The following is a 57,657-nucleotide window of genomic DNA, read 5'->3' on the forward strand; positions in this document are numbered from 1 at the left end:
CGATGAAAGGTAGAAACGGAGGTATTCTCCACACAATAATTTGGTGTGTAAAATCTCAATAAGAAAGAAAAAGAGAATCTTTGAACAGAGATCACTGAAATTTACTCAATAACTCAATGATAGAATCGAGGCTTTGCCGAGTATGAACCTGTTGAAATATATCGTGTATAGCATCATGTCCAGTAGAGCAGCATGATGCTATAAACGATTTTTGAATAAAAGATTAGTGTTAATAAAAATAAAAAAGAGTGAAACTGAGCGTTCGTTTGAGTAAATAAAGTCGCTCCTTCTTTGAAGCGACTCTATCTATTGACTGATTCGGTGATTTATTTAACTTCCATGCCTTTAGCTTGCAAATCAGCATGGTAGGAAGAGCGTACAAATGGCCCGCAAGCCGCATGGGTAAAGCCAAGCTCAAGAGCGATTTCTTTTAGCTCATCAAACTCTTCAGGTGGTACGTAGCGTTCAACCGGCAAGTGGTGGCGACTGGGGGCTAGATATTGGCCTAGCGTTAGCATGGTGACACCGTGTGCACGCAAGTCTTTGAGTACTTCAATGATCTCTTCTTTGGTTTCCCCAAGCCCCATCATTAAGCCTGATTTTGTGGGAATCTCAGGGTGCCTTTCTTTAAATTGTTTCAACAGTTCAAGTGACCACTTGTAGTTTGCTCCGGGGCGAGCTTTACGATACAAACGAGGTGCGGTTTCAAGGTTATGGTTAAAAACATCGGGTGGATTATCATTGAGTTTATCCAAAGCGATATCCATGCGACCCCGAAAATCGGGTACTAGTGTTTCTATTCGAATGCCTGGGTTGAGTGCTCGGATCTCCCGGTTACAATCGGCAAAATGTTGGGCTCCTCCATCACGTAAATCATCACGATCAACGGAGGTGATCACCACATATTTGAGTTTCATATCATGGATGGTTTGGGCCAGTTTTTGGGGTTCTTCACTATCGGGCGCGATAGGGCGGCCATGGGCAACATCACAGAAGGGGCAGCGACGAGTACAAATCGCGCCAAGAATCATAAAGGTGGCAGTGCCGTGATTGAAGCATTCTGCGAGGTTTGGGCAAGAGGCTTCTTCACACACGGAGTGAAGATTATTTTTACGCATTGCAGCCTTTATATCTTGAATACGCTGACTATCAGCGGGCAGCTTGATTTTCATCCACGCAGGTTTGCGTAAGACTTCTTGCTGTTCTGTTGGCATTGTCTTAACCGGAATTAAAGCCATTTTATCGGCGTCACGATATTTAACGCCTTTTTCCATTTGAATTGGTTTGCTCATGCTGTTTTACCTATTAAAGGTGCTTCTGTGCTGAATTCGACTTGTTGATAACCGAATAAACGGACAAGCTCTTGGATCATCTTTTGTTCAACATCTTCAAGGCGATGAGGGCCTCCTAAGTCGGAAACTTGAGTCATTTCCATCCCTTGATAACCACAAGGGTTTATACGTAGGAAAGGAGAGAGATCCATATTGACATTAAGGGCCAAACCATGAAATGAACAGCCTCGACGAATACGTAAACCGAGAGAACAGATTTTTTTCTCTGCGACATAAACTCCAGGCGCATCAGGTTTAGCGGAGGAGTGAATATGATAGGTTTTTAGTGTATCGATGATTAATTGTTCAATATGGTTGACCAGATCTCGTACGCCTAGATTTTTGCGTCTTAGATTGATAAGGATATACGCCACGAGTTGACCTGGACCATGATAGGTGACTTGGCCTCCGCGATCACTTTGTATAATAGGAATATCACCGGGATTGAGAAGGTGCTCAGGTTTTCCGGTTTGGCCTTGAGTAAATACGGGATTATGTTCAACGAACCAGACTTCATCGCAGGTCGTTTCATCTCGTTGATCGGTGAACTGGTGCATCGCTTGCCAAACCGGTAAGTAATCTTGCCGGCCTAATTGTCTGATAACAAGCTGAGTGTCCATGGTCTGCCCATTCGTGATATATAAAGTTTTTCGATTATAAACGTCTTAGGCTATTCGAACTACTCATGAGGTGGAATTTTTTAACCACATTTTTTATACAATTATTTTAACTTTTTGATAAATAAATAAAAAGCAGCCTAGGCTGCTTTAAAAAATAATTGATTTTATCTAAAAATAATTGATGGTGGTGTTTTACAGTACCATACGCACGATCTCAATATTGCCTAACTCTTGATAGAGTGTTTCAACCTGCTCGATGGAGGTGGCGGTAATGGTGATAGAAACCGAATGATAATTTCCTTTGCCACTGGGTTTGATTCGTGGGCTGTAATCACCTGGAGCATGGCGTTGAATCACTTCCAAGACAAGCTCTGGTAGCTCAGGTTTCGCATGACCCATTACTTTATACGTAAAGGAGCAAGGGAACTCTAGCAGATCTTTCAGTTTTGCATCAGAGTTTATTGTCATCATAGTGGAGACTCCAAGTTTGGCATCAAATTAAGCGGTGGCGAATAGTAGCGTTAATCAAAAAAGAACTCAAGTTGCCCAAACAAGACGAATGGACGCCAGCTAACTCAAGCGCCGTCCATTCCTCATTCATGTCGAAACTAAAAGAGTCCTTTGAACAATAATACGATGTAGTCCCAAAGACGGCTAAACAAGCCTCCTTCTTTGACATCTTCTAATGCCATTAATGGGTATTGAGCGACATCATTACCTTGTAATTGGTAGTAAAGCGTACCTACGACATCACCTTTATTAATGGGGGCTTTTAGCTCTTTTTCAAGGACAAAGCTAGCGGTTAAATCTTTGGCTTGACCACGAGGAAGGGTGACATAAGTATCTTCGTTCACACCCAGTGATACTGTGGATTTATCCCCCATCCAAATGGTTTCATTCACAAAGGTTTCACCCGCTTTATGTGGTGCAACGGTTTCAAAGAAACGGAAACCATAACTCAGTAACTTCTTACTTTCTGATTTACGAGCGTTGATGTCTTTAGTGCCCATAACAACAGCAATTAAACGCATTTTCCCTTCAGTTGCCGAGCTGACTAAGCTGTATCCTGCATTTGAAGTATGTCCTGTTTTAATGCCATCCACATTCATACTTTTATCCCATAACAGCCCATTACGGTTGTATTGGGTTATACCATTATAGGTAAATTTTTGTTCTGCATAGAGCGCATACTCATCTGGTACATCACGAATCAGAGCTTGCCCTAACAGTGCCATATCGTATGGGGTTGAGTAGAGGTTGTCATGATCTAATCCATGAACGTTAGCAAAGTGAGTATTGTTCATGTTTAGTGATGTGGCCCAAGCATTCATTAAATCCACAAACGCGTCTTCTGAACCAGCAATATGTTCAGCCATAGCGACACAAGCATCATTTCCCGATTGAATGATAATGCCCTTGTTTAGATCGCTGACCTTAACGGTGGTGCCAACTTCAATGAACATTTTGGATGAATCTGGGTAGTTTTTAGCCCAAGCATTGCGGCTAATCACCACGTCATCATTCAGAGAAATATTTCCTCGATTGATTTCTTGTCCAATCACATAGCTGGTCATCATTTTAGTTAAGCTTGCAGGAGAGAGTTTCGTATTCATCTCTTTTTCTGCAAGTACTTTTCCAGAATGGTAGTCCATTAAAACATAGCCTTTAGCCGCAATCTGTGGGGCATCAGGAATAACGACAGGTGAAGCAAAAATGGAAGTTGCAGAAAGCGTAATGGAAGACGCTAAAATAATATGTAAAGTATTTTTTTTCATAGTGAATGCAAAACTGATTGGTTAGTTGTCCAGTATCCTAACAGAAACCGCCGTGCAAATCAGGCCAGAGTGCTTATGATCTGCGTGTATTACGGTGACTATTTAGCGAGGTTTTTTCGAATAAAGGCGGTTTGATAACCGAGCGATTTTACTCGCTCTAAGGTTTCTTGCGTCAAGCTATAGTCAGTAAACGGGCCTAATAATATCCGATAGTGCTGGTTTTCGTTATCCACAAAGCTTGGCACCGTTAAATTTTGACCAATTTCTTCAGCGAGAGTTCGCACTCGTTGCTCATGTTGTGAGGCGGCCACTTGAATAATATAGTGGATCGGTTGAGCGTTCAGCGGGGCTAATGTTGGTTTAGGTGGGGTTATCACCGCTATTTCTACATTGGCTGTTCCACTTTGTACCACCCCTAATTTGTAGGCGGCGGCATAACTTAAATCAATAACTCGACCTTCATGAAAAGGGCCTCGATCATTCACTCGGACGATGGCTGTTTTCGCATTATCAAGGTTGGTGACTTTGACGTAAGAAGGTAGCGGTAGTGTCTTGTGTGCGGCAGTCATTGAGTACATATCATAAATTTCGCCGTTGGAGGTTAAGTGGCCATGAAATTTTTTACCGTACCAAGAGGCTTGTCCTTTTTCGACAAACCCTTGAGCGTCACGGATAATTTGGTAGTGTTGTCCTCGTAATGTGTAATCACGATTACCGCCTAAACTGTATGGTTCATACTGTGGTGTTGCATCTTCAATATGTGCTACGGAAAGAGGAGTACTTGGGGCGACATCGTCATCCATCGAGTAGCGCCCCGTGGGTTGAGGGCTGCTACAGCCAACGAGAAGTACGAATGTGCCTAGACTGAAATAAAGAGAGAGTGACTTCATTAGAGTTAATTTGCCTTTGAAAATGCTTTCCGGTGGGTATGAATGGACATCAAAATACCGAATCCAGCCATCAGTGTCACCATTGATGTGCCACCATAACTAATTAGAGGGAGAGGAACGCCAACCACTGGCAAGATCCCGCTGACCATCCCAATATTAACAAATACGTATACAAAGAAACTGAGTACAATACTTCCAGCCATCATTCGACCAAAAGCGGTTTGTGCATTACTTGCAAGATATAGCCCTCGACCAATGATAAATAAATAGACAGAGAGCAGTGCCAAAATTCCGATCATTCCCCACTCTTCGGCGATGACTGCAAAAATAAAGTCGGTATGGCGCTCGGGTAAGAATTCAAGATTGGATTGTGTACCGTGTAACCACCCCTTGCCTGAAATCCCTCCAGAACCAATAGCGATTTTACTCTGGATGATGTGATAGCCAGCCCCTAGAGGGTCGGATTCAGGATCAAATAAAGTTCGGACTCGGGTTTTTTGGTATTCATGCATAATGAAAAACCACAATACGGGGATAAAGGCTCCCGCTCCCACAGCGGCGGCAGCAATGATTTTCCAACTGATTCCCGCTAAGAAAATCACAAAGATTCCAGAAGCCGCGATCAAAATAGCGGTTCCTAAATCGGGTTGTTTCGCTATTAAAATGGTTGGAAAACACACCATTAATAACGAAACTGTGATGGTGGTTAAATTGGCAGGGATAGGACGATTCCCAATGTAACGGGCAACCATTAATGGGACGGCTAATTTAAGTAGTTCTGATGGTTGGAAGCGTACAAAGCCAAAGTTAAGCCAACGCTGTGCGCCTTTGGAGGTTTCACCAAAAAATAATACCCCAAGCAGTAACAATGCCCCACAGAAAAAAAGCAAAGGTGCTAAGCGCTCATAGCTTCTAGGCGAGAGTTGAGCAAGGCCTAGCATAACCAAGAGAGACATGAGCATTCTCATCGCCTGTCGATCCATCATGTCTAGGCTTTGTCCACTGGCACTATACATAACGACAAGGCCAAATAGCATTAACACCAATAAACCAAGTAAAAGGGGGAGATCGACATGTAGGCGTTCAAAGAAGGCGCGATTTCGCCCTGTTGCTGGATCCATCTTCATTATTCACTGACCTCTTGCTCTGCTAATATGACATGGTCAAAAATTCGTCTAACAGGCGGTGCGCCATTGGTCGAGCCTCCACCGGCATTCTCAAGAACAATGGTCACGACTAATTGTGGATCCTCTGTTGGCGCAAAGCCGGTGAATAGGGCATGATCGCGTAAGTGTTCCGATAACTCTTCAGCATTGTATTCTTGCCCTTCGGCTAAACCGAACACTTGAGCTGTCCCAGATTTTCCAGCACTTTTGTATTTTAAACCTTGGAATGCTCGGCGTGCCGTGCCACGTTTCCCATGGTTAACTAAATACATCCCTTCGATAGCCATATTCCAGTATTTATCAGAGACTTCGTTAATCGGCGGGTAAGTGACATACTCTGTTTCTTTTTGAGTGGAAAAGAGTTCACCATTATTGATCGTGGAACGCAGTAAATGAGGTGCTATCACTTTTCCTTTATTGGCAACAACCGAGGTGGCTTTTGCTAACTGCATCGGTGTTGCTGTCCAGTAGCCTTGGCCTATCCCAACGGGAATAGTATCCCCTTGATACCAAGGCGTTTTGTGTCGAGCCATTTTCCATTCACGAGTCGGCATGTTGGCTTTGCTTTCTTCGTAAATATCAATGCCCGTATAATCACCGAATCCAAACCTCATCATCCAGTGCGATAGGCTATCGATTCCCATATCATAGGCAATTTGGTAGAAAAAGGTATCCACGGATTCTTCCAATGCTTTGATGATATCGACTCGGCCATGTCCCCAACGTAGCCAATCTCGAAAAGGGCGAGTATTAGAGTTAGGAATTCGCCAGTAACCCGGATCATTACGTGTTGTATTCGGGGTAATAACTTTATCATGCAAAGCCGCAACGGCAATAAAAGGTTTGACGGTAGAACCTGGGGGGTAAATACCGATCGTGGCTCGATTAACGAGAGGGCGATTAATGTCATTCAGTAGACGGTTATAATCTTGTGAGGATATGCCATGTACGAAAGCATTGGGGTCATAGCTTGGGCTAGAGACCATGGCTAAGACACCATTATCTTTGGGATCAAGCACGATAGCCGAGCCTCGTCGCCCATCCAGCAGTTTATGTACGTACAATTGCAACGCTATATCAAGATTGAGAACAATATCTTTCCCTGGTGTTGGTGGGACGTATTTTAGCGTTCGGATCACTCGACCACGGCTGTTCACCTCGACTTCTTGATAACCGGGGGTGCCATGCAGTAGATCTTCATAATATCGTTCAATGCCGAGCTTACCGATATCCCGCGTCGCTTGATAATTGGCGGCTTTATCTTCACGAGCTAACCGTTCTAAATCTCGGTCATTAATTCGTGAAACATAGCCAATAACATGGGTTAATACTTCTCCATATGGGTAGAAGCGTTTGAGATTGGCACTGACAGAAACCCCAGGAAATTTATGTTGTTGAACAGAAAATATGGCGACATCTTCTTGACTTAATTGGGTCAGTAAAGGAATGGCATTAAATCGGCGTGTACGTTGACGATCTCTTTCAAAAGCGGCAATACGCTCCTCGGGAATCGTCAGGATTTCTTGTAAACGAGCTAGGGTATCGTCCATATCTTTGACTTGTTCAGGAATGATTTCCAAGTTAAAAACAGGGCGGTTTTCAGCGAGTAAGTGACCATTACGGTCATAAATTAAGCCACGATTAGGGGCAATAGGTACGACTTTAATACGGTTATCATTAGAGCGTGTTTTGTAATCTTGATATTGTTTAACCTGAATATTGTACAGGTTAGTGATCAAAATACCGATGGCGATCACAATACCGATAAAAGCAACGATTGCTCGATGGCGGAATAATCGCGCTTCGGCTTGGTAATCTCTAATTGGGCTTCGCTGACGTCGCATCGCTCTTTACTCTCGGTGGTAAGGGTGATTCGCGGTGATACTCCATGCCCGATAAAGGCTTTCAGCCATCACGACCCGAACTAACGGATGAGGTAAGGTTAATGGGGAGAGTGACCAACTTTGATCGGCGGCGGCTTTACACGCTGGAGCTAAACCTTCTGGCCCCCCAATGAGAATAGAAACATCACGCCCATCTAATTTCCAACTTTCAAGCTGTTCGGCTAACTGTTCTGTATCCCAACGTTTACCAGGGATATCTAAAGTGATAATTCGATTTCCTTTGGGAACGGTGGCTAACATTGCTTCACCTTCTTTTTGTAAGATACGAGGAATGTCCGCATTTTTCCCTCGTTTACCCGCAGAAATTTCTATTAATTCTAGCGGCATATCATGAGGGAAACGACGGCGATATTCTTGAAATCCTTCCTCAACCCACTTGGGCATTTTGGTACCGACCGCAATCAATTGAAGTTTCACCATTAACCCCAAAGTTTTTCTAGTTGATATAGGGCTCGTGGTTCTTCTTGCATGACATGTAACATCGCTGAACCCATGTCCAGAACGACCCACTCCCCTTCATTTTCACCGTCCATACCCAAGGGTTCTACGCCCATTTTTTTGACTTCGCTAGCAACGTGATCCGCAATCGAGGCAACATGGCGTTTTGATGTTCCGGTGCAAATGATCATGTAATCGGTAATACTCGATTTGCCTTTTACATCTAGGGTTATAATGTTAACCGCTTTCATATCATCGGCTTTATCTGCAAGAAAATGGGTTAATTCTTCATGTAGCAAGGGGGAGATCCTCTGAATGTTAAATCGTTGAGTTATTAAAAAGCGCGGCAGTATACCATGGTTTTAATTCGGTAAAGGTAAGTTTGCTTCCGGTAAGCAGAACTCTACGCTGAGTTGTTGTAATAATGGCCAAATGGGTTGGCTGTATTGCGTTTTTACCAACAATTCTGCTTGTGCAAGTGTTTGTAACAGATGCTGTAACTTATTGAGCGATAAACGTTGTAAAGCGGCAGAATAGAGCGGCCGTTTATTTTGCCACACTCGATATTGTTCAAAAATAAGGTTTATAGGCTGTGTATTCATTGCTTGGCGCATTGATAGCAGTTGAAACAACTCTTTTTGAATGGTTCGAATTAAAATGATGGTTTCAATCTCTTCGGATGCTAATTGGCGAAGAATTCTCTGGGCTCGATTTGCCTTCCCTTCCAATAAGGCATCAACCCAGTGGAAGGCGGTAAAATGATTGTGCCGGCTGAGTGATTCTTCCAAGCGAACTAAGGTTAATCGGCCATCAGGATAAAGCAAGGTCAGTTTTTCTAAACTTTGTGCCAAGGCAAACAGGTTGCCTTCATGCCATTGAGCGAGCATCTGCACGGCTTCAGCATCCGGTTTTAATCCCAGTAATTGACAGCGTTTTGTGACAAATTGAGGTAAGCGAGATAAGTCTGGCGTCAGACAATTGACCCAGCAGCCTTGAGTGCTGAGTTCCTTGAACCAAGCACTATTTTCCTGAGCTTTGGTGAGTTTATTACCGACGATAACCAATAACACGTCAGGACTTAGGCTTTGTGCTAGTGTGCCGAGAGTTTTTCCCATTGCAGCATTGATGCCACTCTCTGGAATATCAATTTCAATCAATTGCCGTTGAGAAAAAAGGCTCATAGATTGGCAGCGGTCATAGACGTCATTCCAATCAAGGCTCGTGTCTGCGGTAAATTGATGTTTTTCTTCAAAGCCAAGCTCTCGGGCTTTGTGCTCAATGGCTATCCGTGACTCTTGAATCAGTAATGGCTCATTACCTAACACCAAGTAGAGAGGGGCTAGGCTACGGTTTAAGGTTTCTGGCAGTTTTTCCGCGTAAACTCTCATGCTAAAGCTCGGTTATTGGGTCGTAATAGCACTTGAATTATCCAGCTCTTTATCTATTTTGGATTCTGAATAGGGTTGAATATCGATATCGTTAATATCTCCATTTTGAATTGCAGCTTTAAGGCGAGCCATTTGGCGGACAATTTGACTGGCCGCCAGTTTACGCATTTCATCAACAATCATTTCACGTTCAACCGATTTTGCTAGTGCTGCTAATGGGTTATCTAGGTAGCTACGAGTGACACTGGTTGAAAATGTTTTGACTCCGAGTTCTGGAATCGTGACTCGGTATGACGCACGGAAGGTCAGCTCTTTTTCTGCTGCTCGAGTATTTTGATAAAGCGACAGTGTTCGTTCACTGGTACTTTCACTCATTAAATGTAGGTTAGGTGTTTCTGCAGAAGGCGTAACCAGTTGAATTTCATTCATACGTAGTTGCCTTTGCACCATTCGAGTAAAGGTACTGTATTGGTCATAGCTGGTTAACGACATCGTACTGAGTGTTTCTGGGATGTCATAATCCCCACGGAGATGAAAACCACAGCCGGAAAGTAAGGCTGTTGTCAAAAGAAGCAATGGTAATGTTGATATCGAAGAAAATTTAAAACGCATGGGTTGCTGGTTCTCATGAGTGAGTTTACTTATCTAAACCGACCCTTTGGGTCGGCTGAGATAAGTAAACAGGGCGGTATGCCCTGTTTACAGACCATCATTAGGTCAATTAGTTCGCTACAATATTGAGTAGCTTACCTGGTACATAGATCACTTTGCGAATAGTTAAGCCATCGGTGAATTTCTTAACGTTCTCATCTTGCAAGCCTAATGCTTCTACTTGATCTTTGCTGGCATCCGCAGCGACGGTAAGTTTTCCACGTAACTTACCGTTAACTTGTAAAACGATCAGTTTTTCATCTTCAACTAATGCAGCTTCATCGTAAGTTGGCCAAGCGGCATGGTCAATGTCTGTTTCACCCAATGCCTGCCACATTTCAAAACAGATATGGGGAGCGATAGGGTAAAGCATCACGGTAATGGCTTTTGCTGCTTCATCTAAAATTGCACGATCTTGTTCTGACTCTTGTGGCGCTTTAGTGAGCTTATTCATCAACTCCATCACAGCAGCGATGGCTGTGTTAAAGGTTTGACGACGAGCAATATCATCCGTCACTTTAGCAATGGTTTTATGAACATCACGACGTAGCGCTTTTTGGTCTGCATTTAAAGTAGCAGGGTTAACGCTTACCGCCGCTCCTTGAGCGGTATGCTCGGCAACCAGTTTCCAAACACGTCTTAGGAAACGGTTTGCCCCTTCCACACCAGACTCTTGCCATTCTAGTGTCATATCGGCTGGTGAGGCGAACATCATAAATAGACGTACCGTATCTGCGCCGTATTTATCCACCATTTCTTGTGGGTCGATACCGTTGTTTTTTGACTTAGACATCTTAATCATGCCTGAGTGTTCAACTGGGCGGCCTTGGTTATCTATCGCTGAAACAATGCGACCTTTTCCATCACGTTCTACTTTGACTTCGGTGGGGGCAACCCACTCTTTGGTGCCTTTTTCATTGGTGTAATAGAAGGCATCGGCCAATACCATGCCTTGACACAATAGCTGTTTGAATGGCTCATCAGAAGTGACATAGCCTGCATCACGGAGCAGTTTATGGAAGAAGCGAGAGTAAAGGAGATGCATACAAGCATGTTCAATCCCACCGATGTATTGATCCACCGGTAGCCAGTAGTTGGCTTTTGCAGGATCAAGAATATCATCTGCTTGTGGTGAACAGTAACGAGCGTAGTACCAAGAAGATTCCATAAAGGTATCAAAGGTGTCCGTTTCACGAAGTGCAGGTTCACCATTAAAGGTGGTTTCTGCCCAGGTTTTATCGGCTTTAATCGGGCTGGTTACTCCATCCATAGTGACATCTTCAGGCAGAATTACTGGCAGTTGATCGGCAGGAACTGGGTGGACTTGACCATCTTCGGTCATCACCATTGGAATGGGGGCACCCCAATAGCGTTGACGAGAAACGCCCCAGTCACGTAGGCGGAAATTGACTGTTTTAGTGCCTTTACCTTCGGCTTCTAGCTTAGCTGAAATTGCATCAAATGCAGCTTGGAACTCAAGTCCGTCAAATTCACCAGAATCAAATAAAATGCCTTTTTCGGTATAGGCTTCTTGGCTAATATCGAGTTCAGAACCATCGGCTGGCTTAATCACGGGAACAATGTCCAAGCCATACTTGGTTGCAAATTCATAATCACGTTGATCATGAGCGGGAACCGCCATGACGGCTCCCGTGCCATAATGCATTAATACGAAGTTGGCGATATAAATAGGTACTTCACGGCCATTTAAAGGATGGATAGCGGTTAATCCCGTTGCCATACCTTTTTTCTCCATGGTCGCTAATTCTGCTTCTGCAACTTTGGTATTTTTACATTCGTCGATAAATGCAGCCAGTTGTGGGTTGTTGGCCGCTGCTTGGACCGCTAGAGGGTGCCCTGCTGCGATAGCAACATAAGTCACACCCATTAGTGTATCTGGGCGTGTGGTATACACTTCTAAATCTTGATCGTTATCTTTAACCTGGAATTTTAGATCGACCCCTTCTGAACGGCCAATCCAGTTACGCTGCATGGTTTTGACCATTTCTGGCCAACCCTCTAAGTTATCGAGATCATCCAATAACTCTTGTGCATAGGCAGTGATCTTAATAAACCATTGTGGGATTTCTTTTTGCTCAACGGGCGTATCACAGCGCCAGCAGCATCCATCTTCTACTTGTTCGTTAGCAAGAACGGTCTGATCATTGGGGCACCAGTTAACGGAAGAGGTTTTCTTATACACTAAGCCTTTTTCATACAGCTTTGTGAAAAACTCTTGTTCCCAGCGGTAATATTCAGGTCGGCAAGTCGCAAATTCGCGGCTCCAATCATAGCCAAAACCTAATAACTTGAGCTGGTTTTTCATGTATTGGATGTTTTCATACGTCCAAGGCGCTGGCGCAGTTTTATTTTTGACGGCTGCGTTTTCTGCTGGTAGGCCAAATGCGTCCCAGCCAATGGGCTGCATGACGTTTTTACCTTGTAGACGCTGAAAGCGGGAGATCACATCACCGATAGTGTAGTTACGCACATGGCCCATGTGCAGTCGACCACTGGGATAAGGGAACATAGAAAGACAGTAGAATTTTTCTTTATTTGGGTCTTCACTTACAACAAAGGTGTTATTGTTGTCCCAGTGCTGTTGAACTTTCGGTTCAATATCTTGCGGGTTATATTGCTCTTGCATCGATGACATCCGGTTATCTTGGAATTTGTGAGTTCTGTTCGAACAGGTACTAATAGATCGACATAGAATACCTAAAGCAGCACAGCACAACAATAGCCAATCGGTTTTGAGAGAGGTGACTTATGAGAAAAGAGAAAACGGGCTATGAAGCGTTATTGGAAGAAGTGGTGGAAACCCTCAAACAAAGTCCAGAAGAAGTTGACCATATTATAGAGACATCCGGCAAAGTGGTGGCAGCCGCCAACGATTTAACCAAAGATGAATTGGCATTAATTTCAGCCTATGTTAAAGCCGATCTAAAAGCCTTTTCTGAGGAATATGAACAAAGTAAAAATAGTCCCTTCTCTTTAATGATTGCCAATACATTGTGGCAAGGGCTGCTGGAAATCACCGATAAAACCAAAGTAGAGTGGGTAGAGTTATTTCAAGATCTGGAACATCAGGGGATCTATCAGGCAGGAGAGATGATTGGTTTAGGTATTTTAGTCTGTGAAAACTGTGCTCATAAGGTGGAATATAACCATCCGACCGAGATTGTGCCATGTACGCACTGTGGGAATACCCTGTTTAGCCGCCAGCCATTACAGCCATAAGTCAATCCCCTCGAGCGAATGGCTTTAGGGGCGTCAGCTTTGCTTAGTGGCGACGAGTGACCAGAAAACTTATCGCTAAACTTAAGCTACACCATATATAGAGTGGCCAGCTTCCCCAGCGATAATACGGTGTTTGCCCTCGAGTTGGGGTGATTTCTGCTCTGAGCACTCCCGTTTTAAACTGCGGAAGTTGATGAGTTATTTTACCGTATTGATCCGTGATTGCGGTGACACCATTGTTGGTTGATCGAACCAAGGGTTTACCCAGTTCTAAGGCTCGCATTCGAGCAATCTCCATATGTTGAAGAGGCCCGTTTGATCGACCAAACCAAGCATCATTGGAGAGTGTCAGTAAAAAATCCGTTTGCTCTGTTACGTTTGTTCTTAGCTGCTCATTAAAAATGATTTCATAACATAGTGCAGGTGCAAAGGCATAATTTGCAGCGAAGATATTTGGCTGAACATATTCTCCCCGGCTAAAAGATGACATGGGTAAGTTAAATAATGGGGCTAAAGGTCTGAGCCACTTCTCTAATGGTACAAATTCACCAAATGGCAATAAGTGATGCTTATGGTAGCGGTGTTCAACGTCGTAACGGTAACCACCATATGGGGTATTACCTAACGCCAATACACTATTAAAGTATTGGCCTTGTTCGTTGTAGTTCAAAATACCGGTAATCACCGCGCTCTTATTCATTCGAGCTGCTGAATCTAAATTACTGAGATATGGACCTAACTCTAACTCAAAAGCAGGAATTGCGGCCTCTGGCCAGATAATAATATCGGCATCCCAATTCTCTCGGCTGAGATCGGTGTATTTCATAATGGTTGGCCAACGTTGGTTGGGGTGCCATTTGAGAGACTGCTGAATATTGCCTTGAATAATAGCCAGTGTGGTTGTCCTTTCTGGTTCAGGCGTAACCCAAGTTTGCGCTTTGAAGGCAAAACTGATAGAGAAAAGGGCGATAGGGATCAGTAAAAAACGCCATGCGTGAGTCAAGCAGACATAGCTGAATGAGCTTGCACACATAAGCACAACCAAGGTGATAAGCTCGACACCGCCAAGAGGGGCAAAAGAAGCCAATGGGCTATCTATTTGGCTATAGCCTAACCATAACCAAGGAAACCCCGTCATTACCCAACCACGGAGCCAATCAAAGGTGAGCCAAAGAACGGGAGAGGCGAGTAAAAATCTGGACCAATGAGCGCGAGGAAAGAAACGATTGAGTGCCCAAGCAAAGAGGCCACTATAAAAGGATAAATACCCTACCAAAAGCAGCATGAGGGAGAAACTGGCGATTTTGGGTAAGCCACCAAATGTATCGATACTGACGTGAACCCAACTGATCCCAAAGCCAAATTGACCTAAGCCCCAGCAATAGCCTATGAACGCCGCTTGTTTAGCTGAACGGTGATGAATCAGTAGTAATAGTAGGCATGGGCTGAGAATCGCCAATGGCCATAATTGATAGGGTGCAAAAGCTAGGGGGGTGATTGCGCCGACACATAAGGCCAGAAATGGCCGTATTAGGCGATGAATATAATTTTTCATCAACGATAACTTTCTAAAGTAATGTGCTCAGCTACTTATTTAGCTGAGCAAAGTTGGCACCAGTTTACTCTTCCTGAGTTTCAGGAAGTGTTTCGAAATCAGGAATGGTGACTTGAAGTTGAACGATTCGTCGACTGTCGGCAGCGGTCACTTTAAAGTGATACTTACCGATCTCAATGATTTCACCTCGTGAAGGTAAGTGCCCGAATGCGGTCATGACTAAACCGCCTACGGTATCGACTTCTTCATCACTAAATTCTGTGCCAAAGGTGTCATTAAAAGACTCGATGGTTGTCAGAGCCTTTACCGCATAGGTATGTTTGCTTAATTTTCGAATATCAAGCTGCTCTTCATCATCAAATTCATCTTCAATATCACCGACGATTTCTTCTAAAATATCTTCAATGGTGACGAGGCCAGATACGCCACCAAACTCATCGACGACTATCGCCATATGGTAACGTTCTTCGCGGAACTCTTTGAGTAGGCGATCAACGCGTTTACTTTCCGGAACCACCACCGCAGGTCGAATGACTTCTTCGATATCAAACGGAGCGCTATTTGAGCCTAAGTATTTGAGTAAGTCCTTTGCTAGTAGAATGCCTTCGACATGATCTTTGTCTTCGCTAATCACTGGGTAGCGAGAGTGCTGTGCATCTGTGATTAAAGCGACCAGAGAGTCTAGGTTATCGTTACGCTCAACCGTCACCATTTGTGAGCGAGGGATCATAATATCCCGCACTCGCATCTCTGCAATTTCCATAACCCCTTCAAGCATATCTCGGGTGTCATGGTCGATAAGGTCATTCACTTCAGAGTCTCGGATCACATCCACTAGCTCTTGGCGATCTTTGGGCTCCCCCTGAAAAAGTTGACCTAGGCGTTCAAAGAAGGACTTTCTACTCGGACCTTCAGATTTTTCTTTTTTTCCTTCAGTAGAATGGGGCGAATTATCGTCGTTCATTGTGTCTCTTATTTATTACGCTATCAGATGTGTGATAGCTCACATAAAGTGAACCAGTAAAGGTATTTCTCCCACCAATCACTTAGTTTTTCTCCGCTAAATAGGGGTCATCAAACCCCATTTTTTGCATGATCTCAGTTTCAAGCGCTTCCATTTCGTCAGCCTCTTGATCATCGATATGGTCATAACCTAGCAGATGAAGGCTACCATGTACAACCATATGCGCCCAGTGTGCCATTAGCGGTTTTTCTTGCTCAAGCGCTTCTTGTTCGACAACTTGTTGGCAGATGACCAAATCACCCAATAGATCCAGTTCCACTTCAGGGGGAGCCTCAAAAGGAAAGGAGAGCACATTGGTTGGTTTATCTTTACCACGATAGTCTAAATTTAGTTGGTGGCTCTCATCTTGATCAACCACTCGAATAGTGACTTCAGCTTGGCTTTGAAATGGGCTAATAGCCGTAGTGAGCCAGTGTGAAAAATCATCAAAACTTGGTAGAGCTTGCTCATTTTCAACGGCAATTTGTAAATCCAGTTCAATACTCATGATGGATTTGATTCCTCAGGGGTGGATTGGGGGGCGGCTGGGCTGGTTTCTTCCAACTTGGCTTCTCGCTCTTCACGGCGACGCTGTTCATAAGCCTTACGTTCTTTTTGATCTTGCGCTTCCCATTTTTCATAGGCATTAACAATGCGAGCAACAACCGGATGGCGAACCACATCGTCTGACTGGAAAAAATTAAAGCTAATTTCCTCCACTTCGCTGAGTACTTCAATGGCATGACGTAGACCAGAACGAGCTCCACGTGGCAAATCAATTTGGGTTACATCGCCAGTGATCACTGCGCGGGAGTTAAAACCGATCCGAGTGAGGAACATCTTCATCTGTTCTACGGTCGTATTCTGGCTTTCATCAAGGATGATAAAGGCATCGTTGAGTGTCCGCCCACGCATGTAAGCTAGAGGGGCCACTTCAATCACATTTCGTTCAATCAGCTTTTCTACTCGTTCAAACCCTAACATTTCAAACAGTGCGTCATAGAGCGGACGTAAATAGGGGTCAACCTTTTGGCTGAGATCTCCAGGCAAAAAGCCTAATTTTTCTCCTGCTTCAACCGCAGGGCGAGTGAGCAGAATTCGGCGAATTTCTTGTCGCTCCAGCGCATCCACGGCTGCGGCGACCGCTAAATATGTTTTCCCAGTTCCGGCTGGGCCAATACCAAAGCTGATATCGTGAGTCACCATATTGACCAAATATTGCGCTTGATTCGGAGTGCGTGGTTTGATCACTCCTTTCTTGGTCTTAATAAAGACTTCTTTACCATGGATAATGGCGGATTCTTGATTTTGCTCTAAAACGCCGGCTTCTTTGATGGCAAGGTGCAACTGCTCTGGCTCAATATCGGGGATCTGGCCACGAACCGGTGCGGTATCTACATAAAGGGTTTTGAGAATGTCTAAGGCCGCTGAGGCGGTATGCGCTTTACCGACGATAGTAAATAGGTTACTACGGTGGTTAATTTCCACTCCAAGCCGACGCTCTAAATGCTTGATGTTATCGTCAAATGGCCCGCATAAACTGGCTAAGCGACGGTTATCAGAAGGTTCCAGATTAATTTCTAAGGTTACGACTTTATTGCTCAAATTGGCCTCTCAATCAGTCACTCGTCGGTGCCCGATTATGACCGGGCACACAATGACACTATGTTCTTGTTTGGTGGAAGAATCAGCGGAGCTGAATTCTATGACCAAGCGTGAGTATTCCTTTCTCCGAGCGCTATGCAGTACAAAACGTTTATGGGGTGAAGGTCGCCACGCCTAGCTCATCTTCACGGCGAGTTTTTGCCATCATTTGTGAGGGCGAAATCAGGACGCGAAGGTTCATCTCTTGTTCAGTGCGTACGAGTTCTCCACGTAATGAGTTCGGGAAAACATCGACAATATTCACATCAACAAACTGACCGATAAGTTCGGCAGGGCCTTCGAAGTTAACCACTCGGTTATTTTCAGTACGGCCACGTAGCTCCATCAGGTTTTTCTTCGATGGGCCTTCAACCAAAATACGTTGTTCTGTTCCCATCATCAGACGAGAGTAGCGCATGGCTTGGCTGTTGATCTGCTGTTGTAATTCATATAAGCGTGCTTTTTTGGTCTCTTCAGAAAGGTCGCATGGGTAATCTGCGGCCGGAGTTCCTGGTCGAGGAGAAAAAATAAAGCTAAAGCTCATATCAAAATCGACATCACGAATCAGCTTCATGGTGTCTTGGAAATCTTTATCGGATTCACCGGGGAAGCCCACGATGAAGTCTGAACTGATTTGAATATCAGGACGAGCTTTACGTAATTTACGAATGATCGACTTATATTCAATCGCCGTGTGCGGACGTTTCATCATCGTTAAGATGCGATCGCTACCACTTTGCACTGGGAGGTGTAGAAAACTGACGAGCTCAGGGGTATCTTCATACACAGCAATGATGTCGTCAGTAAACTCTAGTGGGTGACTAGTGGTGAAACGAATACGGTCAATACCATCAATAGAGGCGACTAAACGAAGTAGCTCGGCAAATGAACAGATGGTTCCATCGTGCATTGGGCCACGGTAGGCATTCACATTTTGCCCAAGCAGGTTAACTTCACGAACACCTTGTTCTGCTAACTGGGCAATTTCGTACAGGACATCGTCCATTGGACGGCTGACTTCCTCACCACGAGTATAAGGCACAACGCAGTAAGTACAGTACTTAGAGCACCCTTCCATAATAGAAACAAAAGCCGTCGGCCCCTCTGCTCGAGGTTCTGGCAGGCTATCAAATTTTTCAATTTCAGGGAAAGAAATATCCATGACCGGAGCGTCAGTCGATTGGGATTGTCTGATCATTTCAGGCAAACGGTGCAGGGTTTGTGGACCAAAAATCACATCTACGAATGGTGCACGTTCACGGATGTGATCCCCTTCTTGGGTCGCCACACAACCTCCAACGCCGATCACCACGCCTGGTTTTTTATCTTTTAACGTTTTCCAGCGTCCCAGTTGATGAAAGACTTTTTCTTGAGCTTTTTCACGGATTGAACAGGTATTTAATAGTAGGACGTCTGCTTCCTCTGGCTCTTCTGTCAGCTCATAGCCATTTGCTGCATTAAGCAGATCGGCCATTTTGGATGAATCGTATTCGTTCATCTGGCAGCCCCAGGTTTTTATTAGCAGTTTCTTACTCATCTCACTTTCGCTCGTTCAATAATTCGTTGAAATAGGAATCCGCCATCTCGGCGGTAGCGGCGTATTGTACTGCTTTCGTTTGTGACTGACTAGTAATAGACAAAAATCTCTGCTAACCATTGCTATTGCTTGGTTTTCTCCTTACAGAGAGCAAGGTTTTTGATGAAATATATTCGCAAAAAAAACCTTAATACGTACAATGGTTTTTAAGTGAAATTAACCTAAAGTGGCGAAGATGAACCAGTTTGATGTGATAGTCATTGGTGGGGGAATGGTGGGAGCAGCAGCAGCATTAGGCCTTGTTCAACAAGGTCGAAAAGTAGCGCTTGTTGAAGGGAATGCCCCTTCGGCTTTTTCACCAGATCAGGCGATGGATGTTAGAATCTCTGCGATTTCACAGACCTCGGTTTCATTACTCGAAGAATTAGGGGCATGGGAGGGGGTGAAGCAAAAACGTGTTTGCCCTTATCGCCGATTAGAAACGTGGGAGCACCCAGAGTGCCGAACTCGCTTTAGCTGTGAGAGTTTAGGCTTAGCACAGCTAGGGTTTATGGTTGAAAATCGCTTGATTCAATTAGCCATTTGGGAGCAATTTAGCCAATACCCTGAGTTAGTCCTTTTTTGCCCAGATACCCTGAGTAAGATCCAATTTCAGCCAACGGGAGCTCACCAAGTTACCCTGCAGTCTGGTACGACATTGGTTGGACAGTGGATTATTGGTGCCGATGGCGCTAATTCTCAAGTCCGTTCTCTTGCCCATATTGGTATTACAGCCTGGGACTATCGCCAACACTGTATGTTGATTAATGTGCAGACGGCAAAACCACAGCAAGATATCACATGGCAGCAGTTTTTCCCCTCTGGTCCTCGTTCGTTTTTACCACTGCAAGATCAACAAGCATCATTGGTTTGGTATGATTCACCGAAGCGAATCAAGCAGTTAATGAACTTGAGTGATGATCAGTTACGTGAAGAGATACTAAACCACTTTCCTCCAGAATTGGGGGATATTGATGTGATTCAGCGAGGATCATTTCCTTTGACCCGTCGTCATGCGCAAAGTTATGTTCAAAATGGTTGTGTGCTTATCGGAGATGCGGCACATACCATTAATCCATTAGCTGGGCAGGGCGTGAATTTAGGGTTTAAAGACGTAGCTGCGTTATTGGCGGTGACAGATGAGATGGAAGAATTAACACTGGAACAGTTTCAACGCTATGAACGAAAACGTCGCCCTGATAATTTATTGATGCAAACGGGGATGGATGTTTTCTATAAAGCCTTCAGTAATGATTTGGCTCCCATAAAGCTGATGCGTAATATTTTATTAAAAGGGGCGGAACATTCTGGGCCAATTAAAGCGCAGGTTTTACGTTATGCACTTGGACTTTAGCTTTTAGAGAGAACAATAAAAACGCCGCCTAGTTGGCAGCGTTTTTATCAGTAACATAGCTCGAGATTACTTCGTTACACGAAGAACCGGAGTTTCACCTACGGTGACAGAGCCAGATAACTTGCTTAGCTCTTTAATTTCATCCATGTTAGAAATAACAACTGGAGTCAATGTAGATTTCGCTTTTTCTTCAAGTAGAGCAAGATCGAATTCAATAATCGTGTCGCCGACTTTTACTGATTGACCTTCTTCAGCGATACGTTTGAAACCTTCGCCTTTCAATTCAACGGTATCGATACCGAAGTGAACAAACAGTTCAACACCATCGTCAGACTCGATAGAGAATGCGTGATTAGTTTCGAAGATCTTACCGATAGTACCATTCACAGGGGCAACCATTTTGTTACCTGCAGGTTTAATCGCAATACCATCACCAACGATTTTCTCAGCAAACACGACATCTGGCACGTCTTCAATGTTTACAATTTCACCAGAGAGAGGTGCGATAATATCAATTGCACCCGCGTCAGCGCTGTCGTCAGAGACTAGCTTTTTAAGTTTGTCAAACAGACCCATTGTGTCATGCTCCTAACGTTTAGATTTATTTTGTTGAAGTATAGTATACCAATCCCAAACAATAGACGACTATTTTTATATCCTTCAAGGAGTTTGCTCATAGTCACCTATTGTAGGGGGTTTATCCTTATTGACACTTCTCGGCGATGAATTTTTCAACGCAAGCTTCAATTTCTGCCGCTGTTGGTAGAGATAAAGCTTCTTGTGCCATTGCTTTTACTTCAGCAAAGTTTGAGTTACGAATGACTTTCTTCACTTTAGGAATCGAAATACCACTCATAGAGAACTCGTCTAAGCCCATACCCAACAATAACAGTGTTGCTCGTTCATCACCAGCAAGCTCACCACACATTCCTGTCCATTTTCCTTCAGCATGAGAGGCATCAATCACTTGTTTGATAACCGTCAATACTGCTGGTGACAGTGGATTATATAGGTGAGAAATCATTTCATTACCACGGTCAACCGCAAGGGTGTACTGGGTGAGATCGTTCGTACCGATAGAGAAGAAAGAAACTTCTTTCGCTAAATGATGAGCAATCGCTGCAGCAGCAGGGGTTTCTACCATCACACCAATTTCGATGCTTTCATCAAAAGCTAGCCCTTCGCTACGAAGTTCAGCTTTGTACTCTTCAATGGCTTCTTTTAAGGCACGAATTTCTTCAACAGAAATGATCATTGGGAACATGATGCGCAGTTTACCATGTGCAGAAGCGCGTAAAATACCACGTAATTGGTCACGTAAAATTTCACGACGATCTAAACTGATACGTACTGCACGCCAGCCTAAGAATGGGTTCATTTCTTTTGGCAGATCCATGTAAGGGAGATCTTTATCACCGCCAATATCCATAGTACGGATAATAACAGACTGGCCTTCCATCGCTTCTGCGACTTCTTTATAAGCTTGGTACTGTTCTTCTTCCGTAGGCAGTGCATCACGGTCCATAAATAGGAATTCAGTACGGTAAAGGCCGACACCTTCACCCCCGTTGCGGATAATACCGTCACAATCTTTCACTGTGCCAATGTTACCGCACACTTCGACACAATGACCGTCAAGTGTTTCAGCGGGTAAATCTTTAAGTTTCGCCAGTTCTTCTTTTTCTGCCAAGAAAGCTTGTTGAACTTGCTTTGCTTGCTCAAGCTCAGCTTCTGTTGGGTTAACAAAAATCTGGTTGTTGATCGCATCTAGAACCAACATGTCGCCATTCTTGACTTGCTTGGTAATGTTGTTAGTACCAACAACTGCAGGTAATTCTAAAGAACGCGCCATGATCGAAGTATGAGAAGTACGACCGCCAATATCACAGGCAAAGCCCAGCACGTAATCTAAGTTGATTTGTGCTGTTTCTGATGGCGTTAGGTCGTAAGCAACTAGAATGACTTCTTCGTTGATATCACTGATTGAAACGATGTTGATACCGAGTGCATTTTTTACAAAGCGAGAGCCGATATCACGGATATCGGTTGCTCGTTCTTTTAGGTATTCATCATCAAGAGACTCCAGCGCGGTCGCTTGCTCTTCAATGACGGTGTAAATTGCATTGTCGGCAGAAAGTTTGTCGTTCTTGATGAGGGCTAAAATTTCTTCTTCTAGCTCTTCATCTTCAAGCAACATGATGTGGCCTTCAAAGATGGCTTCTTTTTCTTCACCAAAAGTTTCCAGCGCTTTTTGCTTAATGACTTCAAGTTGAGCCGCTGATTTTTTGCGGGCGTCATAGAAACATTGGATTTCTGCTTCAACTTGAGTTTCTGGAATGGTGTTTGTGTTTAGGACAATTTCATCTTCTTGAAGTAGTAATGCTTTACCTATAGCAATACCAGGAGATGCTAGGATGCCTGAAATCATAGCCTTACCTTAAATTGGTCAACTGTAAACGGGAGGAAATGGACGTTAGTGCTAACGATAATATGTAGCCTATTTTCGGACATATTTCCAATAAAGCCATCTTGTGGGTAACAAAATGGCTTTTATTATTTAATTGGAAAAAACCAATTAGTGAAGTTGGTCCATTAGTGCAACTAGGTGATCAACCGCTTCTCTTGCTTGAGGACCTTCTGCTGAAATAGAAACGACAGTACCTTTTACTAAACCTAGTGTTTGAAGTTTGAATAGGCTTTTCGCACTCGCGCTTTTACCGTTTGATGTTACGGTAATGTCTGCATCAAAAGCTTTTGCTTCTTTAACAAACTGTGCAGCTGGACGAGTGTGAAGACCGTTCTCTGCCGTAATTTCTACTTTCTTCTCGTACATGTTTTATACCCCAATTAATTTAGTTTTTGTAAGTTGTTAACTTGCATAAGCTTAACCTTAACCGTCAATTTCTGCTAGCGCAGTAACAGTATTTTCGTGTCAGAGCTTATCCTCGTCTAAAACAATCAATCGCTTTGTTATTTTTAGCTAACAATAACCATTGATTTTAATCTAGTTAGCTTCTTTTATTTTGAAGCTAGAAATAAAACACCCCGATATTACCAAAGGTGGGGCAAGGATCAACAAAAAAGCCCCTGAACGGGGCTTTTTTAAACGAAAATTTGATTTAACCACCTATTACTGTTGGTTTTCTTTTTCGGTAAAAATACCAGAAAATAGAGCGGTACTGAGATAACGTTCACCTGAACTTGGTAGCACAGTAACAATGGTTTTTCCTTCAAATTCAGGTAGTTCAGCAAGTCGATTTGCAGCAACTACCGCAGCACCTGAAGAAATGCCGGCTAAGATGCCTTCCTCTTCCATGAGTCGACGAGCCATTTCAATCGCTTCATCGGAGGTTACCGTTTCCACTCGGTCAATGAGGGATAAATCTAGGTTACCTGGGATAAAACCCGCTCCGATACCTTGAATTTTGTGAGGTGCGGGTTTTATCTCTTCACCAGCTAATGCTTGAGTAATGACGGGGGACTCTGCTGGTTCTACAGCAACAGACACAATGGCTTTGCCTTTTTCGCCTTTAATATAGCGGCTGGTACCCGTCAGGGTGCCACCGGTACCGACACCTGCAATAAAGACATCGACTTGGCCGTCAGTGGCATCCCAAATTTCAGGTCCGGTTGTTTTTTCATGAATTTCCGGGTTAGCTGGGTTATCAAACTGTTGAAGTAATAGGTACTTTTCTGGGTTGCTTGCCACTATTTCTTCCGCTTTTGCAATAGCGCCTTTCATTCCCTTCGCCGCTTCAGTCAGTTCAAGGTTTGCGCCTAGTGCTTTGAGCAATTTACGGCGTTCAAGGCTCATGGATTCTGGCATGGTGAGTGTCAATTTATAGCCACGAGCGGCAGCAACAAAGGCAAGGGCGATCCCCGTATTACCACTGGTGGGCTCAACCAGCTCGATTCCAGCTTTGAGTTTGCCTTGTTTTTCTGCTTCCCAAATCATGTTTGCACCAATTCGGCATTTCACACTAAAGCTTGGGTTGCGAGCTTCAATTTTTGCCAGCACTTTGCCTTTACTCACTTTATTTAAGCGAACAAGTGGTGTGTTACCAATGGTTAGGGAGTTGTCTTCGTAAATTTTACTCATAGTTATATTCCTTCATTACGCAGATTTAGTCTTGGATGCGTGGAGATAATTTGTCGATACCATCCAAGAATAAGGGGTGAATAGATAAGGTAAAGGACTAAAAAGTTATAACTTATTAAGGATTTAAATTTACTGAGTGATCACGCTCTATATTGGTTTTTAAATTCCCCAACCCACATGGCCGTTGCTCCACACACGGCAACGGGCATGATAAAAAGGTTCAATACAGGAATTGCCGTGATCATTGAAACAACAATACCAAACCCATACGCTTGGCTTTGTTTTTGTTTCAAACTGTTTCGCATAGTATTGAAATCAACTTTGTGGTTGTCAAAGGGGTAATCACAATACTGAATAGACAGCATCCATGCTGTAAATATAAACCATAGAACGGGCCCAACGGTTTGTCCTAATGCTGGGATCAGCAGTAACAGAAATAACCCGATGGCTTTCGGGATCATATAGGCCATTTTTCGGCATTCTCTGAGTAAAATACGTGGGATATCTTTGATGAGGTCCACAATGCCTTGTTCTGTGACTGCTTGCCCAGTGATTTTTTGTTCCACTTTTTCGGCGAGCAATCCGTTCAAAGGGGCGGCAATAAAATTGGCTAATGTACTAAAAAAATAGGAAAAGGTTCCTAAAATAGTCAATGTCAGTAAAGGCCAGAGTAGATAACTTAGCCAAGATAAAAAATCAGGAAGCACTTCGATCCATTGATTGATCCAACGGTCTAAGTGGGTAAATAAGTAATACATCGCTCCACCGACGAGCAGTAAGTTGGCTAACAACGGAAATAGGACAAAACGTCGAATCCCTGGTGAGAATGCGAGTTTGATACCTTCGATAAAATAACCAAGACCCGAACGTTGTGATGTGATTGGCATGACGGTTCCTCAACGAAATGAGAGATGATATTAACTCATCTCTTCATGGTAACGGAGTGAGATGCAAATAAAAATTTGCTCATAGACGTAACTTCTAACATTAAGTTGTTCTAAAACTGGGGTAAGTTTTGGTAAAGTAACCGAATAAACCGATAAATCTACCTTGGTAAACGTGCGTCATAGGCGTTAGAGCTCAGAACATCAACACCGAGAAACTGAGAGTTTAAAATGCAGGAATTGCGATTCGTACTCATTATTGTCGGCGCGCTAGCGATAGCCGCTTTACTATTTCATGGTCTTTGGACCAGTAAAAAGGAAGGAAAGTCTAAATTTGGTGATAAGCCTCTGGGCCGAATCGCGGTTGAGCGCCATGACGATACGTCATCATCAAAGGCTTCGCTGGATGAGGTGGTTCGTAAGGAACGCAAAGAGCCTGATTTTGGTTTATCGAGTCATGAGGTCGATCCTTTGATTGCCGATTATGAGTTAGACGTTCCCGCTACCTCGCTGCCCCTTTCTGATGACGTTGATGTTCAGCCGTCTTCAGTGATCTCTGCAAATCCGGTGTCTGAACCCTCAGAGACGCACTCTTCAAATGACGTATCATCGGTAACAACGGCTGCGGTGGCAGAGCATGAGTCAACCGAAGAAGAAGCTTTGCAAGTGCTCGTATTGAATGTGCATTGTGCTGGTACTGAGCCATTTATTGGGACTAAGCTTTTTGATAGCCTGCAACAAAATGGATTGTTGTATGGAGAAATGGATATTTATCATCGCCACTCGGATTTATCCGGAACGGGAAAAGTGTTATTTAGTGTTGCCAATATGATGCAGCCGGGAACACTGAAGCATGATGATCCTGCTTTATTTACGACCAAAGGTATTTCCTTTTTTATGACGCTTCCTTGCTTTGGCGATCCTGAGCAAAACTTTAAGTTGATGCTAAAAACGGCCCAGCAAATTGCAGATGATCTGGGGGCTAATGTCTTAGATGATGCAAGAAACTTAATGACGCCTGATCGCCTGTCTGCATACCGTAAACAGATCCAAGAGTTTAAAGCTAAACAAGCTTAACTGCTTGATAGTAAATAAAGGCTCCAGGTCGGAGCCTTTTTTCATGATTCGAGAGAATAACGATGCAACCCGTAGAGCAAAAATTACAAGAATTACGTCAAACCCTGCATGAGCATGCCATACGTTATTACGTAGAAGATGCACCGACCATTCCGGATGCGGAGTACGATAGGCTTATGCGAGAGCTATTAGAGCTTGAAGCGCAAAATCCTCAATGGATCACGGCTGACTCGCCCAGCCAACGTGTGGGAGGTGCACCGCTCTCTGGTTTTGAGCCTGTAGTTCATGAGCTACCTATGCTATCACTCGATAACGCATTTGAAGAGGAAGAACTAGACAGTTTTTACCGTCGTATGAGCGAACGTGTTGCTGCAGCCAAGCAGGCACAATTTTGCTGTGAACCGAAATTAGATGGGTTGGCGGTCAGTTTGCTCTATGTTGATGGTGTGCTGGTACAAGCCGCAACCCGTGGTGATGGGGCAACAGGTGAAAACATTACGGAAAATGTTCGAACCATTAAATCTATCCCTTTGAAATTACGTGGTACTGGTTGGCCGAGAAGGATTGAGGTACGTGGCGAAGTCTTCATGCCGAAAGCGGGTTTTGAGCAAATGAATGCACAAGCGCTGAAAAAAGGGGAAAAAGTTTTTGTTAACCCGCGTAATGCGGCGGCAGGAAGTTTACGTCAGTTGGATTCTCGTATTACTGCGACAAGGCCATTAGCCTTTTATGCATATAGTGTCGGGGTGGTAGAAGGTGGAACCTTAGCGGATAGCCATTATGAGCGCTTTTTACAGTTAAAACAGTGGGGGTTACCCATTAGCCCTGAGGCAAAACGGGTTGAAAATTTAGCGCAAGTAAAAGAATACTACCAAGATATCGTTGAGCGGCGTGGTGCATTACCTTATGAAATTGATGGAGTGGTGATCAAAATCGATGATGTTCATTTGCAAGAACGGTTGGGTTTTGTGGCTCGCGCCCCTCGTTGGGCGATTGCCTATAAATTTCCTGCTCAAGAGGAAATGACTCTACTCAATGATGTTGAGTTTCAAGTTGGGCGGACAGGAGCGATCACGCCGGTTGCTAAACTTGAACCGATCTTTGTCGGAGGGGTTACTGTAAGTAATGCCACTTTGCATAATGCCGATGAAATTGAGCGATTAGGCGTCATGATCGGCGATACGGTGATTATTCGCCGTGCAGGTGACGTGATTCCACAAATTGTTGCGGTGGTGCCCGAACGAAGAACCGATGAAGCGAGAGCGATTTCTTTCCCCACGCAGTGTCCGGTTTGTCACTCTGATATTGAACGAGTGATTGGTGAAGCCGTTGCCCGTTGTACTGGCGGGCTGGTGTGTCGGGCTCAGCGCAAAGAATCGCTCAAGCATTTTGTCTCGCGTAAAGCCATGGATGTTGATGGGCTCGGAGATAAAGTCATTGAGCAATTGGTTGATCGTGAAATGGTATTGACGCCCGCTGATCTGTTTAAACTCAGAGCAGGAGAGTTGACCGTTCTGGAAAGAATGGGGCCTAAATCAGCGCAGAACATTACTCAAGCTTTAGAAAAAGCGAAACAAACCACATTGCCCCGTTTCTTATATTCGCTTGGCATTCGTGAAGTGGGGGAAGCAACGGCACTGAATCTTGCTCAGCATTTTTGTACTTTGGATGCTGTGATGAAGGCATCTACCGAGCAGTTGATTGAGGTGCAAGATGTTGGAATGGTGGTTGCCAGCCACATTCAAGCGTTTTTTAGTCAAGATAGTAACCAACAGGTGGTTAAAGAGTTATTGGCTTTAGGAATTAGTTGGCCAGTCATCGAGCCAAAAAGTGATGAACAACCACAGCCATTGGCTGGAAAAACAGTAGTATTGACGGGATCGTTATCACAGCTTTCACGAAGTGAAGCTAAGGCCGCACTACAAGCGTTAGGAGCCAAAGTGACGGGAAGCGTTTCTAAAAATACCGATATTTTGTTTGCTGGTGAAGCGGCGGGTTCAAAATTGGTCAAGGCCCAAGAGCTAGGGGTTGAAATCTTAGGAGAGCAAGATTTAATTAATTTGATCCAATAGCGATAATTCCCTTGTTATAGAAACCCTCAGCAGTTCTGTTGAGGGTTTTTTATTTGTTGAAAATAACTTACTTGAACATGGACGATTCGTCTTCAATGAAAAGAAACGCTTGGATTTTTTTGTCACCTGGTTTTTTCTATCAATGCGAGTGACTTCAATAAAATCGCCAGCTGTTGTTATTAACTTATTGTTTTTTATTTATTTTATTTTCTTGCGTGGTGTTCGTTTGAATAATTAGATCTTGATCACTTACTGGCTTAAAGTTTGTCTTGGGTCATATTTTTTTAGTTAAAAATTAAGTTCTGATTGATGTTTTATCTGCGGCCGTTAGTCTTAAGGCATGGATACACAAGTGTGTATACAGACAGCGATGAGATTCTTAATCAGGTTCTCATGCAAGGAAAAGTTTTCTCCCTTCGGCGGCCAACTTTGGGGAGAAAAATAAAACAGCTATCTCTATTTTTAGGAGTTTTCCATGGACAAAATGTTTAAACGCTCTCTATTGGGTGCGGCCGTTGCTACGATGCTTTCTTCTGGTGCAGCATTTAGTGTTTCGGCTGCAGAATCCGCAAACTATGAAGTTTATGGGGTTATTGCACTGCAAGCGGCTTATCGTGATTATGATACAGGCAGTAAAGCGAGTGATGATAATTTAGGTGGTACTCAGTTTAACAACGAATCTCGTCTTGGTTTCCGTGGTGAGAAAGATTTCAAAAATATTGAATCTACTTTTATTTGGCAAATCGAAGCGGGTTATGTAGACCCATCCTTCTCTGACCCAGGTTCAGAATGGGGTGCACGTGATACCTTTGTTGGCTTTAAACATGACAGCTACGGTACAGTTCGTTTAGGTCGCGTTTTGTCACCTCTTTATGAATTGGTTGACTGGCCAGCCTCTAACCCAGGTTTGGGCGATGTCTTTGACTGGGGTGGTGCGATTGGTGGTACTAAACACCAAGATCGCGCTTCAAACACCATTCGCTGGGATACACCAACATTTGCTGATAGTCTATCTCTGAACCTAGCTTACGGCGTAGCAGGTAAAGATGGTGCACAAAAAGGTGACGGTAAAGATTACTGGATGGGTGCGGCAGCACACTACAAACTTTCGGTTTTCCAATTTGACTTAGCCTATGAAGGCAACCGTGACGTAGCCAAAGAAGAGACTGAGTGGGATAACGATGCTTACCTATTTGGCGTGCAAGGTTGGTTTGATAATGGCCTTTCTTTCTACGCTCAGTATAAGATGATGGAAGCGAAACCTTCTGCTGGCGATAAAGAGAAGCAAAATGCTTACTCTGCGGGTGTTGCTTATACAACGGGTGATTGGCAGTTCAAAGTGGGTTATGCGAAGAACGAAGAACTTAAAGTGGGTGGCGATAAGCTAAAAGGTTCGGATGACGATGTGTTATCTGTACAAGCGCTATACTTTGTTGACCCATCAGCGGTGCTGTATGCTCGTGCACGTACCTTAGATTTTGGCAAAGCTTATAATGATCGTTGGAAATCAGCCGATTATGATGAGTACTCAGTGGGTGTAGAGTATTACTTCTAAGCAAAGCGTGAATTTTTGTTATAGAGTATGGCGAGCTTAGGCTCGCCATTTTATTTTGAAGGATAGACTATGAAATTATTACCTATTAGCTTGCTGGCATCGTTACTGTCTATTTCGGTAGGCAGTTATGCCAATATTGACGTGACCTTTGATCGTGATATTCAATTGTTGGCTGTCAATGGTGAATCGGAAGGGTTTACTTTTGGGCACCGTTCAGATCTGACATTAGAGCCGGGAGAGCATCAGCTATTGGTTCGAGCAGAGCGAGTGATTCCGATGTCAGGAAAGAAAAATAAATATAAGTCACCGCTGATGGTTGTGAAAATTTCTGGTGATGAGGGAAAATTAACCCTTGCCCCGGCCATGACTATTCGTAATGAAGATAATGCGCGAGAGTTTGACCGCCATCCGGCTTTAGACATCAAATTTACACAAGGCACTTTGGAGGTAGAACAAGACTTTATTCCTGGCCGCTCCTTTGGTTTAATGGGGGACTATCGCAAAGAATTGGCACAGTTTAATCGTACAGAAAGTAAAGCGGCGATTCACCGCGCCTCATTGACCCGCTCTGTGGTCGCTTCTCGGGTTGAAGAGACATCGACAGTCGCCGGCCTTGAAACGGGTAAACTTGAGATGATCCAACAGGCTTATCTTGATCTTGATGAAGCACAGCGTAAAGCTTTTCTATCTTGGGCGGTAAGTCAGTAGTGGGAGAAATATGCAAATTAGTGATGTTGCAAAAATAACGGGGTTAAGTGCTAAATCAATTCGATTCTATGAATCAAAAGGGTTGATTGCGGCTCCTGAGCGAGGCAGCAATGGTTACCGATATTATTCGGAAAGTCATTTGGCATCACTGCGTTTAATTGCCAGCGCTAGGCAGGTTGGATTTAGCTTAGAAGAGTGTGCTTCTCTATTACAACTGGCGCAAAAAAAAGACCGAACCAGTGCAGAAGTTAAGCAAAAAACTCAACGTAAAGTGCAAGATATTGAGAGCAAGATTGAGCAACTTGAGCAGATTAAATCACAATTACAATTATGGATCCGCGAATGCCCCGGTGATGGTGGCTCAGAATGCCCCATTTTAGAGAATCTGTACCACTATCCTTCCGTTTCCCAATCATGTTGTATGAAAAAATAAGGCTCCAACGAACAACAGATAGAAAACAATGGATAAAAAAGAAGAAGAGCGAGTGGCTTTTCTTACTTATTTGATGTTTTTTCACAGAAAGCGTCTTTCTGAAAGCGACAGCCGTGTTTATCACAGCGAAATCCTATCGCGGTAAAGGTTCGTTTGGATGCGAACCTTTGCCACGATAGGTTGTGTCTAAGTTGAGATGTTATTTCTCTACTGGTTGATACAACTTAATTTTAAGGGTAATGCCATCAAGCTCAACAATTTCGATGATACTGCCTGCGCTGATGTCCTCATCACTTATCGCTGACCACGTGCTGTCAGCAAGATGTATACGTGTGATAATTCCAGCTTTTACATCATCCGTTATTGCTATTCGTTGACCAATGAGCTGTTTCTCTTTTTGATTTAAAGAACGTTGACTGTCGCTAATACGGTCTGTTTTAAATTGTCGACGCCACCATAACCAAGTGGTCAGTAACGTGAAGCTCGCAAACGTCATCCACTGCAACTGCCAGCCCATGGGGATAAATACCATTAACATGCCCACCAACAAACCCGATAGCCCCAACCAAAGAAAATAACCCGCGGTACCAAGGAGCTCTACTGCAAGTAATGCTAAGCCTAAGGCTAACCAGTGCCAATAGTTAAATTGTGTTAACCAATCAATCAAGCTTGATTTCCTTTATTGTTTGAATGTTGAAACATCTCTGCGATACCAGCGATTGAACCCATAAGCCCAGTCGCTTCCAGTGGTAGCATGATGATTTTTCCATTGTCTGCCTGACCAATCGATTTTAATGCTTCGGTATACCCTTGAGCAATAAAGTAATTGACGGCTTGCATATCTCCCTGTGCGATGGCTTCTGATACCATAGTTGTTGCTTTTGCCTCTGCTTCAGCGGCTCGCTCACGAGCTTCCGCTTGTAGAATAGCGGCTTGCTTTTCACCCTCGGCCTTTAATATTTCAGACTGTTTTTGCCCTTCTGCGCGTAAAATTTGTGCTTGGCGAACACCTTCGGCTTCTAAGACTTCTGCACGTTTATTTCGCTCTGCTTTCATTTGCGCATTCATTGCCGCCGTCAGATCGGCTGGGGGTTGAACATCTTTTATTTCAATACGGGTGATCTTAATTCCCCATGGATTGGTGGCTTGGTCAATAATGGCTAATAGTTTGGTATTAATCATATCCCGTTGGCTGAGCATTTCATCCAGCTCCATGGAACCCAGTACAGTACGCATATTCGTCAGGGTTAGGTTACGAATCGCATGTTCTAAATCGGTGACTTCATAAGCGGCTCGAGCGGCATTAATCACTTGCACAAAACAGACGGCATCAATGACCACGCTTGCATTATCTTTACTGATCACTTCTTGCGCTGGGATATCAAGCACTCTTTCCATCATGTTGATTTTTTGACCAATTCGGTCAACAAATGGAATGATAATATTTAACCCTGGTTGTAATGTGTGGGTATAACGGCCGAAGCGTTCGACCGTCCAGTGGTTACCTTGAGGGACGGTTTTTACTGCCGAAACAATAAATGAGACTACAACAACGACAAATATACCGATGGTAATCAGAGAATCAATAGCCATGACGAATCCTTGTTAATTGAAAAATTAGAATGATTGGACACGAATTGTGCAGTAGAGCAAGAGAACAGGCAAGGGGACTGACTTAAAATTGGGCACAATAGTATGAAATTCAATGTGCGAAGCCATGCGTCAATGTATTCTGCATTGCTAACCTTGTTGCTGAATGTGCACCCTATTCGCATCGTCATGTGAGCAGGGTGCAGATTTTTATTGCCAATCAGGGGGAGTTTGGTGTGTTTGAATGGCTATCAGTAAAGTAAAGAATAGAGTTGGCGACGGTAACGGCTTGCAATAGGGTTACCTTGTCCAAGCGTACTCAAAATATCCATAAAGGTTTTTTTCATCTCGCCTTCTAGTGTATTGAGGTCATTTTTTAGAAAACGCCACAATAGATCGAGCGCTTCTTCATCTCGTTGAACTTGATGGTATTGGCTGGCCAGCTCATTGGCCATTTTGGCATCGGTTGGATTTTGGGACAGTGTCGATTCTAGTGCTTGGATTTCAGGACTGTCAGCGGCTTGTTCATACAATTCCACTTGGGCGATTAAGCGCTTGTAATAACCATCCTGATATTCCAGAGGAATGGCGGATAATTGTTCTTTTGCTTCATCAAAGCGCCGATTCGCCAGTAAGCACTCAGCGAGAGCCAGCTTGACTTCTGCCTGAGTTTTCCACGGTTCATCAAGTTCTATCAGTAAGGGTAAAGCTTGTTCGTATTGCTGTTCACTCACCATTTGTAACGCTTGCTGTATGGTGCGTTCTTCTTGACTCGGTAAGTGGCGGGTTAACATCTCTTTGATTGCCTCAATCGGTTGTGGCCCACCCAGCCCATCAACCGGTTGTCCATTAATAAATAGTGCGATGGTCGGGAGTGCTTGAATGCCAAATTGAGCTGCGATTGACTGCTCTTCTTGGCAGTTCAAGGTGGCTAGCTGGAATGCACCGCCATATTGTTGAGCCAGTTGTTGAAGCTGAGGGGTCAACTGAGCACTTTCATCACTCATGGGGGCCCAAAAATAAAATAAAATAGGCTGATGCACTGAATTTGCTAATACGTCACGAAAGTTGTGTTGATTAACATCAAGTGTATGAGGTGAGTGCATGGTTATTCCTTATGATCTATGGATATAGGTAGAGAATGGGGGAGAGAAGGATAAATCTCAAGGTGCGAGTGAATTATCCTTTGAATGAATACGCTTGGTCGGGAATGGTGCAGGGTGATGAAAGGACTGACGAGTTCATTAGGGTAAGCAAGATTTCATGCTGATTTATTCAATAGCTTATCGAGTGTTCGCCCTGGTAATACGCGTTTCAGAACTGCAAACAGTTTCGTTGGAAAAGTGATCCGATAACGTAGCTTGGGCCGTTTCGCTTCTAAAGCATGAAGCAAAGGAGGAAGGCACGCTTGAGCGGGAAGAGCGAATGGATGGTTCGATTCTTCCTTGGCAAGGCGAGAGATCTGTGTTTGATAAGCGTTTTTATGCAAGGAGGTGTTGATATTAATCCAACGAGTAAAAGCGTGTAATGCGTTGGCTCTAAATTGGGTATTTATTGGGCCAGGTTCAAGCAAACTAATGTGAATATTTGAACCGGCTAATTCTAAACGTAATGTATCCGTCCAACCTTCAATAGCAAATTTTGATGCATTGTAAGCTCCTCGATATTTCATTGCGGCAAAACCTAAGATAGAGCTGTTTTGAATAATTCGGCCATAACCTTGTTGACGAAAATGAGGCAGTAATAATGTGGTTAATGTATGCCATCCAAAAAAGTTACTTTCAAATTGTGCTCTTAATGCCTCGGTCGGTAAATCTTCCAACGCGCCTGGTTGTCCATAAGCCCCATTATTGAATAAGGCATAAAGCTGATGATTAGAGAGCGATAACGCTGAGTTTACTGCAGATTTGATACTATTTTCATCGGCTAAGTCTAACTGAATACAAGTTAAGCCAGCTTTTTGTAAGCGTTGAACATCTTTGCTATCACGGCAAGAAGCAATGACATGATAGCCTCGCTGTTTGAGTTCGAGAGCGGCCATATAGCCAATACCTGATGAACAGCCAGTAATAAGGATTGAGCGGGTCATGATTTATCCAACTAATGATGATGTTGAAGGAGTTGTTTTAATGCAGATTCAATTCGTGAATAAGTGAACTGAAAACCTAATTCGGTTAATTTTTTAGGTTTGGCTCGGATGCTGTCAAACAACAGGACACTGGCCTCACCCATGAGTAAGCGAATGGCCCACTTAGGAGTAAATAAGAGGTGTGGGCGCTTGAGTGTTGAGGCTAAACAACGACTAAAGATTCTATTTTGTACTGGGTGAGGGGCACAAAGGTTGAAAGCGCCTTGTGCATGTTCTGTTTCCAGCAAATACACGATGGCTCGAACCATATCGCAAATATGGATCCAGGGCATATATTGTTCACCTCGCCCTATCGGTCCTCCCAATCCATAGCGGTAAGGGAGAAGCATTTTAGCTAAAGCCCCTCCTTCTGTTGAAAGGACGATCCCTGTTCTTAACAGGCAAACACGAGTCCTTTCGGATTCGGCTCTTCGTGCAATGTGTTCCCATTTTTTACAAATAGAATGGGGAAATTGTGCAGATTGAACCTGAAGGCTTTCATCGAAAGGATGAAGTTGTTGATCGCCGTAGTAACCTACTGCCGATCCACTAATAAAAACGGAAGGCGGGGAGGTACTTCCATGAATCAAATCGACTAATTTTTCTGTTATCGACCAACGGCTTTGACAGATTCGTTGTTTTTGCTGCTTGGTCCATCTTTTATCTGCTATGGGCTCACCCGCTAAATTAATCACAGCATAATAGCCATTTAAGTTATTCAACGAATCTAGGTTATTGATAAAAGAGAGGCTTTGTGACTGAATATGGGCTAACTGTTGTTTGGCTCGGTGAATCTCTCGGGTGAGAATGACTAAATCGTGAGTCATTAATTGCTTGACGAGTGCTCGCCCAATCAGCCCAGTTGCTCCTGTGATCAGTATTTTCATAAAGCCTCCTTGCGGTTGTTATGTCCTACCATTGCGTGGTTTCAGCTTATGTGTATCTTTGAACAGGTTCAAGCTTTTCTCATTTCTTTAGAATAGAGAGGATATGAGTCATCATGATGACGTTAACGGAGTAAGAACGTACAATGAGGTTATTAATGATTAGAGGTAGCAGATGAAACTATTTATCGCATCGGATCTTCATGGTTCATTACCCGCAACAGAAAAAACCCTTCAAGCTTTTAGTGATTCAGGCGCGGAAACACTCATTTTACTGGGGGATTTACTTAATCATGGGCCAAGGAATCCGATTCCAACCGGTTATAACCCACCAGCTGTGGCTGAATGCTTGAATCAATATGCGCAGCATATTATGGCGGTAAGAGGCAACTGTGACAGTGAAGTCGATCAAATGCTGTTAGCGTTTCCCATGATGAGTGACTTTTCGTGGGTTTTATTAGAATCTGGTCGTCGGTTATTCTTGACTCATGGTCACCTTTACCACGAGGAGAATCATCCTCCGCTCCGTTCTGGAGATGTTTTTATTCAAGGTCATACACACATTGCTCTTGCTGAATCACAAGCGGGAATTTATCGGTTTAACCCCGGCTCCGTGACCTTTCCTCGTAATCGTGGCGTTGCAAGTTATGGCTTGTTGGAGGAAGAGATGTTGACCGTTTATAGTTTCGATAAACAGGTATTAGCACAGACTCGTCTTATTTAAGAACTCCTCAAGGGCACATGAGTGCCCTTGAGGGTCACCCATTGCCAAATAGAACCGTTGAACCGTGATTTAGGCTAGTCAACAGTAAAGTTTTATCATTGACAACATCAATTCGGCGACTTTGCTGAGCATCCACTTTAAACAACTGAGTAATTAACTGTAACTGTTCAGGAGTAAAGTCTTTACTGTAAGCGGATGAGGCATCTTTAAATTCAATGGGAGAGATAAGTAGATAATTACCACTGATACTCCATTCCCCAGATTCAGAAATGTTGATGATGTTCTCTGCAACGGTTTGTTCTGTAGAATAGAGCTTCACCAATGATACGCGTAGATAGCTACCATTGGGTAAATATTTGACATTAGATATGACATCGACTCGGTGCAGTGGGCCGACGGCGTTATTGGGCAATTGACGCTCAATCAATGTAACCATTTTCGATTGCCATTCACGAGAGCAGAGAATGTTCTCAAGCTTAATATCGCTTTGCTGGTACAACCATAGGCTGCCGCTAGCCGAAAGGATAAGGAGTAGTGCCGCGATTTTCTTCATCATCATGTTATCCCTCACTGGCACACTTTTTCAGTTTCATTGATATTGGCAAAAATTCTTAAGGTGATATTTTCACTTGAATAATTCGGAGTGTGAATGTAGTTGAGCATCAGTTGATTATTTTCACCCCCCGTTGCAATCACTTCTTTAAGGTTAAGCGATATCTCTGTACCACGAATGGAGCGATATTTCTTAACACACGTCTCAATCATGGGTAACCAAGAAGAGAGGTCGGGGTGATTAATCGGTGCGCTGATCATAACCTCATCGATAATTGCTAAACGGCGAAATTTTGAGGCTGGAGGTACTGTCAGTAAAAACACGATTAAGGGTAAAAGCAGTGCACACACAATCAGAACCTTTGATATGGTATCAAAGTGGTGTTTGGGAGAGCTCGGTTTTACTTCTACATCGTGGGCTTTATTGCCAAGTTCGGGCTCATTGACCACCATAGATGTGGTATTAGATTCGGCAAACGTTTCTGACTCCCCAGACGTTTCTTTAGTTTGCTCTGGCTCTAAAGATTCAACGCTTGCGATCATCTGATAACCACGCTTAGGGACCGTTTTGATAAATTGCGGTGCTTTGGTGGAATCTTTTAGCATCTTTCTTAGCGTCGAAATCGCTTGGGTCAAGCTTGAGTCATCAACTTCAAAGCCTTGTTCTCGCCATACATAATTATGCAGTTCATTACGAGTAATGACATCATTAGGGTGCTGAACGAACATAAATAGGATGCGACTTTCATTACTACCAAGGCGGATCTCTTCATATCCTGCTTCAGTATCAATTAGTAAATTGCTCGTCGGGTCGAAAGTAAACCGATTGGCAACAATAAATTTGGTGTCGAATTTACTCATGAGATCTTCTTTTTTAACGGGCATATCTCGTTCAATGGGGGCATTGACAGATTTTACCTACTTAGTATTAGGGTCTCTTAGAACTGTAAATGGTGGCCGAATAACGAATCAGTCATATCCTTATAGCAAATTCACGACTGTAAACAGCTTAGAATCACTCTAATTGAATTTTTTGGGTTCTATTTTAAGCGTTGGCGTTAGTACTAATACGGATTGTATGGTTTTTAGATCAATAAGCCTAGAAGAGCATAATCAAAAAAAACACAAAAAACAGTGTTTTTATGGTTTTTGACCTTGAATTTACATTCTCGAGCCACATGTTAATAGCAAATCGATGTTCTTCCTACCCTTTTCAGTTTTATTGATAGGGTTTGATATGATGTGACGGAGTTAAAATGAGCGAAACAGCAACTCAAAATAAAGAAACACGTGGTTTTCAATCGGAAGTAAAACAACTACTTCACCTGATGATTCACTCTTTGTATTCAAATAAAGAGATCTTTCTACGAGAGTTGATTTCCAATGCTTCTGATGCGGCGGATAAGCTGCGCTTTCAAGCTTTATCAAATCCAGATTTGTATCAAGGTGATGCAGATTTAGGGGTAAAGCTCTCTTTTGATAAAGAAGCCAATACACTGACCGTGTCAGATAATGGTATAGGAATGAGCCGAGAAGAAGTGATTGAGCATCTTGGTACTATAGCAAAATCTGGAACCGCTGAATTTTTCTCAAAACTTTCTCAAGACCAATCCAAAGATTCCCAGTTAATTGGGCAATTTGGTGTGGGTTTTTATTCTGCCTTTATTGTGGCTGATGCTGTGACTGTTCGCAGTCGTGCCGCCGGATTACCCGCAGAGCAAGCCGTTCAGTGGCATTCTCAAGGGGAAGGGGAATATACGGTTGAAACGGTTGAGAAAGCGACTCGGGGAACGGATATCGTCTTGCATCTACGTGATGAGGGCAAAGAGTTCTTGTCGGAGTGGCGCTTGCGTGAGGTGATCGCTAAATACTCAGATCACATTGGTATTCCTGTTTATATTCAAACACCTGAGCGTGATGAAGAAGGGAAAGAAACCGGTGAGTCTAAGTGGGAGCAGATCAATAAAGCACAAGCATTATGGACTCGGTCTAAATCCGATGTCAGTGATGAAGAATATAAAGAGTTTTACAAGCATGTTTCTCATGATTTTGCTGATCCACTGGTTTGGAGCCATAACAAAGTGGAGGGTAAAAATGATTATACCAGCTTGTTATATATTCCTGCGAAAGCCCCTTGGGACATGTACAACCGAGATCATAAACATGGTTTAAAACTCTATGTTCAGCGTGTCTTTATTATGGATGATGCGGAACAGTTTATGCCTTCATACTTACGCTTTGTGCGTGGTTTGATTGACTCCAATGATCTGCCTCTCAACGTTTCTCGTGAGATTTTGCAAGATAATAAAGTCACTCAGTCTTTGCGCAATGCTTGTACTAAGCGTGTGCTAACGATGTTAGAGCGCTTGGCAAATAATGAAAGTGACAAGTACCAATCCTTCTGGAAAGAGTTTGGTTTAGTGATGAAAGAAGGCCCCGCAGAAGATTTTGCTAACCGTGAAAAGGTTGCGGGACTATTGCGATTTGCTTCGACTCATGTTGATAGTTCAGAACAATCGATCAGTCTGGCTTCTTATGTGGAACGGATGAAGGAAGGACAAGAGGTTATTTACTACCTAACGGCAGATAGCTATCTTGCGGCGAAAAATAGCCCACACTTGGAGCAATTTAAGTCGAAAGGGATCGAAGTCTTACTGATGTCTGATCGTATCGATGAGTGGTTGATGAACTATTTAACTGAGTTTGATGGTAAGTCCTTCCAATCCATCACCAAAGCGGGCTTAGACTTAAGCAAATTTGATGATGAGACAGAAAAAGAGAAACACAAAGAGACTGAACAGGAATTCCAGTCGGTTGTTGAGCGGGTGAAAGCCTATTTAGGGACGCGAGTCAAAGACGTTCGCACTACCTTTAAATTAGCGTCAACGCCTGCTGTCGTGGTTACTGACGATGGTGAAATGGGCACACAAATGGCGAAGTTACTTGCAGCAGCAGGGCAAGCGGTGCCTGAAGTGAAGTATATTTTCGAGATTAACCCAGAGCATGCAATGGTTAAACAGATGGCGGATGAAGCTGATGAGCAAGCGTTCGGCCGCTGGGTTGAAGTCTTACTTGGGCAAGCGATGCTGGCTGAGCGAGGTTCCATGGAAGATCCCACTCAATTTGTGACGGCCATCAATCAGTTATTGACTAAAGTAGAATAGTGATGTCAAACGCAAGCCTACGTTATGTTAGGCTTGCGTACTTTTTGTATTTGAATCTTGAACTCTTGCAAACCCATGAACCTAAAGAAAGGGTTTGATAAGTATTCTTTAGTCTTAGATTCATCTGTTAGCCATTTTTTATGGTAGAATTGCCCGCTTGAATGGGGGAGCGAACCGGATAGAGGTTCACGTTCATTCGCTAAAGCAAACTCAATTTTATCTCCTTATACCGAAACTTATCGTCTTTCATTAAAAGTACTGTGAGCTTCGGTATAAAATTATTTCTTAAAGAGGATTAAACATGCGCATCATTCTTCTAGGTGCTCCAGGTGCAGGTAAAGGTACACAAGCTCAATTCATCATGGAGAAATACGGTATTCCACAAATCTCTACTGGTGACATGTTACGTGCTGCCATCAAAGCGGGTACTGAGCTTGGTCAACAAGCAAAGTCTGTGATTGATGCTGGTCAACTAGTGTCTGATGAAATCATTTTAGGGTTGATCAAAGAGCGCATCGCTCAGCCAGACTGTGAGAACGGCTTCTTACTTGACGGTTTCCCTCGTACTATTCCTCAAGCCGATGGCTTGAAAGCCATGGGCATTGCGGTTGATTACGTAATCGAATTTGATGTCGCTGATGATGTGATTGTTGAACGTATGGCTGGGCGTCGTGCTCACCTTGCTTCCGGTCGTACTTATCATGTTGTTTACAATCCACCTAAAGTGGCTGGTAAAGATGATATTACTGGTGAAGATTTGGTTGTACGTGATGATGATAAAGAAGAAACCGTACGAGCTCGCTTAGGTGTTTATCACGAGCAAACGGCTCCGTTGATTGAATACTATGGTAAAGAAGCGGCAGCCGGCAATACCCAATATCTGAAGTTTGATGGTACGAAGCAAGTTGCTGAAGTGAGTGCCGATATTGAAAAAGCACTTGCATGATTAGCAAGCTTTCCAATATAAATAAGTCAGGCGACCTCTAGGGTCGCTTTTTTTCACTCCTTCTACCGTGATTGAAAAGGTAAATATGAATGGACGTTATGCATCACCGTAAAAAATGGGGGGTTTTGCTTGCAAACCTAGGAACACCACAAGCGCCAACCCCAAAAGCCGTCAAACAATTTTTAAGCCAGTTTTTACACGATAAACGCGTTGTCGACCTAAGCCGTTGGTTATGGTGTCCAATATTGCATGGGATCATTCTGCCGAGTCGATCTCCCAAAGTGGCTAAGCTTTATCAATCTATCTGGATGGATCAAGGCTCACCATTAATGGTCTATTCAAAGCGTCAGCAGGAGAAGTTACAGCAGCAACTTTCACTTCCGGTTGAATTAGGTATGACTTATGGCCAACCAAGCTTAGAAAGTGGAGTACAGGCACTTTGTGAGCAGGGGGTCACCGCTATCATCATTTTACCGCTTTACCCTCAGTATTCCGCGACCACCACCGCCGCTGTTTTTGATGGGTTAGCTCAGGTGATGAAACAGCAAGTAGTCATACCAGAATTGATGTTTATTCAAGAATATCATGATCATCCTCTCTACATTCGGGCTTTAGCTGATAAAGTTCGTGAGTCGTGGGCTAGGAATGGGCGAGGTGATAAATTGGTTTGCTCTTATCATGGCATTCCTAAACGTTATGCGGATAACGGGGATATTTATCCTGCGCAGTGTACGCAAACGACACGTCTTTTAGCTCAGGAACTCGGATTAACCGACAACCAAATTATGATGACCTATCAGTCACAATTTGGAAAAGAAGAGTGGTTGCAACCTTACACCGATCAAACCATGGCGCACCTTCCTAAACAGGGAGTAAAACGGCTTGATATTATTTGCCCGGCGTTTTCCGTGGATTGTTTGGAAACGTTGGAAGAAATTGCAGGGGAGAATCAGCGAATTTTTCTTGAAGCGGGTGGAGAGGCGTTTCACTATGTGCCCTGTTTGAACGATTCTGATGCTCATATTGCTATGATGGCCGAGTTAGTTAACGCATGTCGCCGCTAACCATGAATCAATAACCATGATATGAGTGCAAAGTTAAAAGCCTCCTTAACGAGGCTTTTAACTTTTCTCACCAATGAAATCAAGCTTCAGCAGGTTCGAGACTCACGTCAACATTACCTTGGCAAATTTTTGTCAGCATCGGAGCAATTAAGAATGTAATAACCGTAATTCCAGCGGTGACATAGCCAATTTTTCCAAATACATCACCATAAATGGTGAGTGATTCTTGTGTGGTCGTCATCTGTTCAGGAACCGAAGTTAAACTAGCCACCCAGCCAGCCACTACCGCCGCCGTTGCGGAGGTTAGAAACCACATACCCATGGCAAAGCCCATCATTCTCTGTGGAACCAATTGAGCAACCATTGCCAAACCAAGCCCAGACACTAATAACTCTCCAATCGATTGGAATGCATAACTGAGCACAAGCCAGTTCGCACTGATGATCCCCTGATGATTTGCAAACCCTGTGCTCCACGATAAAACAAGGAAAGAGAGGGCGCATAAGCCCATACCCATTGCAAATTTAAATGGCATCGAAAAACGTTCGCCGAGTTTGCCATATAACACGGCCAATATAGGGCTGCCAATCATAATCCAAAAAGGGTTAAGGGCTTGAAATTGTTCAGGCTCAAAACGAAAACCCAATAAATTTGGATCCACATTATGGATGGCAAAAAAGTTAAGTGATGTTGGCATTTGGAAGTAAAGGACGAAAAAAACGACGCCTTGCAGCATCAACACGAAAGCCACTAACATTTTTTGGCGCTCGAGTCCGGTCATCGAAAATGCTTCTTTAAAATAGAAGGTGACAATCATTAGGCCAGCCATCACCAATATGAGGTGAGCGAAGAATAAGTTTTGTAAGAGATAACTACAGACCAAACTAGCGATAAGTGAACCGACGATCACTAAACTCAATCGGCCTTTTTTAATAGGTTGGAGGTCAGCCGGTGAACCAATTTGTTTGAGCATTTTTTGGCACAGCATAAAGTTAACCACGGTAATGGCCAACCCAATCGCACTGACACCGAAAGCCATCCCGTAGCCTACTCGTTCTGCGACCATCGGCGTTAGTATCATAGAGAAGAATGAACCGAGATTGATTGCCATATAGTACATAGTGAATGCACCATCAAGGCGAGGGTCATTATCCTCATATGCTTTAGATAACAGGCTTGAGGGGTTGGCTTTAAATAATCCGTTTCCCACAGTAATAAAGCCCATCGCAATGTAGATAAGTGTTTCGCCACCTAAGTGTGCTTTGGTGGTTGAAAGTCCTAAAAGCAGATAGCCGACCATTAAAATGATAGCACCAAGAGTAATGGCTCGTTTGGTTCCGATAACTTTATCGCCAATCCAGCCTCCTGCAGCGACAAACCCAAACACGAGTGCAGAAAAAGCACCAAATAGAACAAATGAGGAGGATTCATTCATGCCTAAGATTTTAACCATGTAGACGGTTAAAATGGCTTGCATCCCATAGAAGCCAAAGCGCTCCCAGAACTCAATAGAAAAAATCAGATAGAAGGATTTAGGTTGCTTGAAGATATTCAAGTCGGATGACATACGGGGCTTCCTGTTGTGATCGCTCAATAACTTGCGAGAATTCTCTTACGGCAGAGAGTAAATAAATGGGCTGCAAGGGGAGACGTTATTCATGTAGTATTTATCTTTACCCAACTCCGTCACTTGACGATTTAGGTAAACCATGTACAAGCGTGTGTAATGGAGCAATACGTATACCGCCAAGTGAATATGTCTGCAATACTCGGTGTTTGGTGAATTTTAACGCTAATCTATTTATCTTTATGAAATAAATGACTTTTTCCGCCTCTTTTTTCAAAGTGATTAATGCGAAATCTAATATTCCATATTTGGTTTATTTGCGAAATGGATGCGTTCAATTATTCATTAATTCATGTGATACTTAGTGATGTGCATTGTGAACCCATTGTATGCCTAACCTCTTTTCTGAGGTTTTGTCCTCTGAACGATAAGTCTAGACATACAAAAATAAAAAAAAGAATAGGTTGGCTAGAAAATGAAATGTTGGTACTTGGTTTACTGTAAGAGAGGTGAACAAGCAAGGGCAAAGGGGCATCTTGAAAATCAAGGTGTTGAATGTTTTTATCCACAAATTGAAGTGGAGAAAATCATCAGAGGGAAAAGAAAAACCATTACAGAACCGTTGTTTCCTTCTTATATCTTTGTGTATTTTGATTATCAGCAGGGGCCTACGTTTACCACGATACGTTCAACGCGGGGTGTGGTTGATTTTGTTCGCTTTGGACCTGAACCCAAAGCATTACCTGATGAACTGGTCGATGAGCTCAAACAACTGGATGTCTTAGCAAAAGCGTATTGCAAGAAAGAGTTACCTCTTGCTGGGCAAGAAATTGAAGTCAAAAGTGGGCAATTTTATGGTATTAAAGCGATATATCAAGAACCCGATGGCGACACACGTTCGTTCATGTTGGTAAAAATGATTAATCAACCCGTGATACTCAGTATTGATAATAAGCATTTAGAGCTTAAATCTCGCTAATTAGGATGACTATTGTTCATTAATGCAATAAGGGTGATATTGCTATCCATGTAATCAAAGCGCACAAGGCGCTTTGATTACTGAGCCTCCCAGCAGAGCTGGGGGGGCGTTTTACTAAGTGATGAATCAAGAAAACTTAGTAAGCTTCGTTATGTACGGCTTTCACAGCTCGACCTGACGGGTCAATACAGTTTTTAAATGACTCATCCCATTCTACGGCTTTAGCAGATGAACAAGCTACCGATGGGCCTCCTGGGACACAGTGAGCTGCGGATTCCAAAGGAAAGAGCTCCTCAAATATTTCTCGATAAACATACCCTTCTTTTGTGGTCGGGGTGTTATACGGGAAACGGAACTTTGCCGTTGCCATTTGCTGATCACTTATTTTCGCTTCGGCCGTCGCTTTTAATGTATCGATCCAGTTATACCCCACACCATCAGAGAATTGCTCTTTTTGACGCCAAGCGATGGAGTCGGGTAGGTAGTGTTCGAAGCATTCGCGTAAAATATGCTTCTCCATTTTACCGTTACCACACATCTTGTCTGCTGGATTGAGTCGCATGGCTACATCAATAAATTCCTTATCTAAGAAAGGAACTCGACCTTCAACACCCCAAGCCGCGAGAGATTTGTTTGCTCGCGCACAGTCAAAGAGGTTTAATGCGAGCAATTTACGGACGGTCTCTTCATGGAATTCTTGAGCATTGGGCGCTTTATGGAAGTAGAGGTAACCGCCGAAAATTTCATCCGCCCCTTCACCTGACAGCACCATTTTAATTCCCATGGCTTTAATTTTACGCCCCAGTAAAAACATCGGGGTTGAGGCTCGAATGGTTGTGACATCATACGTTTCGATGTGGTAAATCACATCTCGAATGGCATCTAGGCCTTCTTGAATTGTGTAAGTCATCTCATGATGGACTGTACCAATTTTGGTTGCGACTTCTCGAGCGGCTTTTAAGTCTGGAGCCCCTTCTAACCCAATGGCAAAAGAATGCAGTTGTGGCCACCAAGCTTCAGATTGTTCATCATCTTCAATACGCATTGCGGCATAACGTTTAGCAATGGCTGACGTAATAGAGGAATCAAGCCCACCGGATAATAGCACACCGTAAGGAACATCTGTCATTAGCTGGCGCTTAACCGCGGCTTCTAATGCTTGTGTTAGTTCTTCTTTACTGCTTACGTTATCTTTGACAGCACTGTATTCATTCCAATCTCTGACGTAATAACGATAAGGTTCTGGATCTGTTGAACAAAAATAACTACCAGGAGGAAATTCACTAATGGATTTACAGACGGGAACTAAGGCTTTCATCTCAGACGCGACATAGTAGTTTCCATGTTCATCATGGCCTTGGTAGAGAGGAATGATCCCAATATGATCTCGGCCAATAAGGAAGACATCCTTCTCTTGATCATACAAAGCAAAGGCAAAAATACCATTGAGTTCTTCTAGCAGAGCAGCCCCTTTGTCTTGATACAACGCAAGGATGACTTCACAATCAGAGTCGGTTTGAAAATCGTAAGTATCTTGATAGCGAGCCCGAATTTCTTTGTGGTTATAAATTTCACCGTTCACCGCTAAGATCAGGTTACGATCGGGGCTATAAAGAGGTTGAGCACCACTATTAAGGCCAACAATAGCCAAGCGTTCATGAGCAAGAATAGCTCGCTCTGATGCGTAGATCCCAGACCAATCCGGGCCACGGTGACGAAGTTTCTTAGACATTTCTAATGCAACTGAGCGTAATGCACTCGCGTCACTTTTAATATCTAAAATACCAAAGATTGAACACATACAACTTCCTTAATGAGACGAGTTTTAAGCAGATGAATACAATTTGCCACTTTGGTTAAAAAAGGCAACCTATCTTTGATCAAAAATTCATTTTAAACCAAAACTAATGGATGTTTTTTAATAAAATGCCAAATTAAGTGAATTTTATCTATATTGAGATGAAAAAGGGAGCAAATGGCTAACCAGAGTGCATGTGTTAGCCATTATTTCTAGAGTTAATCTCGTGCAAAGGTGGGTTGTAAGTGATCACACACATGGCGAGCAAAGCCCGTTCCTGCCTCGCTGTAAATATTAAATGCGGCGTGTGCACCTTCTTCAAGTAAATTATTCATTTGATCTGGATATTCTGCGATCGCTGCGATTTGTCCACTAAAGTGGCGCTTCTTGAGCTGAGCCAGTGCTATTTGATTGGCTTGATGGTGAGGCATCGCTAACAGCACCATCTTAACGTTACCTGTATGTAGAACCCGAGCCCAAAAATCGGGATCGGTTGCATCACCGCTAATCACGTTACGCCCTTCATTTCTGTGTTGTTTGGATGCGTCCTCTCGTAATTCAACCCCTAAGCAGATATTGCCGTAGCGCGAATAAAATTCGTCATATGCACCAGTACCGATTCTTCCCATGCCAAGAATGATGACCTGAGCTTCACCAGGATTAATCACGGAATCTCGTTGGTTAAGAGCCTCGGGTTGTGGTTCATTAAACCACTGTGAGGTGTGCTGATAAATTTCATTTCCCTTACGGCTGAGTGGGGCAGCAATGAGAAATGAAAGTGAAACGGCAATCGCAATTGCAACAAGGATATCACCCGGTAGCCAGCCCAATTTAAAGGCTAATCCACCCACAATCAGACCAAACTCACTGAAGTTAAACAGAGAAAGTGACGAGAGTAATGACGTTCGTACCCGAAAGTGGAATCGATTGAGTACCCAAAAATAGAGAGCCCCTTTCAGTGGAAGAAGAATCATCAACACGATTGCCAATAAGAAGCCGGTTAAGGTTGGTTTTTCTGCCAGACCAATATTTAAGAAAAAACAGACCAAGAAGAGCTCTTTGAGGTTAAACAGAGCTTTAGAGAGTTCGGAGGCTTTACTGTGCTGAGCAAGCATCATCCCTAACACCAGCGCTCCAAGATCGGGTTTCATTCCGACTAACTGAAAACCGCCCGCCCCGACCACAAGGGCAAGGAAAATGCCCAATAAGACTAACAGTTCACCATGTCCGGCTTTTTCTAGCAGACGAAAGAACAGAGGGCGTAATAGAGGCAGCGCAAACAATCCAATTGCGTACCATTCAGGTAATTTTCCGGTTGATGCCGTTAAAAAGATGACCGCAAAAATATCCTGCATAACCAAAATACCAATGGCGAGTGTGCCATAGGTTGAGTTCATTTCCCCTTTTTCTTGCAGAGACTTAACGGCAAAAACTGTACTGGAAAAGGAGAGAGCGAATCCGATTAATAGTAAGCTGGTAAAAGGGATCTCAGCAAGGCTAGTGAGGCCAAGATATTTAAACCCCATTAAAGCGAGAGTAAATACCCCCGTTGAGAGAAGGTTGTGGATTGTTGCTCCGGCCCAAATTTCTTTCTCAAGCAGAGATTTAACCTCTAACTTTAACCCAATGGTGAATAGCATCAAAGTGACCCCGAGGTCTGCCAATGTTGCTAATGTTTGATTTGACTCAAAACCGTATAAATTAAGAGCAAAGCCTGCGATAAGAAAGCCGACAAGAGGAGGAAGATGGCACTTTTGTGCAATATAGCCAACGATGAAAGCCGCACTAATAAAAACTAAATCCATGAGATTTCTTATAGGTTAGGTAACAAAAAGGCTGTATTGTCTTAAATCAATACAGCCTTAGCATTATAGAACAATGTGACTATCAATCTTCAAGCAATTTCTGTAATAAAACCCCATTAAGCATGGCTCGTTTGATGGTAGCAAAAGCACCGATAGTGGGGCGTTTATCCATTTGAGAGGCAACAATTGGCAGGTGTTGATGGAATTTTTTCAGAGATTGGTTTTCTACATTGCGTAAAATAGCCGGAAAAATGATTTCTTGTGCAGCGGTAATTTTTCCTGCCACAACGATTTTTTGTGGATTAAATAAGTTAATGGTGATGGCAATCGCTTTCCCTAATTGATTTCCCACTTGCACTAAAGCTTGTTTAGCTAACTCATCACCTTGTAGAGCATGTTGGCAAATATCATCAATCGATAATTTATCTATAGAAGAAAGACTGGATTCATAACCTTGAGCCAAGCGTTTTTTGACTCGTTCAACAATTGCGGGGTTTGTTGCAACGGTTTCTAAACAACCAAAATTACCACACTGGCACTGTTCCCCAAGCGGATCAATCTGAATATGACCAATTTCCCCTACATTTCGGTTAGACCCTAAGAAAACTTGTCCATTGACAATAATTCCAGCACCCGTTCCACGATGTACACTGACTAATATTGAGTCTTGACAGTCTTGGCTTGCTCCGAAGTAGTGTTCAGCTAAGGCCATTCCTCGTACATCATTACCGACAAAACATTCTACATGGAAGTGGTCTCGAATAATGTCACCGAGCGCCAAGGCATCAATATCGATATTGGGCATGTATTCAACCACACCCAGCTCAGGATTGACTAACCCTGGTAGTGAGATACCAATAGCAATTAATTGATGTATATTTTCCTTTTGTTGGGAAAGGAAAGTTTTCAGGTGGTTAATGAGCCCTTCTATCAATTGTGGTTGATGCGAGTAATGAAAATCATAGGAGGAGAAAGCCAGTTCTTCTCCTCCAAGATTATATAGACTCAGTTGGATATAATCTCGACCAAGCCTAACCGCAATTGAGTGAAAAGGTTCGACTTCTGTTGTTAAAGAGATGGCTCTTCGTCCCCCGGTTGAGGCTTGTTGGGCCACCTCTTTAATCAGCCCTCGTTCTAAGAGTTGGCGGGTTATTTTAGTCACACTTGCAGGAGCCAGTTGACTGACATCGGCAACTTGGATACGTGAAATCGGACCTTGTTGGTCGATTAAACGATAAACTGCTGCGCTATTTAGCTGTTTAACTAGATCTACGTTACCTATTTGTCCGCCATTCATTGTTATTTTTGCTCGTATTGTCCGTTAACCACCGTCGCTTTTACATTAAAATCACGATCAAAAATTGTCAGGTTGGCTACATAACCTTTTTTCACTCGACCTAATGTTTTTTCCACTCCAATGGCCTTTGCTGGATACAAGGTAGCCATTCGTAGAGCTTCATCTAAAGCGATGCCGACATGCTCAACCGTATTTTGAACTGCTTCAATCATTGTTAGGGCTGAGCCGCCAAGAGTGCCATTTTCATCAACACACTTGCCATCACGGTAATATACTTTCTTACCGACAAAAATAAAGTAATCCATCTCTGCGCCTGCAGGAGCTGTGGCATCGGTCACTAATACGAGCTTCTCGCCCTTAATTTTATGAGCAATACGAATGTTCGCGTAATCAACATGGAAGCCATCGGCAATGATGCCTGTATAGACTTCTGGAGTATCATAAATCGCACCGACAACCCCGGGTTCTCGGCCTGCCATCGGTGTCATCGCATTAAATAAGTGGGTCGCAAAAGTAATACCTGCTTCAAATCCTTTACGGGCCTCCACATAGGTGGCATTCGTATGGCCGATAGAAACAACGATACCTGCGGCGGCTAGTTTTTCAATATGTTGCGGACGATTGTTTTCTGGGGCAAGGGTGACTTTAGTTACGACATCACTATTTTGACAGATAAAATCGATCATCTCATCGTCAGATTGACGAATGTAATCCACGCAATGGATGCCTTTTTTCATCACATTTAAGTAGGGGCCTTCAAGATGAAGCCCTAGTGATTGATTTTGATATTTAGTCTGATATTCACGTTGAGCATGAATTGCTTGGCGCATGTTTTCATCAGAAGAGGTAATCAAGGTCGGAAGAAAACTCGTACATCCGGATTTTAAGTTAGCTTGATGCATGATGTGAATCGTATCTGCGGTGATTTCGTCATTAAACATAACACCACCACATCCATTCAATTGTAGGTCAATGAAACCTGGGCTCAGATTTGCACCATGTAGATCGATGGTTTTAATCTCTTGAGGTAAGTGCTCAATTGGGCAAACGGCTTGAATAAAGCCATCTTCAATAATCACGGCGTGGTGAGAAAGCACGTCGCTGCCCGTGTATATTTTGCCGTTGGTTAGTGCGTACATAATCCGCTAATCCTTATCTGTCAAAATGGTGTCAATCAGGTAGGCGACACGAATTCAGCTTTTCAGTGCATCAGCAGCTTTATTTGCTGACTTCAAGTAAGTCGCGAAATATCTTTATAGTAGTCACTTTCTCAAAATCGGAGAGTGAAATAAGTATGAAATAACATTGCTACATAAGGAATTTTTTATGATAGTTGAGCTCAAAACCAGAGAGGCTATAGTCTACCATTCTTCCTCTTCACGCAATAACTCCGGTTATAGTAGCGCCAAAAAATTGTTTTTTTATATAGTAAAATAAGTTTTATGATCTCGCTAGCAAAATCCTTCTATTTTGTCTTTTTCAGGTGATTATGATCACAATTGATGAGCTTTTAATTTGCGGAGCAAAATTAATGGCATACACTGACAGTGACTAAATTGGGCGACTAAAATAAGTAGTTCGATATATACAAAAATCCTATAGGGGGAACTTAAGGTGAATATTCTTGGATATTTTCAAAAAGTAGGTAAGGCCCTAATGGTGCCTGTCGCTACATTACCAGCGGCAGCCATTTTGATGGGTATTGGCTATTGGATTGACCCTAATGGCTGGGGTGCAAACTCCGCGTTGGCGGCCTTTCTGATCAAAGCAGGGGCAGCAATCATCGACAATATGTCAGTATTGTTTGCTGTTGGTGTTGCATTTGGTATGTCAAAAGATAAAGACGGCTCGGCGGCATTGGCGGGCTTTGTGGGTTTCTTGGTTGTGACAACATTGCTTTCTCCGGGAGCCGTTGCCCAAATCCAGGGTATTGATCCTTCTGTTGTTCCTGCTGCATTTGGTAAAATTAATAACCAATTTGTAGGGATTTTGGTTGGTATTATTTCTGCTGAAATCTACAACCGCTATTCAACGGTTGAATTACATAAGGCCTTAGCCTTTTTCTCCGGTAAGCGTTTGGTTCCTATCTTGACATCATTTGCGGGCATCGTGATTGCGTTTGTTTTAATGTATGTTTGGCCAGCAATTTATGGCGGCTTGGTAAACTTTGGTGAGTCTATCCAAGGTATGGGGGCAACGGGTGCTGGTATTTATGCTTTCTTTAACCGTCTTCTTATCCCAGTTGGTCTTCACCATGCTCTAAACTCGGTGTTCTGGTTTGATGTTGCCGGTATTAATGATATCCCTAACTTCTTGGGCGGTGCTAAATCGATTGCTGAAGGTGTGGCGACTCCGGGTATTACTGGTATGTATCAAGCGGGCTTCTTCCCAATTATGATGTTTGGTTTACCAGGTGCAGCGCTGGCTATTTACCACACATCAACGGCGAAGAATAAAGAGAAAGTCGCAGGTATTATGATCGCTGCTGGTTTTGCTTCATTCTTTACTGGTGTGACTGAGCCGCTTGAGTTCTCTTTCATGTTCCTTGCTCCATTATTGTATGTATTACATGCGGTATTAACCGGGGTTTCTGTCTTCATCGCAGCATCAATGCAGTGGATTGCAGGTTTTGGTTTCTCAGCTGGTTTAGTCGATATGTTCTTGTCTTCTCGTAACCCGCTTGCCGTACAATGGTATATGCTGATTGTTCAAGGTTTTGTCTTCTTTGCTATCTACTATGTGGTTTTCCGTACTGTGATTGTTAAGTTTGGTCTGAAAACACCTGGTCGTGAAGACGATGATTCAGCTTCTGCGGTAAAAGGTTCACAAGAGTCTTCTGAGCTAGCAAAACAATACTTAGAAGTACTAGGTGGACATAGCAACTTGTCTAATATTGATGCATGTATTACTCGCTTACGCTTAACCGTGAATGATATGTCTATCATTGATGAAAAAGCACTGAAAGATCTGGGTGCAATGGGGGTGGTTAAACTGGGTTCAAACAACTTACAGGTTATCCTTGGTCCATTGGCAGAAATTATTGCGGGTCAAATGAAAAACATTCAACCTAGTGATAATAAATGATTGAAAAATAATAGAGGTATTCTCTATTGATACTAAAAGCCTTCGCCTAGTGCGAAGGCTTTTGCGTTACAAGCAATGCTGAGGAAAGAAAGCCCATACCGTTACTATTTTGCCAAACCTCATGGGAAGAGTGCTATTGGGTCCTATTCAACTTGCTGATTTGGCAAATATTCTGAGTAAAACCGTAGTTTCTATTGTGAATTGAAGCAGAATTGTGGATCATTAGCGGTAATCTGTCTGCGCGACTGGGCTTTCATGCCAGATTTATGCAGAATACTTTTTTGACAATACTAATAAATTTTGAGGTGCTATAGATGAGTGAAGCTGAGGCTCGTCCATCGAACTTCATTCGCCAAATCATTGATAAGGATTTAGCGGATGGTAAACACACTAGCGTGCATACTCGTTTCCCGCCAGAACCTAATGGTTACTTGCATATCGGACACGCTAAGTCGATCTGTTTGAATTTTGGTATTGCTCAAGATTATCAGGGCCAGTGCAACTTACGTTTTGATGACACCAACCCTGAGAAAGAAGATCTCGAATACGTTGAGTCAATTAAGAAAGATGTCAATTGGCTTGGGTTTGAGTGGTCTGGTGACGTTTGTTATTCCTCGGACTATTTTGACCAACTGTATCAATATGCCATTGAACTGATCAATAAAGGGTTGGCTTATGTTGAAGAACTTAGCCCAGAACAAATCCGTGAATACCGTGGCACATTGACCGCGCCAGGCAAGAACAGCCCCTTCCGTGATCGTCCGATTGAAGAAAGCTTAGCTCTGTTTGAAAAAATGCGTGCGGGTGAGTTTGAAGAAGGCAAAGTTTGCTTACGAGCAAAAATCGATATGTCATCTTCTTTTATGGTGATGCGTGATCCGGTGTTATACCGTGTTCGTTTTGCTGAACATCATCAAACCGGCAATAAATGGTGTATTTATCCAATGTATGATTTTACGCACTGTATTTCAGATGCGTTAGAAGGCATTACTCATTCATTGTGTACTTTAGAGTTCCAAGATAACCGTCGTTTGTATGACTGGGTTCTCGATAATATTACGATTGATTGTCACCCTCGCCAGTATGAATTTAGTCGCCTAAATTTAGAATATACGGTGATGTCTAAACGTAAGCTCAATCAACTTGTATCAGAGAAATTAGTGGAAGGTTGGGATGACCCTCGTATGCCGACGATTTCTGGCTTACGCCGTCGCGGTTTTACACCAGCCTCTATTCGTGAATTTTGCAAACGAATTGGTGTTACCAAGCAAGACAACATGATTGAGTTTAGTGCGCTTGAATCTTGTATTCGTGAGGATCTTAATGAACATGCGCCTCGTGCGATGGCGGTGCTTGATCCGGTTAAAGTGGTCATTGAGAATTTTGCTGCTGATAGCGTAGAAATGTTGATGGTGGCTAACCATCCTAATAAGCCTGAAATGGGAGAGCGTGACGTTCCCTTTACTCGTGAAGTTTGGATCGAGCGTGAAGACTTCCGTGAAGAAGCGAACAAAAAATACAAGCGCCTTGTGTTGGGTAAAGAAGTCCGTTTACGTGGAGCTTATGTTATTAAAGCTGAGCGCATTGAAAAGGATGCTCAGGGCAACATTACCACGATTTACTGTACCTATGATCCTGAAACATTAGGTAAAAACCCTGCAGATGGTCGCAAAGTAAAAGGGGTGATCCATTGGGTTTCTGCGGATAAAGCATTACCAGCAGAATTCCGCTTGTATGATCGTCTCTTTACTGTTCCTAACCCTGCTGCGGCTGATAACTTTGCTGAAACAATTAACCCTGATTCACTGGTGAAACTACAAGGGTTTGTTGAGCCAAGCTTAGCAAATGCAGAAGCAGAATTTGGTTATCAATTTGAACGTATGGGCTATTTCTGTGCAGATAGAAAAGAATCCAAACCACAAGCTTTGGTTTTTAATCGTACTGTCGGCCTACGTGATACTTGGGCAAAAATTGATAGTGAATAAATAATTCATTGCTATTTTTTGTTCAAGAAAAAGCCAGCCTAGACGGGTTGGCTTTTGTTTTATCTCTGACGGATATGCCAAGAGCTCCCCATTTTTTGATGATAACTTAGTTAGTCACCCAGTTAAAAGGGGGCTTATTGAGAGTGAAAAGAAGAATGGACGTATAATTTGTGTGAGATTCCTGCGATTATTGTGGGTAAGGCACATTTTTTGTATCACTGCCTATAGTTTTACTTGGTTAATCCGATATATTTAACAGATTGTTGTATTCATTTTATTTTAAAGCACCTAGCTGAGCCTTTTATGTGTCAATTTTTTAAGCGATTGCTGTTGCCTTTAGCAATGGCCGCCGTGACTCAGACTTCTATCGTTAGTGCAGAAGGGATCCGTCTAATCGGTCCTAGTGGTGAGATTCAATCGGCACCACAGTTTAGTCGTGAGATTGTGCGCAACACAGCTTCACAGGCTGAGCCATCACAGTTTTTCGGTCCAACGTCTGAACAAGATACGTTATGGTCAATTGCCTCCCAATTAAGACCATCAACGAACGTGTCAGTACAACAAACGTTGCTGGCTATTTATCGTTTAAATCCCCAAGCTTTCGAAGAGCAAAATATCCACAGCTTGTTGCCAGGGAGTACTCTGCGTATTCCTTCATTAGAACAAGTGAGTCGAGCTTCAACTCAAGAGGCGGTGAAAATTATGGAGGCGCATCAAGCGCGTCTTGCATCGCCCGTGGCCGCTCCTGCTGTGCCGGCTCCGGCTAGGCCAACTGTTCCTGAGGTCAGTTCAACGGTGAAAGAGCCTGTGCCCCCTCCGGCTCCTGTGGAAAACCGAACACCCGCTTCAGACCTGAGAACGCCATCTCCAACGGAAGTCAGTAGCGAAAGTGTAATTACTCAAGCGGATCTCCTGGCATTAGAAGAGAAAAATCACCGGTTAAGGTTATTGATTGCTCAAATGCAGTCAGAAATGACGGACTTAAAACAGGAATTGGGTGATGAAACTCGTATTCGTTCAGAAGTTGAACGCTTTTTGCAAGAAGAGCGAATAAAAAATGAAAAAATAGAGCAACTGAGCCCCTCAACCTTTGAACAACTGTTATCCAATGGGTGGTTTGTTGCTTTGCTGTCATTGATACCGGGAGTATTGATTGCATTACTGATTGCCATGTTATTGAGTCGCCGTTCTCATACGAAAGAGAGCGAGGCGCAACCATCTTCACCTCGGAAAGATCCTAATGAAACGATTGCTCCTATGCCTGTTGAAGAGGCTGAGTTAGGCGATCTGTCTGATGAATTGTTATTAGATGATGATATTTTTGGTTCGGCGGATGATAGCGAGACCTTGTTTACTGAAGAAGAAAGTAAAGAAGACGATATCTTCGCTGATCTCGATGAAGGCGATTTAGATTTCAATTTAGAAAGTGAAGAGGGGGATGACCCCTTCGCCAGTATTGATGATGACGGTGACTTAAATCCTAATTTTGCTGATTTAGTCGATAGTAATAAGGATGAGGCCGCGTTAGGTTTAGATGAGATGACGCGAGCATTGGATGAAGAGTCATCACAAGACGATGACGCTGCCTTTGAGCTTTCTGATGACGTGGCATTATCTCAAGAGGATATGGATTCTCTACTGGCTACCGATGATATAGATGATGATTTGGGTAGTGATGAAATTGATCAGGCTTTACTTGATGATTTGCTTGCTGGCGATGATGAGAGTGAGGAAACGAACCTTGATTTTGATGACTTATTGGATGACAACGCCTCGATTGATCCGGAAGTTTCCACATTAAGTGATACTAAAGTAGCCTCAGATCAAGAGATTGAAGACTTACTCAGTCAGATTGAATTACAAACGGAGGAGCTTTCTTCTGTTAGTCTCGCAGATGAGCCGCTAGTGGGTGAAGAGAACGATGATGAGCTCTCAATCGATGCCGACAGTACCGACTTACTCGATGAGTGGTTAGATGAGCAGTCTGAAAACGACATGCTGTCTAATGATGATCTTGATAGTACGGTGGATCAATTATTGGATGAGTTACTGGGGGAAGAGTCGAGTAATGAGAATAATGAATTTGACCATGATAGCCCAACACTACTCGATGAATGGATCGATGAGGTTGATTCTAAACCCGAAAGTGAAACAGTAGCCATTGATCCTCATTCCACGCTAGAAACATCAATTAATGATGGTACGGAGTTTTTGGATGAACTTCGTGAAATTGAGCAACAAGCGGAAAATCACTCCGATTTTAATAGTGATAACTTTATTGATGACTTGCTAAAGAGTGCTCCGAACCAAGATCCTTTATTGGATGAAGTAGATTTTGATCGCCCAGAAGAAAATCAATCTTCTGAACAAGATCTAGATGATGGGTTTGATTTTAATCCACAAATTGAAGGTAGCGAGACGCCTCTCTTTAGTGAACCGGAACCGGTTGCCAATGAATTTGGTATACCTCAAGATGATGATTGGCTTGTTGACGATGAACTTGAATCGGCAAGCGAGCTACCGGAATACAGCGAAGAAGACGCTTTAGCTGACACAGTGGCAGAGCCTGAGCTTGCTGGCGAAGAGGCAGCACCAGAGGTTGAGAGTGAATTAGCGTCTCAACCTGTTGAGCCAGAAGTTGATGCAGAGGTAGCGCCACTCAATATTGATGAAAGTGAACTACCGGAATACAGCGAAGAAGACGCTTTAGCCGATACAGAGGCAGAG

The 57,657-nt window shown here is 43.3% G+C and carries 49 protein-coding genes; 15 read left to right on the forward strand and 34 right to left on the reverse strand.

The annotated features are described in order from the left end of the window. Window positions 1-326: 326 nt before the first annotated feature. The 12 genes from lipA to leuS form a co-directional block, all read right to left on the reverse strand. Window positions 327-1,292, reverse strand: coding sequence for a lipoyl synthase (lipA, locus tag B5D54_RS08690; RefSeq protein ID WP_078926158.1), 966 nt, complete (start codon window positions 1,290-1,292; stop codon window positions 327-329). Next, window positions 1,289-1,951: a lipoyl(octanoyl) transferase LipB gene (lipB, locus tag B5D54_RS08695; protein ID WP_078926159.1), complete on the reverse strand. Its 663-nt coding sequence runs from the start codon at window positions 1,949-1,951 to the stop codon at window positions 1,289-1,291. The genes lipA and lipB overlap by 4 nt, the downstream gene beginning before the upstream one ends. Before the next feature lie 192 nt (window positions 1,952-2,143). Beyond that, window positions 2,144-2,422, reverse strand: coding sequence for a DUF493 family protein YbeD (gene ybeD / locus B5D54_RS08700; protein WP_078926160.1), 279 nt, complete (start codon window positions 2,420-2,422; stop codon window positions 2,144-2,146). Window positions 2,423-2,559: 137 nt separating this feature from the next. Beyond that, entirely contained in the window at window positions 2,560-3,726 is a 1,167-nt protein-coding gene (locus tag B5D54_RS08705; RefSeq protein WP_078926161.1) for a serine hydrolase, read from the reverse strand. A 98-nt stretch (window positions 3,727-3,824) separates the two neighbouring features. After that, a complete protein-coding gene (locus B5D54_RS08710) occupies window positions 3,825-4,616 on the reverse strand; it encodes a septal ring lytic transglycosylase RlpA family protein (RefSeq protein WP_078926162.1) in 792 nt (263 codons plus the stop codon). Between the two features lie 5 nt (window positions 4,617-4,621). Further along, window positions 4,622-5,743, reverse strand: coding sequence for a rod shape-determining protein RodA (rodA, locus tag B5D54_RS08715; RefSeq protein WP_078926163.1), 1,122 nt, complete (start codon window positions 5,741-5,743; stop codon window positions 4,622-4,624). Then, window positions 5,743-7,626 (reverse strand): penicillin-binding protein 2, encoded by a 1,884-nt coding sequence (gene mrdA / locus B5D54_RS08720; protein WP_078926164.1) that lies wholly within the window; start codon window positions 7,624-7,626, stop codon window positions 5,743-5,745. Before mrdA ends, rodA begins: the two co-directional genes overlap by 1 nt. A 6-nt stretch (window positions 7,627-7,632) precedes the next feature. Continuing rightward, window positions 7,633-8,103, reverse strand: coding sequence for a 23S rRNA (pseudouridine(1915)-N(3))-methyltransferase RlmH (gene rlmH / locus B5D54_RS08725; protein ID WP_078926297.1), 471 nt, complete (start codon window positions 8,101-8,103; stop codon window positions 7,633-7,635). Between the two features lie 2 nt (window positions 8,104-8,105). Next, on the reverse strand, window positions 8,106-8,423 hold the full coding sequence (gene rsfS, locus B5D54_RS08730) for a ribosome silencing factor (protein ID WP_078926165.1): 318 nt from the start codon (window positions 8,421-8,423) through the stop codon (window positions 8,106-8,108). 63 nt (window positions 8,424-8,486) lie between these two features. Next, entirely contained in the window at window positions 8,487-9,512 is a 1,026-nt protein-coding gene (gene holA / locus B5D54_RS08735) for a DNA polymerase III subunit delta (RefSeq protein ID WP_078926166.1), read from the reverse strand. A gap of 12 nt (window positions 9,513-9,524) precedes the next feature. After that, entirely contained in the window at window positions 9,525-10,124 is a 600-nt protein-coding gene (locus B5D54_RS08740; RefSeq protein WP_078926167.1) for an LPS-assembly lipoprotein LptE, read from the reverse strand. Window positions 10,125-10,233: 109 nt separating this feature from the next. Next, a complete protein-coding gene (gene leuS, locus B5D54_RS08745; RefSeq protein WP_078926168.1) occupies window positions 10,234-12,810 on the reverse strand; it encodes a leucine--tRNA ligase in 2,577 nt (858 codons plus the stop codon). Window positions 12,811-12,932: 122 nt separating this feature from the next. Between leuS and B5D54_RS08750 the strand changes: the two genes are divergently transcribed. Beyond that, on the forward strand, window positions 12,933-13,403 hold the full coding sequence (locus B5D54_RS08750) for a zinc ribbon-containing protein (RefSeq protein WP_078926169.1): 471 nt from the start codon (window positions 12,933-12,935) through the stop codon (window positions 13,401-13,403). A gap of 43 nt (window positions 13,404-13,446) precedes the next feature. On the opposite strand, the gene lnt is transcribed toward B5D54_RS08750, so the two are convergent. The 5 genes from lnt to miaB form a co-directional block, all read right to left on the reverse strand. Then, window positions 13,447-14,958 carry an apolipoprotein N-acyltransferase gene (lnt, locus tag B5D54_RS08755; RefSeq protein WP_078926170.1) on the reverse strand — a complete coding sequence of 504 codons (1,512 nt, stop codon included), beginning with the start codon at window positions 14,956-14,958 and terminating at the stop codon, window positions 13,447-13,449. Between the two features lie 64 nt (window positions 14,959-15,022). Continuing rightward, window positions 15,023-15,922, reverse strand: a complete 900-nt coding sequence (gene corC, locus B5D54_RS08760; protein ID WP_078926171.1) for a CNNM family magnesium/cobalt transport protein CorC — start codon at window positions 15,920-15,922, stop codon at window positions 15,023-15,025. 82 nt (window positions 15,923-16,004) lie between these two features. Beyond that, window positions 16,005-16,469: an rRNA maturation RNase YbeY gene (gene ybeY / locus B5D54_RS08765; protein ID WP_078926172.1), complete on the reverse strand. Its 465-nt coding sequence runs from the start codon at window positions 16,467-16,469 to the stop codon at window positions 16,005-16,007. After that, window positions 16,466-17,566, reverse strand: coding sequence for a PhoH family protein (locus B5D54_RS08770; RefSeq protein ID WP_078926173.1), 1,101 nt, complete (start codon window positions 17,564-17,566; stop codon window positions 16,466-16,468). The genes ybeY and B5D54_RS08770 overlap by 4 nt, the downstream gene beginning before the upstream one ends. Window positions 17,567-17,717: 151 nt before the next feature. After that, the gene (miaB, locus tag B5D54_RS08775) at window positions 17,718-19,142 is read right to left on the reverse strand and encodes a tRNA (N6-isopentenyl adenosine(37)-C2)-methylthiotransferase MiaB (protein ID WP_078926174.1); all 1,425 of its coding nucleotides are present in this window, start codon (window positions 19,140-19,142) and stop codon (window positions 17,718-17,720) included. 235 nt (window positions 19,143-19,377) lie between these two features. Here miaB and B5D54_RS08780 point away from each other — a divergent pair, with 235 nt between their 5' ends. Then, a complete protein-coding gene (locus B5D54_RS08780) occupies window positions 19,378-20,535 on the forward strand; it encodes a 2-octaprenyl-3-methyl-6-methoxy-1,4-benzoquinol hydroxylase (protein ID WP_078926175.1) in 1,158 nt (385 codons plus the stop codon). Window positions 20,536-20,601: 66 nt separating this feature from the next. Here B5D54_RS08780 and crr read toward each other — a convergent pair whose 3' ends face one another. From crr to cysZ, 5 genes are all read right to left on the reverse strand, one after another. After that, window positions 20,602-21,111: a PTS glucose transporter subunit IIA gene (gene crr / locus B5D54_RS08785; RefSeq protein ID WP_078926176.1), complete on the reverse strand. Its 510-nt coding sequence runs from the start codon at window positions 21,109-21,111 to the stop codon at window positions 20,602-20,604. A gap of 127 nt (window positions 21,112-21,238) precedes the next feature. Continuing rightward, complete coding sequence (ptsI, locus tag B5D54_RS08790; RefSeq protein ID WP_078926177.1) at window positions 21,239-22,963, reverse strand: phosphoenolpyruvate-protein phosphotransferase PtsI; 1,725 nt, start codon at window positions 22,961-22,963, stop codon at window positions 21,239-21,241. Between the two features lie 147 nt (window positions 22,964-23,110). Continuing rightward, on the reverse strand, window positions 23,111-23,368 hold the full coding sequence (locus B5D54_RS08795; protein WP_078926178.1) for an HPr family phosphocarrier protein: 258 nt from the start codon (window positions 23,366-23,368) through the stop codon (window positions 23,111-23,113). A 297-nt stretch (window positions 23,369-23,665) separates the two neighbouring features. Then, on the reverse strand, window positions 23,666-24,634 hold the full coding sequence (gene cysK / locus B5D54_RS08800) for a cysteine synthase A (protein WP_078926179.1): 969 nt from the start codon (window positions 24,632-24,634) through the stop codon (window positions 23,666-23,668). Window positions 24,635-24,774: 140 nt separating this feature from the next. Beyond that, on the reverse strand, window positions 24,775-25,521 hold the full coding sequence (cysZ, locus tag B5D54_RS08805; protein ID WP_078926180.1) for a sulfate transporter CysZ: 747 nt from the start codon (window positions 25,519-25,521) through the stop codon (window positions 24,775-24,777). A 228-nt stretch (window positions 25,522-25,749) separates the two neighbouring features. On the opposite strand from cysZ, the gene zipA reads away from it, so the two are divergent. The 5 genes from zipA to cueR all read left to right on the forward strand — a co-directional run bounded on the left by zipA (window position 25,750) and on the right by cueR (window position 31,363). Further along, entirely contained in the window at window positions 25,750-26,595 is an 846-nt protein-coding gene (zipA, locus tag B5D54_RS08810; RefSeq protein WP_078926181.1) for a cell division protein ZipA, read from the forward strand. A 62-nt stretch (window positions 26,596-26,657) separates the two neighbouring features. Next, entirely contained in the window at window positions 26,658-28,667 is a 2,010-nt protein-coding gene (gene ligA, locus B5D54_RS08815; RefSeq protein ID WP_078926182.1) for an NAD-dependent DNA ligase LigA, read from the forward strand. Between the two features lie 475 nt (window positions 28,668-29,142). Then, window positions 29,143-30,222 carry a porin gene (locus tag B5D54_RS08820; protein ID WP_078926183.1) on the forward strand — a complete coding sequence of 360 codons (1,080 nt, stop codon included), beginning with the start codon at window positions 29,143-29,145 and terminating at the stop codon, window positions 30,220-30,222. A 69-nt stretch (window positions 30,223-30,291) separates the two neighbouring features. Further along, window positions 30,292-30,930: a DUF2057 domain-containing protein gene (locus B5D54_RS08825; protein WP_078926184.1), complete on the forward strand. Its 639-nt coding sequence runs from the start codon at window positions 30,292-30,294 to the stop codon at window positions 30,928-30,930. Between the two features lie 10 nt (window positions 30,931-30,940). Beyond that, window positions 30,941-31,363: a Cu(I)-responsive transcriptional regulator gene (gene cueR, locus B5D54_RS08830; protein ID WP_078926185.1), complete on the forward strand. Its 423-nt coding sequence runs from the start codon at window positions 30,941-30,943 to the stop codon at window positions 31,361-31,363. A gap of 199 nt (window positions 31,364-31,562) precedes the next feature. Here cueR and B5D54_RS08835 read toward each other — a convergent pair whose 3' ends face one another. From B5D54_RS08835 to B5D54_RS08855, 5 genes are all read right to left on the reverse strand, one after another. Beyond that, window positions 31,563-32,030, reverse strand: coding sequence for an NfeD family protein (locus B5D54_RS08835; RefSeq protein WP_078926186.1), 468 nt, complete (start codon window positions 32,028-32,030; stop codon window positions 31,563-31,565). After that, a complete protein-coding gene (locus tag B5D54_RS08840) occupies window positions 32,027-32,956 on the reverse strand; it encodes an SPFH domain-containing protein (protein ID WP_078926187.1) in 930 nt (309 codons plus the stop codon). Before B5D54_RS08840 ends, B5D54_RS08835 begins: the two co-directional genes overlap by 4 nt. 248 nt (window positions 32,957-33,204) lie before the next feature. Beyond that, window positions 33,205-34,059 (reverse strand): co-chaperone YbbN, encoded by an 855-nt coding sequence (locus B5D54_RS08845; RefSeq protein WP_078926188.1) that lies wholly within the window; start codon window positions 34,057-34,059, stop codon window positions 33,205-33,207. A 155-nt stretch (window positions 34,060-34,214) separates the two neighbouring features. Continuing rightward, on the reverse strand, window positions 34,215-35,042 hold the full coding sequence (locus tag B5D54_RS08850; RefSeq protein WP_078926189.1) for an SDR family oxidoreductase: 828 nt from the start codon (window positions 35,040-35,042) through the stop codon (window positions 34,215-34,217). Window positions 35,043-35,053: 11 nt separating this feature from the next. Continuing rightward, window positions 35,054-35,968, reverse strand: coding sequence for a TIGR01777 family oxidoreductase (locus B5D54_RS08855; protein ID WP_078926190.1), 915 nt, complete (start codon window positions 35,966-35,968; stop codon window positions 35,054-35,056). A 172-nt stretch (window positions 35,969-36,140) separates the two neighbouring features. Between B5D54_RS08855 and yfcE the strand changes: the two genes are divergently transcribed. Continuing rightward, the gene (yfcE, locus tag B5D54_RS08860; RefSeq protein WP_078926191.1) at window positions 36,141-36,689 is read left to right on the forward strand and encodes a phosphodiesterase; all 549 of its coding nucleotides are present in this window, start codon (window positions 36,141-36,143) and stop codon (window positions 36,687-36,689) included. 34 nt (window positions 36,690-36,723) lie between these two features. On the opposite strand, the gene B5D54_RS08865 is transcribed toward yfcE, so the two are convergent. After that, complete coding sequence (locus B5D54_RS08865) at window positions 36,724-37,245, reverse strand: regulatory protein ToxS (protein WP_078926192.1); 522 nt, start codon at window positions 37,243-37,245, stop codon at window positions 36,724-36,726. An 11-nt stretch (window positions 37,246-37,256) separates the two neighbouring features. Then, a complete protein-coding gene (locus B5D54_RS08870; protein WP_078926298.1) occupies window positions 37,257-38,102 on the reverse strand; it encodes a winged helix-turn-helix domain-containing protein in 846 nt (281 codons plus the stop codon). A gap of 395 nt (window positions 38,103-38,497) precedes the next feature. On the opposite strand from B5D54_RS08870, the gene htpG reads away from it, so the two are divergent. The 3 genes from htpG to hemH all read left to right on the forward strand — a co-directional run bounded on the left by htpG (window position 38,498) and on the right by hemH (window position 42,415). Beyond that, complete coding sequence (gene htpG / locus B5D54_RS08875) at window positions 38,498-40,405, forward strand: molecular chaperone HtpG (protein ID WP_078926193.1); 1,908 nt, start codon at window positions 38,498-38,500, stop codon at window positions 40,403-40,405. A 301-nt stretch (window positions 40,406-40,706) separates the two neighbouring features. Beyond that, window positions 40,707-41,351 (forward strand): adenylate kinase, encoded by a 645-nt coding sequence (adk, locus tag B5D54_RS08880; protein WP_078926194.1) that lies wholly within the window; start codon window positions 40,707-40,709, stop codon window positions 41,349-41,351. A gap of 98 nt (window positions 41,352-41,449) precedes the next feature. Beyond that, entirely contained in the window at window positions 41,450-42,415 is a 966-nt protein-coding gene (gene hemH, locus B5D54_RS08885; RefSeq protein ID WP_078926299.1) for a ferrochelatase, read from the forward strand. Window positions 42,416-42,494: 79 nt separating this feature from the next. On the opposite strand, the gene dtpA is transcribed toward hemH, so the two are convergent. Continuing rightward, window positions 42,495-44,009, reverse strand: coding sequence for a dipeptide/tripeptide permease DtpA (dtpA, locus tag B5D54_RS08890; protein WP_267490084.1), 1,515 nt, complete (start codon window positions 44,007-44,009; stop codon window positions 42,495-42,497). Window positions 44,010-44,457: 448 nt separating this feature from the next. Here dtpA and rfaH point away from each other — a divergent pair, with 448 nt between their 5' ends. Next, entirely contained in the window at window positions 44,458-44,961 is a 504-nt protein-coding gene (gene rfaH, locus B5D54_RS08895) for a transcription/translation regulatory transformer protein RfaH (RefSeq protein WP_078926196.1), read from the forward strand. Window positions 44,962-45,097: 136 nt separating this feature from the next. Here rfaH and asnB read toward each other — a convergent pair whose 3' ends face one another. The 4 genes from asnB to nagA form a co-directional block, all read right to left on the reverse strand. After that, window positions 45,098-46,762 (reverse strand): asparagine synthase B, encoded by a 1,665-nt coding sequence (gene asnB, locus B5D54_RS08900; protein ID WP_078926197.1) that lies wholly within the window; start codon window positions 46,760-46,762, stop codon window positions 45,098-45,100. Between the two features lie 215 nt (window positions 46,763-46,977). Then, window positions 46,978-48,564, reverse strand: coding sequence for a cation:proton antiporter family protein (locus B5D54_RS08905; RefSeq protein WP_078926198.1), 1,587 nt, complete (start codon window positions 48,562-48,564; stop codon window positions 46,978-46,980). Between the two features lie 82 nt (window positions 48,565-48,646). Beyond that, entirely contained in the window at window positions 48,647-49,861 is a 1,215-nt protein-coding gene (gene nagC, locus B5D54_RS08910) for a DNA-binding transcriptional regulator NagC (protein WP_078926199.1), read from the reverse strand. A 2-nt stretch (window positions 49,862-49,863) separates the two neighbouring features. Continuing rightward, window positions 49,864-51,000 carry an N-acetylglucosamine-6-phosphate deacetylase gene (gene nagA, locus B5D54_RS08915; protein WP_078926200.1) on the reverse strand — a complete coding sequence of 379 codons (1,137 nt, stop codon included), beginning with the start codon at window positions 50,998-51,000 and terminating at the stop codon, window positions 49,864-49,866. Window positions 51,001-51,475: 475 nt separating this feature from the next. On the opposite strand from nagA, the gene nagE reads away from it, so the two are divergent. The 3 genes from nagE to B5D54_RS08930 form a co-directional block, all read left to right on the forward strand. Continuing rightward, entirely contained in the window at window positions 51,476-52,945 is a 1,470-nt protein-coding gene (nagE, locus tag B5D54_RS08920; protein WP_078926201.1) for an N-acetylglucosamine-specific PTS transporter subunit IIBC, read from the forward strand. Between the two features lie 314 nt (window positions 52,946-53,259). Continuing rightward, a complete protein-coding gene (gene glnS / locus B5D54_RS08925) occupies window positions 53,260-54,930 on the forward strand; it encodes a glutamine--tRNA ligase (RefSeq protein WP_078926202.1) in 1,671 nt (556 codons plus the stop codon). 303 nt (window positions 54,931-55,233) lie between these two features. Then, window positions 55,234-57,657 (forward strand): FimV/HubP family polar landmark protein (locus B5D54_RS08930; protein WP_303046251.1); only part of this gene is annotated, 2,424 nt, incomplete at its 3' end.

Origin of the sequence: Vibrio cincinnatiensis DSM 19608 (assembly GCF_900167345.1) — a bacterium.
Lineage (GTDB): Bacteria > Pseudomonadota > Gammaproteobacteria > Enterobacterales > Vibrionaceae > Vibrio > Vibrio cincinnatiensis.

Coding starts and splice junctions, on each gene's coding strand:
- rfaH (WP_078926196.1), top strand. CDS start 44,458: ATGAAATGTTGGTACTTGGTTTACTGTAAGAGAGGTGAACAAGCAAGG.
- B5D54_RS08705 (WP_078926161.1), bottom strand. CDS start 3,726: ATGAAAAAAAATACTTTACATATTATTTTAGCGTCTTCCATTACGCTT.
- ybeY (WP_078926172.1), bottom strand. CDS start 16,469: ATGAGTATTGAACTGGATTTACAAATTGCCGTTGAAAATGAGCAAGCT.
- B5D54_RS08840 (WP_078926187.1), bottom strand. CDS start 32,956: ATGGCTATTGATTCTCTGATTACCATCGGTATATTTGTCGTTGTTGTA.
- B5D54_RS08750 (WP_078926169.1), top strand. CDS start 12,933: ATGAGAAAAGAGAAAACGGGCTATGAAGCGTTATTGGAAGAAGTGGTG.
- B5D54_RS08850 (WP_078926189.1), bottom strand. CDS start 35,042: ATGACCCGCTCAATCCTTATTACTGGCTGTTCATCAGGTATTGGCTAT.
- holA (WP_078926166.1), bottom strand. CDS start 9,512: ATGAGAGTTTACGCGGAAAAACTGCCAGAAACCTTAAACCGTAGCCTA.
- B5D54_RS08845 (WP_078926188.1), bottom strand. CDS start 34,059: ATGCACTCACCTCATACACTTGATGTTAATCAACACAACTTTCGTGAC.
- asnB (WP_078926197.1), bottom strand. CDS start 46,762: ATGTGTTCAATCTTTGGTATTTTAGATATTAAAAGTGACGCGAGTGCA.
- yfcE (WP_078926191.1), top strand. CDS start 36,141: ATGAAACTATTTATCGCATCGGATCTTCATGGTTCATTACCCGCAACA.
- htpG (WP_078926193.1), top strand. CDS start 38,498: ATGAGCGAAACAGCAACTCAAAATAAAGAAACACGTGGTTTTCAATCG.
- B5D54_RS08855 (WP_078926190.1), bottom strand. CDS start 35,968: ATGAAAATACTGATCACAGGAGCAACTGGGCTGATTGGGCGAGCACTC.
- ybeD (WP_078926160.1), bottom strand. CDS start 2,422: ATGATGACAATAAACTCTGATGCAAAACTGAAAGATCTGCTAGAGTTC.
- B5D54_RS08740 (WP_078926167.1), bottom strand. CDS start 10,124: ATGCGTTTTAAATTTTCTTCGATATCAACATTACCATTGCTTCTTTTG.
- hemH (WP_078926299.1), top strand. CDS start 41,450: ATGCATCACCGTAAAAAATGGGGGGTTTTGCTTGCAAACCTAGGAACA.
- lipA (WP_078926158.1), bottom strand. CDS start 1,292: ATGAGCAAACCAATTCAAATGGAAAAAGGCGTTAAATATCGTGACGCC.
- B5D54_RS08710 (WP_078926162.1), bottom strand. CDS start 4,616: ATGAAGTCACTCTCTCTTTATTTCAGTCTAGGCACATTCGTACTTCTC.
- crr (WP_078926176.1), bottom strand. CDS start 21,111: ATGGGTCTGTTTGACAAACTTAAAAAGCTAGTCTCTGACGACAGCGCT.
- corC (WP_078926171.1), bottom strand. CDS start 15,922: ATGAACGACGATAATTCGCCCCATTCTACTGAAGGAAAAAAAGAAAAA.
- B5D54_RS08905 (WP_078926198.1), bottom strand. CDS start 48,564: ATGGATTTAGTTTTTATTAGTGCGGCTTTCATCGTTGGCTATATTGCA.
- cysK (WP_078926179.1), bottom strand. CDS start 24,634: ATGAGTAAAATTTACGAAGACAACTCCCTAACCATTGGTAACACACCA.
- B5D54_RS08870 (WP_078926298.1), bottom strand. CDS start 38,102: ATGAGTAAATTCGACACCAAATTTATTGTTGCCAATCGGTTTACTTTC.
- mrdA (WP_078926164.1), bottom strand. CDS start 7,626: ATGCGACGTCAGCGAAGCCCAATTAGAGATTACCAAGCCGAAGCGCGA.
- glnS (WP_078926202.1), top strand. CDS start 53,260: ATGAGTGAAGCTGAGGCTCGTCCATCGAACTTCATTCGCCAAATCATT.
- ptsI (WP_078926177.1), bottom strand. CDS start 22,963: ATGATTTCAGGCATCCTAGCATCTCCTGGTATTGCTATAGGTAAAGCA.
- B5D54_RS08795 (WP_078926178.1), bottom strand. CDS start 23,368: ATGTACGAGAAGAAAGTAGAAATTACGGCAGAGAACGGTCTTCACACT.
- adk (WP_078926194.1), top strand. CDS start 40,707: ATGCGCATCATTCTTCTAGGTGCTCCAGGTGCAGGTAAAGGTACACAA.
- nagA (WP_078926200.1), bottom strand. CDS start 51,000: ATGTACGCACTAACCAACGGCAAAATATACACGGGCAGCGACGTGCTT.
- ligA (WP_078926182.1), top strand. CDS start 26,658: ATGCAACCCGTAGAGCAAAAATTACAAGAATTACGTCAAACCCTGCAT.
- nagC (WP_078926199.1), bottom strand. CDS start 49,861: ATGAATGGCGGACAAATAGGTAACGTAGATCTAGTTAAACAGCTAAAT.
- cysZ (WP_078926180.1), bottom strand. CDS start 25,521: ATGCCAATCACATCACAACGTTCGGGTCTTGGTTATTTTATCGAAGGT.
- B5D54_RS08780 (WP_078926175.1), top strand. CDS start 19,378: ATGAACCAGTTTGATGTGATAGTCATTGGTGGGGGAATGGTGGGAGCA.
- zipA (WP_078926181.1), top strand. CDS start 25,750: ATGCAGGAATTGCGATTCGTACTCATTATTGTCGGCGCGCTAGCGATA.
- lipB (WP_078926159.1), bottom strand. CDS start 1,951: ATGGACACTCAGCTTGTTATCAGACAATTAGGCCGGCAAGATTACTTA.
- B5D54_RS08820 (WP_078926183.1), top strand. CDS start 29,143: ATGGACAAAATGTTTAAACGCTCTCTATTGGGTGCGGCCGTTGCTACG.
- lnt (WP_078926170.1), bottom strand. CDS start 14,958: ATGAAAAATTATATTCATCGCCTAATACGGCCATTTCTGGCCTTATGT.
- B5D54_RS08865 (WP_078926192.1), bottom strand. CDS start 37,245: ATGATGAAGAAAATCGCGGCACTACTCCTTATCCTTTCGGCTAGCGGC.
- rodA (WP_078926163.1), bottom strand. CDS start 5,743: ATGAAGATGGATCCAGCAACAGGGCGAAATCGCGCCTTCTTTGAACGC.
- miaB (WP_078926174.1), bottom strand. CDS start 19,142: ATGAGTAAGAAACTGCTAATAAAAACCTGGGGCTGCCAGATGAACGAA.
- B5D54_RS08825 (WP_078926184.1), top strand. CDS start 30,292: ATGAAATTATTACCTATTAGCTTGCTGGCATCGTTACTGTCTATTTCG.
- leuS (WP_078926168.1), bottom strand. CDS start 12,810: ATGCAAGAGCAATATAACCCGCAAGATATTGAACCGAAAGTTCAACAG.
- cueR (WP_078926185.1), top strand. CDS start 30,941: ATGCAAATTAGTGATGTTGCAAAAATAACGGGGTTAAGTGCTAAATCA.